50 protein-coding genes and 3 rRNA genes (2 of these 53 only partly in view) are annotated in these 56357 nt (G+C 71.4%); 38 read left to right on the forward strand and 15 right to left on the reverse strand.

The features are described 5' to 3' along the window. On the reverse strand, positions 1-656 hold the 5' portion of the coding sequence (locus ACP7TJ_RS17950; protein ID WP_370163990.1) for a threonine aldolase family protein. The gene continues 538 nt to the left of window position 1, outside the view; the window shows 656 of its 1194 coding nt (coding positions 1-656); it begins with the start codon at positions 654-656; its stop codon lies off the left edge, out of view. A 170-nt stretch (positions 657-826) separates the two neighbouring features. Here ACP7TJ_RS17950 and ACP7TJ_RS17955 point away from each other — a divergent pair, with 170 nt between their 5' ends. The 10 genes from ACP7TJ_RS17955 to ACP7TJ_RS18000 all read left to right on the forward strand — a co-directional run bounded on the left by ACP7TJ_RS17955 (position 827) and on the right by ACP7TJ_RS18000 (position 8910). After that, a complete protein-coding gene (locus ACP7TJ_RS17955; protein ID WP_167741128.1) occupies positions 827-1774 on the forward strand; it encodes a Rossmann-like and DUF2520 domain-containing protein in 948 nt (315 codons plus the stop codon). 73 nt (positions 1775-1847) lie between these two features. Next, positions 1848-2846 (forward strand): pantoate--beta-alanine ligase, encoded by a 999-nt coding sequence (panC, locus tag ACP7TJ_RS17960; protein WP_367559964.1) that lies wholly within the window; start codon positions 1848-1850, stop codon positions 2844-2846. Beyond that, on the forward strand, positions 2843-4546 hold the full coding sequence (locus ACP7TJ_RS17965) for an L-aspartate oxidase (protein WP_189912633.1): 1704 nt from the start codon (positions 2843-2845) through the stop codon (positions 4544-4546). Before panC ends, ACP7TJ_RS17965 begins: the two co-directional genes overlap by 4 nt. A gap of 5 nt (positions 4547-4551) precedes the next feature. Beyond that, positions 4552-5529, forward strand: coding sequence for a carboxylating nicotinate-nucleotide diphosphorylase (nadC, locus tag ACP7TJ_RS17970; protein ID WP_093764598.1), 978 nt, complete (start codon positions 4552-4554; stop codon positions 5527-5529). A gap of 8 nt (positions 5530-5537) precedes the next feature. Next, the gene (locus tag ACP7TJ_RS17975) at positions 5538-6335 is read left to right on the forward strand and encodes a type III pantothenate kinase (RefSeq protein WP_019526711.1); all 798 of its coding nucleotides are present in this window, start codon (positions 5538-5540) and stop codon (positions 6333-6335) included. Between the two features lie 112 nt (positions 6336-6447). Then, positions 6448-7050 (forward strand): hypothetical protein, encoded by a 603-nt coding sequence (locus tag ACP7TJ_RS17980; protein WP_167741125.1) that lies wholly within the window; start codon positions 6448-6450, stop codon positions 7048-7050. A 26-nt stretch (positions 7051-7076) separates the two neighbouring features. Then, entirely contained in the window at positions 7077-7250 is a 174-nt protein-coding gene (locus tag ACP7TJ_RS17985; protein WP_189912634.1) for a hypothetical protein, read from the forward strand. Between the two features lie 161 nt (positions 7251-7411). Then, positions 7412-7819 (forward strand): BlaI/MecI/CopY family transcriptional regulator, encoded by a 408-nt coding sequence (locus ACP7TJ_RS17990; protein ID WP_093764602.1) that lies wholly within the window; start codon positions 7412-7414, stop codon positions 7817-7819. A 9-nt stretch (positions 7820-7828) separates the two neighbouring features. After that, entirely contained in the window at positions 7829-8362 is a 534-nt protein-coding gene (locus ACP7TJ_RS17995) for an amino-acid N-acetyltransferase (RefSeq protein ID WP_167741123.1), read from the forward strand. Between the two features lie 212 nt (positions 8363-8574). After that, entirely contained in the window at positions 8575-8910 is a 336-nt protein-coding gene (locus tag ACP7TJ_RS18000; RefSeq protein ID WP_093764604.1) for a histone-like nucleoid-structuring protein Lsr2, read from the forward strand. Here the strand turns inward: ACP7TJ_RS18000 and ACP7TJ_RS18005 are convergent. Next, a complete protein-coding gene (locus ACP7TJ_RS18005; RefSeq protein ID WP_367544445.1) occupies positions 8889-9596 on the reverse strand; it encodes an SCO3374 family protein in 708 nt (235 codons plus the stop codon). The genes ACP7TJ_RS18000 and ACP7TJ_RS18005 overlap by 22 nt on opposite strands. Before the next feature lie 431 nt (positions 9597-10027). Between ACP7TJ_RS18005 and ACP7TJ_RS18010 the strand changes: the two genes are divergently transcribed. After that, on the forward strand, positions 10028-12553 hold the full coding sequence (locus tag ACP7TJ_RS18010; protein WP_093764606.1) for an ATP-dependent Clp protease ATP-binding subunit: 2526 nt from the start codon (positions 10028-10030) through the stop codon (positions 12551-12553). A 91-nt stretch (positions 12554-12644) separates the two neighbouring features. On the opposite strand, the gene ACP7TJ_RS18015 is transcribed toward ACP7TJ_RS18010, so the two are convergent. After that, positions 12645-13301 (reverse strand): HAD family acid phosphatase, encoded by a 657-nt coding sequence (locus ACP7TJ_RS18015; RefSeq protein ID WP_370164006.1) that lies wholly within the window; start codon positions 13299-13301, stop codon positions 12645-12647. Between the two features lie 441 nt (positions 13302-13742). Between ACP7TJ_RS18015 and ACP7TJ_RS18020 the strand changes: the two genes are divergently transcribed. Continuing rightward, positions 13743-14480, forward strand: a complete 738-nt coding sequence (locus ACP7TJ_RS18020; protein WP_427763856.1) for a M23 family metallopeptidase — start codon at positions 13743-13745, stop codon at positions 14478-14480. 24 nt (positions 14481-14504) lie between these two features. Here ACP7TJ_RS18020 and ACP7TJ_RS18025 read toward each other — a convergent pair whose 3' ends face one another. Beyond that, entirely contained in the window at positions 14505-15101 is a 597-nt protein-coding gene (locus ACP7TJ_RS18025) for a TetR/AcrR family transcriptional regulator (protein ID WP_176710664.1), read from the reverse strand. Positions 15102-15237: 136 nt separating this feature from the next. Between ACP7TJ_RS18025 and ACP7TJ_RS18030 the strand changes: the two genes are divergently transcribed. Next, positions 15238-16806 (forward strand): MDR family MFS transporter, encoded by a 1569-nt coding sequence (locus ACP7TJ_RS18030; protein WP_367473882.1) that lies wholly within the window; start codon positions 15238-15240, stop codon positions 16804-16806. A gap of 44 nt (positions 16807-16850) precedes the next feature. Here ACP7TJ_RS18030 and cseC read toward each other — a convergent pair whose 3' ends face one another. From cseC to ACP7TJ_RS18055, 5 genes are all read right to left on the reverse strand, one after another. Continuing rightward, positions 16851-18194, reverse strand: a complete 1344-nt coding sequence (gene cseC / locus ACP7TJ_RS18035) for a two-component system sensor histidine kinase CseC (RefSeq protein WP_167741119.1) — start codon at positions 18192-18194, stop codon at positions 16851-16853. A gap of 8 nt (positions 18195-18202) precedes the next feature. Then, positions 18203-18901, reverse strand: coding sequence for a two-component system response regulator CseB (cseB, locus tag ACP7TJ_RS18040; RefSeq protein ID WP_093764611.1), 699 nt, complete (start codon positions 18899-18901; stop codon positions 18203-18205). A gap of 160 nt (positions 18902-19061) precedes the next feature. After that, complete coding sequence (locus tag ACP7TJ_RS18045) at positions 19062-19715, reverse strand: hypothetical protein (RefSeq protein WP_427763862.1); 654 nt, start codon at positions 19713-19715, stop codon at positions 19062-19064. After that, a complete protein-coding gene (locus ACP7TJ_RS18050) occupies positions 19703-20242 on the reverse strand; it encodes a SigE family RNA polymerase sigma factor (protein WP_093764612.1) in 540 nt (179 codons plus the stop codon). Before ACP7TJ_RS18050 ends, ACP7TJ_RS18045 begins: the two co-directional genes overlap by 13 nt. A gap of 221 nt (positions 20243-20463) precedes the next feature. Continuing rightward, complete coding sequence (locus tag ACP7TJ_RS18055) at positions 20464-21399, reverse strand: A/G-specific adenine glycosylase (protein WP_093764613.1); 936 nt, start codon at positions 21397-21399, stop codon at positions 20464-20466. A gap of 156 nt (positions 21400-21555) precedes the next feature. Between ACP7TJ_RS18055 and ACP7TJ_RS18060 the strand changes: the two genes are divergently transcribed. Both ACP7TJ_RS18060 and ACP7TJ_RS18065 read left to right on the forward strand, forming a co-directional pair. Then, positions 21556-23115, forward strand: a complete 1560-nt coding sequence (locus tag ACP7TJ_RS18060; protein ID WP_427763867.1) for a sensor histidine kinase — start codon at positions 21556-21558, stop codon at positions 23113-23115. Then, entirely contained in the window at positions 23112-23777 is a 666-nt protein-coding gene (locus ACP7TJ_RS18065) for a response regulator transcription factor (RefSeq protein ID WP_093764615.1), read from the forward strand. The genes ACP7TJ_RS18060 and ACP7TJ_RS18065 overlap by 4 nt, the downstream gene beginning before the upstream one ends. A gap of 7 nt (positions 23778-23784) precedes the next feature. Here the strand turns inward: ACP7TJ_RS18065 and ACP7TJ_RS18070 are convergent, their stop codons facing one another. Beyond that, complete coding sequence (locus tag ACP7TJ_RS18070) at positions 23785-24429, reverse strand: phosphatase PAP2 family protein (RefSeq protein WP_189912640.1); 645 nt, start codon at positions 24427-24429, stop codon at positions 23785-23787. Positions 24430-24603: 174 nt separating this feature from the next. Between ACP7TJ_RS18070 and ACP7TJ_RS18075 the strand changes: the two genes are divergently transcribed. Then, positions 24604-25479, forward strand: a complete 876-nt coding sequence (locus ACP7TJ_RS18075; protein ID WP_390922745.1) for a hypothetical protein — start codon at positions 24604-24606, stop codon at positions 25477-25479. Positions 25480-25563: 84 nt separating this feature from the next. Here ACP7TJ_RS18075 and disA read toward each other — a convergent pair whose 3' ends face one another. Together disA and radA are read right to left on the reverse strand one after the other, a co-directional pair. Continuing rightward, complete coding sequence (gene disA / locus ACP7TJ_RS18080) at positions 25564-26688, reverse strand: DNA integrity scanning diadenylate cyclase DisA (protein ID WP_031020135.1); 1125 nt, start codon at positions 26686-26688, stop codon at positions 25564-25566. 69 nt (positions 26689-26757) lie between these two features. Further along, entirely contained in the window at positions 26758-28170 is a 1413-nt protein-coding gene (gene radA / locus ACP7TJ_RS18085) for a DNA repair protein RadA (RefSeq protein ID WP_093764618.1), read from the reverse strand. Positions 28171-28429: 259 nt separating this feature from the next. Between radA and ACP7TJ_RS18090 the strand changes: the two genes are divergently transcribed. After that, a complete protein-coding gene (locus ACP7TJ_RS18090; RefSeq protein ID WP_427763874.1) occupies positions 28430-30211 on the forward strand; it encodes a BACON domain-containing protein in 1782 nt (593 codons plus the stop codon). An 85-nt stretch (positions 30212-30296) separates the two neighbouring features. Here the strand turns inward: ACP7TJ_RS18090 and ACP7TJ_RS18095 are convergent, their stop codons facing one another. Continuing rightward, the gene (locus tag ACP7TJ_RS18095) at positions 30297-31169 is read right to left on the reverse strand and encodes a hypothetical protein (RefSeq protein WP_367559949.1); all 873 of its coding nucleotides are present in this window, start codon (positions 31167-31169) and stop codon (positions 30297-30299) included. 95 nt (positions 31170-31264) lie between these two features. Here ACP7TJ_RS18095 and ACP7TJ_RS18100 point away from each other — a divergent pair, with 95 nt between their 5' ends. The 4 genes from ACP7TJ_RS18100 (at position 31265) to ilvD (ending at position 35797) form a co-directional block, all read left to right on the forward strand. Continuing rightward, complete coding sequence (locus tag ACP7TJ_RS18100; RefSeq protein ID WP_093764621.1) at positions 31265-32197, forward strand: Ppx/GppA phosphatase family protein; 933 nt, start codon at positions 31265-31267, stop codon at positions 32195-32197. A 107-nt stretch (positions 32198-32304) separates the two neighbouring features. After that, positions 32305-33168, forward strand: coding sequence for a sugar phosphate isomerase/epimerase family protein (locus ACP7TJ_RS18105; RefSeq protein ID WP_093764622.1), 864 nt, complete (start codon positions 32305-32307; stop codon positions 33166-33168). Next, the gene (locus ACP7TJ_RS18110) at positions 33165-33812 is read left to right on the forward strand and encodes a TetR family transcriptional regulator (RefSeq protein ID WP_093764623.1); all 648 of its coding nucleotides are present in this window, start codon (positions 33165-33167) and stop codon (positions 33810-33812) included. The genes ACP7TJ_RS18105 and ACP7TJ_RS18110 overlap by 4 nt, the downstream gene beginning before the upstream one ends. 131 nt (positions 33813-33943) lie before the next feature. Then, positions 33944-35797: a dihydroxy-acid dehydratase gene (gene ilvD / locus ACP7TJ_RS18115; RefSeq protein WP_167741110.1), complete on the forward strand. Its 1854-nt coding sequence runs from the start codon at positions 33944-33946 to the stop codon at positions 35795-35797. 34 nt (positions 35798-35831) lie between these two features. On the opposite strand, the gene ACP7TJ_RS18120 is transcribed toward ilvD, so the two are convergent. Beyond that, on the reverse strand, positions 35832-38009 hold the full coding sequence (locus ACP7TJ_RS18120) for a protein kinase domain-containing protein (RefSeq protein ID WP_427763879.1): 2178 nt from the start codon (positions 38007-38009) through the stop codon (positions 35832-35834). Between the two features lie 185 nt (positions 38010-38194). Between ACP7TJ_RS18120 and ACP7TJ_RS18125 the strand changes: the two genes are divergently transcribed. From ACP7TJ_RS18125 to proC, 6 genes are all read left to right on the forward strand, one after another. Continuing rightward, positions 38195-38536, forward strand: coding sequence for an SH3 domain-containing protein (locus ACP7TJ_RS18125; RefSeq protein ID WP_189912645.1), 342 nt, complete (start codon positions 38195-38197; stop codon positions 38534-38536). 89 nt (positions 38537-38625) lie between these two features. Continuing rightward, positions 38626-39132 (forward strand): EamA/RhaT family transporter, encoded by a 507-nt coding sequence (locus ACP7TJ_RS18130; protein WP_189912646.1) that lies wholly within the window; start codon positions 38626-38628, stop codon positions 39130-39132. 63 nt (positions 39133-39195) lie between these two features. Continuing rightward, on the forward strand, positions 39196-39984 hold the full coding sequence (locus ACP7TJ_RS18135; protein ID WP_427763882.1) for a class I SAM-dependent methyltransferase: 789 nt from the start codon (positions 39196-39198) through the stop codon (positions 39982-39984). 33 nt (positions 39985-40017) lie between these two features. Beyond that, entirely contained in the window at positions 40018-40806 is a 789-nt protein-coding gene (locus tag ACP7TJ_RS18140) for an ABC transporter ATP-binding protein (RefSeq protein WP_427763885.1), read from the forward strand. After that, positions 40803-41558: an ABC transporter permease gene (locus tag ACP7TJ_RS18145; protein ID WP_167741104.1), complete on the forward strand. Its 756-nt coding sequence runs from the start codon at positions 40803-40805 to the stop codon at positions 41556-41558. The genes ACP7TJ_RS18140 and ACP7TJ_RS18145 overlap by 4 nt, the downstream gene beginning before the upstream one ends. 97 nt (positions 41559-41655) lie before the next feature. Beyond that, positions 41656-42468: a pyrroline-5-carboxylate reductase gene (gene proC / locus ACP7TJ_RS18150; RefSeq protein WP_167741103.1), complete on the forward strand. Its 813-nt coding sequence runs from the start codon at positions 41656-41658 to the stop codon at positions 42466-42468. A 22-nt stretch (positions 42469-42490) separates the two neighbouring features. On the opposite strand, the gene trpS is transcribed toward proC, so the two are convergent. Beyond that, positions 42491-43510, reverse strand: coding sequence for a tryptophan--tRNA ligase (trpS, locus tag ACP7TJ_RS18155; RefSeq protein ID WP_193457668.1), 1020 nt, complete (start codon positions 43508-43510; stop codon positions 42491-42493). Between the two features lie 761 nt (positions 43511-44271). Between trpS and ACP7TJ_RS18160 the strand changes: the two genes are divergently transcribed. From ACP7TJ_RS18160 to ACP7TJ_RS18210, 11 genes are all read left to right on the forward strand, one after another. Further along, a 16S ribosomal RNA gene (locus ACP7TJ_RS18160) occupies positions 44272-45798 on the forward strand. Between the two features lie 302 nt (positions 45799-46100). Beyond that, positions 46101-49224: ribosomal RNA gene (locus ACP7TJ_RS18165) — 23S ribosomal RNA — on the forward strand. Positions 49225-49314: 90 nt separating this feature from the next. Continuing rightward, a 5S ribosomal RNA gene (gene rrf, locus ACP7TJ_RS18170) occupies positions 49315-49431 on the forward strand. The 16S, 23S and 5S rRNA genes sit together here, the layout of an rRNA operon. A 65-nt stretch (positions 49432-49496) precedes the next feature. Beyond that, positions 49497-50162, forward strand: a complete 666-nt coding sequence (locus ACP7TJ_RS18175) for an HAD family hydrolase (protein ID WP_167745145.1) — start codon at positions 49497-49499, stop codon at positions 50160-50162. 60 nt (positions 50163-50222) lie between these two features. Then, complete coding sequence (locus ACP7TJ_RS18180; protein ID WP_367549742.1) at positions 50223-51452, forward strand: MFS transporter; 1230 nt, start codon at positions 50223-50225, stop codon at positions 51450-51452. After that, positions 51403-52575: an acetoin utilization protein AcuC gene (locus tag ACP7TJ_RS18185; protein WP_093765293.1), complete on the forward strand. Its 1173-nt coding sequence runs from the start codon at positions 51403-51405 to the stop codon at positions 52573-52575. Before ACP7TJ_RS18180 ends, ACP7TJ_RS18185 begins: the two co-directional genes overlap by 50 nt. Before the next feature lie 89 nt (positions 52576-52664). Beyond that, complete coding sequence (locus tag ACP7TJ_RS18190; RefSeq protein ID WP_367496472.1) at positions 52665-53480, forward strand: phosphatase; 816 nt, start codon at positions 52665-52667, stop codon at positions 53478-53480. 129 nt (positions 53481-53609) lie between these two features. Then, on the forward strand, positions 53610-53822 hold the full coding sequence (locus ACP7TJ_RS18195; protein WP_121791081.1) for a helix-turn-helix domain-containing protein: 213 nt from the start codon (positions 53610-53612) through the stop codon (positions 53820-53822). A 154-nt stretch (positions 53823-53976) separates the two neighbouring features. Further along, entirely contained in the window at positions 53977-54075 is a 99-nt protein-coding gene (locus ACP7TJ_RS18200) for a 30S ribosomal protein bS22 (protein WP_003948845.1), read from the forward strand. Between the two features lie 199 nt (positions 54076-54274). Beyond that, on the forward strand, positions 54275-55336 hold the full coding sequence (locus tag ACP7TJ_RS18205) for an NAD-dependent epimerase/dehydratase family protein (protein ID WP_093765294.1): 1062 nt from the start codon (positions 54275-54277) through the stop codon (positions 55334-55336). A 14-nt stretch (positions 55337-55350) separates the two neighbouring features. After that, on the forward strand, positions 55351-56357 hold the 5' portion of the coding sequence (locus ACP7TJ_RS18210) for a lysophospholipid acyltransferase family protein (RefSeq protein ID WP_093765295.1). Its footprint extends 61 nt past the window's final position; the window shows 1007 of its 1068 coding nt (coding positions 1-1007); the start codon lies at positions 55351-55353; the stop codon falls past the right edge of the window.

Genomic DNA, 56357 nt, shown 5'->3' on the forward strand with positions numbered 1-56357 from the left:
GGCTTTTCGAAGTGCTCGGTGCACTCCCACAGCCGCGCCCCGTCGAAGTGGACGACCGCGTCGCGTTCCCGCGCGGCCTCCGCCACCTCGGTCAGCTCGTCCCAGGTGGGCAGCACGAACCCGGCGTCACGGAGGGGCAGTTCCAGCATCAGCGCCCCGAAGGGCTCCTCGAAGTCGCGGACCTCCTCGGCGGTGGGCAGCCGCGGCTCGTTCGCGAACCGCACCGGGCGCAGGCCGCTGACCTGGCTGAACGCGTTCCGCTCGTGCACCTCGGGGTGGCTGAGCGGGTGCAGCGCCACCACCGGGTTCCCGGTGCGGCCGGCCCAGCAGCGCAGGGCCACCTGCTGCGCCATCGTGCCGGTCGGGAAGAACGCCGCCGCCTCCGTGCCGAGCAGCCCGGCCACCCGCCGCTCCAGGGCCTCCACGACCCCGTTGCCGTAGAGGTCCGCGGTCTCGTCGAGGTCGTAGGCGTCGCCCGCCGCCTCCAGCAGGGTCAGCCGCTCCCGGAGCGGGGCGAGGAAGCCGAGGCGCGCCAGCACCCGCGGGGCGTTGCGCCAGGCCGCGATGCGCCGTTCACGCGGTGTGGGCGCGGCAGCCTCCTCCGTCCGCGGTTCCGTGCCGTCGTGGTCCGCCGTGTCAGTCATGCCCGCGATCATCCCGCGCCCCCTCCCCGCGGTCACCCCGATTACGTACGCGGGCGAGGGTCGACGCGTCCACGGAAACCCACAGCCTGTGGACAACCGGTCGCCGCCGGAACCGATCGCGTTAACATGACGAGAAATCGTCCGGTACCCCGAGCGGACTGGAACGGGAAGGCCGCCGTCGCGTGAACACAACCCCACAGCCCGATCCCCGGGACCGCCCCGCGCGGCTCACCGTCGGCGTCGTCGGCGCCGGACGCGTGGGCCCCGCCCTCGCCGCGTCCCTCCAGCTGGCCGGGCACCGCCCGGTGGCCGTCTCCGCCGTCTCGGACGCATCCCGCAGGCGCGCCGAGGAAATGCTGCCGGACGTGCCGGTGGTGCCGCCCGCGGAGGTGCTGGAGCGGTCCGAGCTGGTGCTGCTGACCGTCCCCGACGACGCCCTGCCCGAGCTGGTCACCGGACTCGCCGAGACCGGCGCGGTGCGCCCCGGCCAGCTCCTCGTGCACACCTCCGGCCGCTACGGCGCGAAGGTCCTCGACCCCGCCCTGCGCGTGGGCGCGCTGCCGCTCGCCCTGCACCCGGCGATGACGTTCACCGGCACCCCCGTGGACGTGCAGCGGCTCGCCGGCTGCTCCTTCGGCGTCACCGCGCCCGAGGAGCTGCGGCTGGCCGCCGAGGCCCTGGTCATCGAAATGGGCGGCGAGCCCGAGTGGATCGCCGAGGAGAACCGCCCGCTCTACCACGCCGCCCTCGCCCTGGGCGCCAACCACCTGGTCACCCTGGTGGCCCAGTCCCTGGAGCTGCTGCGCACCGCGGGCGTCGGCGCCCCCGACCGGATGCTCGGCCCGCTGCTCGGCGCCGCCCTCGACAACGCCCTGCGCTCCGGTGACGCGGCCCTCACCGGGCCGGTCGCCCGCGGCGACGCCGGCACGGTCGCGGCCCACGTCGCCGAGCTGCACCGGCACGCCCCGGGGACCGTCGCCGGGTACCTGGCCATGGCCCGCGCCACCGCCGACCGCGCCCTCGCCCACGGGCTGCTGAAGCCGGAGCTCGCCGAGGCCCTCCTCGGGGTGCTCGCCGGCCCGGCCGACGGCGCCGGCGGCCCCGGCAGCGCCCCGGGGGACACCCCATGAGCGGTACCGTCGGCGCCCCTCACGCCCACCCCACCCGTACGCCCCCGCGCGCGTCCCGGAACGGAGCCGCCCGATGACCGCCACCCTGCTGCGCACCGCCGCCGACCTGCACGCCCGCGCGCGTACCGGCCGCCGCGCCGTCGTGATGACCATGGGCGCGCTGCACGAGGGCCACGCCACGCTGATCCGCACCGCCCGGAAGATCGCCGGGCCCGAGGGCGAGGTCGTCGTCACCGTCTTCGTCAACCCGCTGCAGTTCGGCGCGGGCGAGGACCTGGACCGCTATCCGCGCACCCTGGACGCCGACGTCGAGCTGGCCGGGAGGTCCGGCGCCGACGCCGTGTTCGCCCCGTCCGTCGACGAGGTATACCCGGGCGGCGAGCCCCAGGTCCGGATCAGCGCCGGACCCATGGGCGAGCGGCTGGAGGGCGCCGCCCGCCCCGGCCACTTCGACGGCATGCTCACCGTCGTGGCGAAGCTGCTGCACCTCACCCGCCCCGACGTCGCCCTCTACGGGCACAAGGACGCCCAGCAGCTCGCCCTGATCCGGCGCATGGTGCGCGACCTGAACTTCGGGGTGGAGATCGTCGGCGTGCCCACCGTCCGCGAGGAGGACGGGCTCGCCCTGTCCAGCCGCAACCGCTACCTGTCGCCCGCCGAGCGGCGCACCGCGCTCGCCCTGTCGCAGGCGCTGTTCGCGGGCCGCGACCGGCACGCCGCGCAGGAGGCGCTGCGCGCCCGCGCCCGCGAGGTGCCCGCCACCCGCGCGCGTGCCGAGGCGCTCAGCGCGATCGGCGAGTCCCGCGCCGCCGCCGACGCGCACGCCGTCGCCACCACCGCCGGCGGCCCCGCCGCGGTCCGCGCCGCCGCCCGGCTGGTGCTGGACGAGGCCGCCCGCCTCGACCCGCCGCTCCGGCTGGACTACCTGGCGCTGGTGGACCCCTTGGACTTCACCGAGATCGGCGACGGCTTCACCGGCGAGGCCGTGCTCGCGGTCGCCGCGCGCGTGGGCGCCACCCGGCTGATCGACAACATCCCCCTGACCTTCGGACCGTTCGGAGACGCCTCGTGACCACTACAGGCATACGGCTGCACGCCCCCGCCCCGGGGTGGTCCATCGACGCGGACGTCGTGGTCGTCGGCTCCGGCGTCGCCGGGCTCACCGCCGCCCTCCGCTGCGAGGCCGCGGGACTCACCACCGTGGTGGTCACCAAGGCGCGCCTCGACGACGGTTCGACCCGCTGGGCGCAGGGCGGCATCGCCGCGGCCCTCGGCGAGGGCGACACCCCCGAGCAGCACTTCGAGGACACCCTGGTCGCCGGCGCGGGCCTGTGCGACGAGGAGGCGGTGCGCATCCTGGTCACCGAGGGCCCCGACGCCGTACGGCGGCTCATCGCGACCGGCGCGCAGTTCGACGAGTCCGCCGACGGCGTCCTGGAGCTCACCCGCGAGGGCGGCCACCACCGCCGCCGCATCGCCCACGCGGGCGGCGACGCCACCGGCGCGGAGATTTCCCGCGCCCTGGTCGAGGCGGTCCGCGCGCGAGGGCTCCGCACGATCGAGAACGCGCTCGTGCTGGACCTGCTCACCGACGCCGAGGGTCGCACCGCCGGCGTCACCCTGCACGTCATGGGCGAGGGCCAGCACGACGGCGTGGGCGCGGTGCACGCGCCCGCCGTGGTGCTCGCCACCGGCGGCATGGGCCAGGTGTTCTCCGCGACCACCAACCCGGCCGTCTCCACCGGCGACGGCGTCGCCCTCGCGCTGCGCGCGGGCGCCGAGGTGAGCGACCTGGAGTTCGTCCAGTTCCACCCCACGGTGCTGTTCCTCGGCCCGGACGCGGAGGGCCAGCAGCCGCTGGTCTCCGAGGCGGTGCGCGGCGAGGGCGCCCACCTGGTGGACGCCGACGGGGTGCGCTTCATGCTCGGGCAGCACGAGCTGGCCGAGCTGGCGCCCCGGGACATCGTCGCCAAGGGCATCATGCGCCGCATGCGGGAGAACGACGCCGAGCACATGTATCTCGACGCCCGCCACTTCGGCGCCGAGATGTGGGAGCGCCGCTTCCCGACGATCCTGGCCGCCTGCCGCGCCCACGGCATCGACCCGGTGACCCGGCCCGTGCCGGTCGCCCCGGCCGCCCACTACGCCTCCGGCGGCGTCCGCACCGACTCCCACGGCCGCACCACGGTGCCCGGCCTGTACGCGTGCGGGGAGGTCGCCTGCACCGGCGTGCACGGCGCCAACCGGCTCGCGTCCAACTCACTCCTCGAGGGCCTCGTCTACGCCGAGCGCATCGCCGCCGACATCGCCTCCACCGGCCTCCACGCGCGCGTGCCGCAGCCGCTGCCCACGGCGGAGCGCCCCGCGCACCCGTTGCTCCCGCCGGAGGCCCGTTTCACCATCCAGCGGACCATGAGCCGGGGAGCGGGCGTGCTGCGCTCCGAGGCGTCCCTCGCCGAGGCCGCCGACCGCCTGGACCGGCTGCACGCCGACGCGCGCGACGCCCTCGACGAGAACGGCAAGACCGCCGAGCCGGGCGTCGACACCTGGGAGGCCACCAACCTGCTGTGCGTCGCCCGCGTCCTGGTGGCCGCGGCACGGCGGCGCGAGGAGACCCGCGGCTGCCACTGGCGCGAGGACCGTCCCGAGCGCGACGACACGGCGTGGCGCCGCCACATCGTCGTACGGCTGAATCCCGACCGATCGCTGGCGGTGCGCACCACCGACACCACAGACTTCCCCCCGACCCTCACCCAGGCCCAGGAGCAGTGACAGCAGTGACCACCCCCGACCTTCCCCTCGTCTCCTCCGGCGGCTGTGGCGACGGCTGCGCCTGCGGCGCCGGCGAGGAGGACGCCTACCTGGAGTGCGGGCTCGACCCCGCGCTCGCCCAGCTCCTGGCCGACGCGGGGCTCGACCCCGTCGAGGTCGAGGACATCGCCAACGTGGCCCTCCAGGAGGACCTGGCGCACGGCGAGGACGTCACCACGGTCGCGACCATCCCCGAGGACGCCGTCGCCACCGCCGACTTCACCGCCCGGGAGGCGGGCACGGTGGCCGGCCTCCGGGTCGCCGAGGCGGTCATGTCGATCGTCTGCACCGAGGAGTTCGAGGTCGAGCGGCACGTGGAGGACGGCGACCGCGTGGAGGCCGGCCAGGTGCTCCTGTCCGTCACCACCCGCACCCGCGACATCCTCACCGCCGAGCGCAGCGCGCTGAACCTGCTGTGCCGGCTGTCCGGCATCGCGACCGCCACGCGCGCGTGGGCGGACGCGCTGGAGGGCACCAAGGCGAAGGTGCGGGACACCCGCAAGACCACGCCGGGGCTGCGCGGCCTGGAGAAGTTCGCCGTCCGCTGCGGCGGCGGCGTCAACCACCGCATGTCCCTGTCGGACGCGGCGCTGGTCAAGGACAACCACGTGGTGGCCGCGGGCGGCGTCGCGCAGGCGTTCAAGGCCGTCCGCGAGCGCTTCCCCGACGTCCCGATCGAGGTCGAGGTCGACACCCTGCACCAGCTCCGCGAGGTGCTGGACGCGGGCGCCGACCTGATCCTGCTGGACAACTTCACGCCCGGCGAGTGCGAGGAGGCGGTGGCCCTCGTCGACGGCCGCGCGGCGCTGGAGGCGTCGGGCCGCCTCACGCTGGCCAACGCCAGGACGTACGCCGACACGGGCGTCGACTACCTCGCCGTGGGCGCCCTCACCCACTCCTCGCCGATCCTCGACATCGGCCTCGACCTGCGCGCCGCGGAGTAGGACCGGCCATGCTGCTGACCATCGACGTGGGCAACACGCACACCGTTCTCGGCCTGTTCGACGGCGAGGAGATCGTCGAGCACTGGCGCATCTCCACGGACGCACGGCGCACGGCGGACGAGCTGGCCGTGCTCCTCCAGGGCCTGATGGGCATGCACCCGCTGCTGGGCGAGGAGCTGGGCGACGGCATCGACGGCATCGCCATCTGCGCGACGGTCCCGTCCGTGCTGCACGAGCTGCGCGAGGTCACCCGCCGCTACTACGGCGACGTGCCCGCGGTCCTCGTGGAGCCGGGCGTCAAGACGGGCGTGCCGATCCAGTTCGACAACCCCAAGGAGGTCGGCGCCGACCGCATCATCAACGCGGTCGCGGCCAACGAGCTGTACGGCGGCCCGGCGATCGTCGTCGACTTCGGGACGGCGACCACGTTCGACGCGGTCTCCGCACGCGGCGAGTACGTCGGCGGGGTCATCGCGCCCGGCATCGAGATCTCGGTCGAGGCGCTCGGCGTCAAGGCCGCCCAGCTCCGCAAGATCGAGGTGGCCCGGCCCCGCACGGTCATCGGCAAGAACACGGTCGCGGCGATGCAGTCCGGCATCGTCTACGGCTTCGCCGGCCAGGTCGACGGCGTGGTCAACCGCATGGCCAGGGAGCTGGCGGACGACCCGGACGACGTCACGGTCATCGCCACGGGCGGCCTGGCCCCCATGGTCCTGGGCGAAGCGACGGTCATCGACGAACACGAACCCTGGCTGACCCTGATCGGCCTCCGGCTGGTCTACGAGCGGAACGTGTCCCGCATGTAACACCCGCTCTCCCGGCGAGCGCGCCCGCCCACGCCCCGGCCACCCGGGTGGTGGGCGCGCCACACTGGCGATCTTTGGGTGGATTTGTCTGATTAGCGCGTATCGTCGCAGCATGCCCACGCCCTACGGATCCCGCGGCGGCCTGGCGTTCGGTGCGGAGGAGCTGCGTGTGCTCCGCCGTGCCCTCGCCCTCGCCCTGCACCCCAGCCCGGCCACGGCCGACGACGTCCAGGACTGCCTGCGCCTCGCCGCGTCCCTCGACGAGGCGACGCGCGAGAGCGCCCGGCTGCGCGCCTTCCTGGTGGCCGACCTCGGCCGCTACCGCGCCGCACTCCCCGGCACCGCCGCCGGCTATCTCGCGCTCCTGGAGGAGGCGCTGGGCGCCGGATACCGGCCCCAGCCGGACGACCTGGCCGCCCTGCGCGCCCTGCGAGGCAACCCCACCGCAGCCGCCCTGCTGCGGCACTGCGAGCGCGTCCGTCTGACCGCCCTGCCCGGGGGCCTGGCCGCCGCGGGGCAGGAGCAGGAGCGGGAGGAGCCGCGGAAGAAGCCCGAGGAGCGGCCCTCGACGCCGCACCCGGCGCCGAACCCGAGCCCCGCACCCGCCCCCGGCACCCCCCGCCCGACCCGGCGGCCCGTGCCCACGCCCGGCGAGGTCTTCCCCCGGCGCAAACCCGCCACGCCCCCGCCGGGCCAGCACCTGGCCGCCGGCTGACCCGTCCCCCTGGCTACCCTGGACGCATGGACTACGTCTCCGCGCTCCTGCCCCCGGTCGTCATGGCCGTCCTCTTCGCCGGCGTGATCCGCGTCATCGTGAAGACGCAGGGCGGCGCCAACAAGACCAAGGAGGACGCCGCCGTCGACGCGGCCCTCGCGCGGGCGGAAGGCTCGCCCGCCGGCAAGACCGACGCCTGACCGGGACCGCACCGGCCCCACAGGGGCGTACGACTCACCGTCGTACGCCCCTTTTGTCATGGTCCGCGAGGTATCAGGCCCGTCCGGCACGCCGTCGCCGGGATCTCCCACTATTGTTCTGAGTTGTGCCTCGCCCATTGGGAGAACTCGAAGACGCGGTCATGACGCGGGTCTGGAAGTGGAACCGCCCGGTGACCGTTCGAGAAGTCCTGGAAGATCTCCAGAAGGAACGGTCCATCGCGTACACCACGGTGATGACCGTTTTGGACAATCTCCATCAGAAGGGCTGGGTGCGACGCGAGTCCGAAGGACGCGCCTATCGATATGAGGCCGTCTCCACTCGCGCCGCCTACGCCGCGGCCCTCATGAACGAGGCGTGGTCGCAGAGCGACAACGCCGCCGCGGCTCTCGTCGCGTTCTTCGGCATGATGAGCGAGGAACAGCGGCACGCTCTCCAGGACGCCATGCGGATCGTCCAGCTCCCGGAAACCCCTGACGGCGACGACGGCAACGCCGGTACTCCCGGCGACGAGAACCCCGCCTCTCCCGACGGGCCCGGCGGGCGATAGCGTCCGTCCATGTCAGCAGACAGCCCCGAAGTCTCCGCGAATGCCCTCACCGTGCGGCGGGCCCGCACCAGCGATGTGCCGGCCGTACGCCGCCTCCTCGACGTCTACGTCCGCGAGGGCATCCTGCTCGACAAAGCCACGGTGACGCTTTACGAGGACATCCAGGAGTTCTGGGTGGCGGAACGGGACGACAACGCGGAGGTCGTCGGCTGCGGCGCCCTGCACGTGATGTGGGAAGACCTCGCGGAAGTGCGCACTCTCGCCGTGAAGCCGGGCCTCAAGGGCGCCGGCGTGGGCCACCGCCTGCTGGAGAAGTTGCTGCAGACGGCCCGCTGGCTCGGTGTTCGGCGCGTTTTCTGCCTGACCTTCGAAGTGGACTTCTTCGGCAAGCACGGCTTCGTGGAGATCGGTGAGACGCCCGTCGACCGCGATGTGTACGCCGAGTTGCTGCGCTCCTATGACGAGGGTGTCGCGGAGTTCCTGGGTCTCGAACGCGTGAAACCGAACACCTTGGGCAACAGCCGGATGCTTCTGCATCTGTGATCTGTGCCAGGGCAACTATGCGGGTGCCCTATGTCCGAAACGCGCATGTTTCCGGGGTGTGCGCGGGCCCCTGTCCTCTGCCGGGGGTTTGTGTTTTTACGGCAAAAGCGGTTTGCTTTCCGAGGTACTGCAGTACTGCATATAACAAGGGGCGGCGATACGGCGGACGCCGGCTCACCCCGGCCCTCAAGTTATCGATGAAAGGAAATCCGGTGGCACAGAAGGTTCAGGTCCTTCTTGTCGACGACCTCGACGGCGGCGAGGCGGACGAGACCGTGACGTTCGCGTTGGACGGCAAGACCTACGAGATCGATCTCACCACCGCCAACGCGGAGAAGCTCCGCGGCCTTCTCGACCCTTACGTGAAGGGCGGTCGTCGCACCGGGGGCCGCGCTTCGGGCGGGCGCGGAAAGACGCGTTCCTCCGCGGGCGGCAGCCAGGACACCGCGGCCATCCGCGCCTGGGCCAAGGAGAACGGCTACGAGGTGAACGACCGCGGCCGCGTCCCCGCGTCCATCCGCGAGGCCTACGAGAAGGCCAACGGCTGACCCACGCCGTGCACGGCGGCGCCCGCACCGGAGCGCCGCAGGCGTACGCGGTGGACCTGCGTCGCCACGGTGTTCACCAGCCGCACGAGGTTCGGGGGGCCGTCACCGACCCCTCGCGGGCTCCTCGTGCCCATCGCCGACAACGTCGGCAGCGAGGCCTCCGCCTCGCGACCCGGCTCGGGGGGCCGCAGCCAAACGGCGGCCCCCTGCGGACTGTCCGGGCGCCCGTCGCCGGGACGCCCCGCGGCCGGGTGCCCGCGCGGTGCGTCCGGCCCGGCACCGGCGGTCCACGGGGCGGGGGCGTCCATCAGGCGGCCCTCGCCGAGCGCCCGCAGGTCGAGGCCCAGCCCGCCCCACTCCAGCCACTCCAGCAGGCCCGGCAGCTCGTCGGCGCCGCCGGCGGCGATCAGCAGCCGCATCCGGTCCTCCTGGAGGGCCACCGGGAAGCCCCTCGCGGCCCCGCCCAGCCGCTCCAGCGCCGCGCCACCCGCCTCCGCGGGCACGTCCAGGACGTCGAAGCGCACGCCCACCACCAGGCGCGGGGGAACACCGGGCACCGTGGGCCATCCCAGGACGTTCTCGTACCAGAGGCGCGTCCGGACGCCGTGACGCCCCTCGTCTCCCTCGCGGGCGGGCGGGTCCGGCCGGCGGGGCGACGGGAGGGCGGCGGAGCGGATACCGGCCATGCCCGGGGCAACGGTCGACGGGCCCTCGGGTTACGCTGGGTGTCTGAACGTATGCGCACGGTGTCGAACAAGGGGGCGCTCGGGGGTGAAGCGGGGCGCAAGGTTGTTCGCCCGTAGCGGAGGGAACCCGTGCACTCGGCATGGACGGTCCGTCGCAGCGGGTAAGACATCCCTAGTGGGAGGGGGCGACACGCAGGACGGGACGGCTCCCGTTCGCCACGGGCGTACTGGCGATGGGGGTAACTGCCTGGCCTGCGGGAACATCGTCTCGCACCATCGGGTTGGAGCAGATGTCGGCGTGAGCGGGGTCAGGAGGCCATCGACGGTGTCGGCAGTTGGAATGAGCGGTCCCCGCTTGCGGGACTAAGCTGCGGAAGGACAGGGAGGGGAAGTTCCCCCCACTGCCTGACCGCTCTGAGGAGCGATTAACGATGTTCGAGAGGTTCACCGACCGCGCGCGGCGGGTTGTCGTCCTGGCTCAGGAAGAAGCCCGGATGCTCAACCACAACTACATCGGCACCGAGCACATCCTCCTGGGCCTGATCCACGAGGGTGAGGGTGTCGCCGCCAAGGCCCTTGAGAGCCTCGGGATTTCGCTCGAGGCGGTCCGCCAGCAGGTGGAGGAGATCATCGGGCAGGGCCAGCAGGCCCCGTCGGGTCACATCCCCTTCACCCCCCGTGCCAAGAAGGTCCTGGAGCTGTCGCTCCGCGAGGCCCTTCAGCTGGGCCACAACTACATCGGCACGGAGCACATCCTGCTCGGCCTGATCCGTGAGGGCGAGGGCGTCGCCGCCCAGGTCCTGGTCAAGCTGGGCGCTGATCTGAACCGCGTGCGGCAGCAGGTGATCCAGCTGCTCTCCGGTTACCAGGGCAAGGAGACCGCCGCCGCCGGCGGGCCTGCCGAGGGCACCCCCTCGACGTCCCTGGTCCTCGACCAGTTCGGCCGGAACCTCACCCAGGCCGCTCGTGAGTCCAAGCTCGACCCGGTCATCGGGCGCGAGAAGGAGATCGAGCGGGTCATGCAGGTGCTGTCCCGCCGTACCAAGAACAACCCGGTGCTGATCGGTGAGCCCGGCGTCGGCAAGACCGCCGTCGTCGAGGGCCTCGCCCAGGCGATCGTCAAGGGCGAGGTGCCCGAGACCCTCAAGGACAAGCACCTCTACACCCTGGACCTCGGCGCCCTGGTGGCCGGCTCCCGCTACCGCGGTGACTTCGAGGAGCGCCTGAAGAAGGTGCTCAAGGAGATCCGCACCCGCGGCGACATCATCCTGTTCATCGACGAGCTGCACACGCTGGTCGGTGCGGGCGCCGCCGAGGGCGCGATCGACGCGGCGAGCATCCTCAAGCCGATGCTGGCCCGCGGCGAGCTCCAGACCATCGGTGCGACCACGCTGGACGAGTACCGCAAGCACCTGGAGAAGGACGCGGCCCTCGAGCGCCGCTTCCAGCCCATCCAGGTCGCCGAGCCGTCCCTGCCGCACACGATCGAGATCCTCAAGGGTCTGCGCGACCGCTACGAGGCGCACCACCGCGTCTCCATCACGGACGAGGCCCTGGTCCAGGCCGCCACCCTGGCCGACCGCTACATCTCGGACCGCTTCCTGCCGGACAAGGCCATCGACCTGATCGACGAGGCCGGTTCCCGGATGCGCATCCGCCGGATGACCGCGCCGCCGGACCTGCGCGAGTTCGACGAGAAGATCGCCGGCGTCCGCCGCGACAAGGAGTCCGCGATCGACTCGCAGGACTTCGAGAAGGCCGCCTCGCTGCGCGACAAGGAGAAGCAGCTCCTGGCCGCCAAGGCGAAGCGGGAGAAGGAGTGGAAGGCCGGCGACATGGACGTCGTCGCCGAGGTCGACGGCGAGCTGATCGCCGAGGTCCTCGCGACCGCCACCGGCATCCCGGTCTTCAAGCTGACCGAGGAGGAGTCCAGCCGCCTGCTCCGCATGGAGGAGGAGCTGCACAAGCGGGTCATCGGCCAGGACGACGCCGTCAAGGCGCTGTCCAAGGCGATCCGCCGTACCCGCGCCGGTCTGAAGGACCCGAAGCGTCCGGGTGGCTCGTTCATCTTCGCCGGCCCGTCCGGTGTCGGTAAGACGGAGCTGTCCAAGGCGCTCGCGGAGTTCCTCTTCGGCGACGAGGACGCGCTGATCTCCCTCGACATGTCGGAGTTCAGCGAGAAGCACACGGTGTCGCGTCTCTTCGGTTCGCCCCCCGGTTACGTGGGCTACGAGGAGGGCGGCCAGCTGACGGAGAAGGTGCGCCGCAAGCCGTTCTCGGTCGTCCTCTTCGACGAGGTCGAGAAGGCCCACCCGGACATCTTCAACTCGCTGCTGCAGATCCTGGAGGACGGTCGCCTGACCGACTCCCAGGGCCGGGTCGTGGACTTCAAGAACACGGTCATCATCATGACGACCAACCTCGGCACCCGGGACATCTCCAAGGGCTTCAACCTGGGCTTCGCCGCCGCGGGTGACACGAAGACCAACTACGAGCGCATGAAGAACAAGGTCTCGGACGAGCTCAAGCAGCACTTCCGGCCCGAGTTCCTCAACCGCGTCGACGACGTGGTCGTCTTCCCGCAGCTGACCCAGGGCGACATCCTGCGGATCGTCGACCTGATGATCGACAAGGTGGACGAGCGTCTGAAGGACCGGGACATGGGCATCGAGCTCTCCCAGTCCGCCAAGGAGCTGCTGTCCAAGAAGGGCTACGACCCCGTTCTGGGCGCCCGGCCGCTGCGCCGGACCATCCAGCGGGAGATCGAGGACTCGCTGTCGGAGAAGATCCTCTTCGGCGAGCTGCGTCCCGGTCACATCGTGGTCGTGGACACCGAGGGCGAGGGCGAGAACCAGACCTTCACCTTCCGTGGCGAGGAGAAGTCGGCCCTGCCCGACGTCCCGCCGATCGAGCAGGCGGCCGGCGGCGCCGGTCCGAACCTGAGCAAGGACGCGTAAGCGCCCTGCCTCACGGCCTGTGAAAGGGGCCGGCACCCGCGAGGGTGCCGGCCCTTTTCGTGTGCCCGGGGTCTGCTCCCCCCGGGGGCGGTCAGGACAGCTGGCCGCCGTAGTCCGGGAGCTTGAAGGTGCGCTCGGCGTGGCCGCCGGAGAGGTCGGTGGCGCTGTTGCCGATGTTGGCGATGATCGTGTAGCCCTTGCGCTCGATGTCGACGCGCTGGGCGGTCTTGTACTCGGCGACGTTCTTGAAGAGGTCCAGGAAGCCGCGGACGTACAGGCCGGAGGACTCGTAGCCGGCGTGGTCGAGGTTCCACTCAGTGGGCGCGTGGATGATGCCGGGGCGGGCGGTGACGAAGAACAGGTCCACGCCGCGTTCCTCGGCGTACCGGGCGACCTCCAGGACCGGCTTGTTGGCGGGCTGCGGGAAGCTGAAGCCGAAGTCGGTCTCCAGGGCGGTGTTGTCGATGTCGAGGACGATCGCCGGCTTCTCGCCCGGCCGGGCGTCGGCGATGCGCTGCTTCACATAGGGCAGGGCCTGGTCCATGACGGCCCGGCAGTCGCGCTGCCAGGTGTCGTAATCGACGTCCGCCGCGAGGGCGGCCGGGGCGGTGGCCGGGAGGGCGGCGGTGGCCGTCGTGGGCGCCGCGGCGGCGGGCGTGGCCTCGGCCGGTGCGGCGAGGGCCACCAGGGCGGTCGCGGAGACGGCGGTCACCGATACGCGGCGCAGCCAGGGGCGTCGGCTTCTCATGTCGTGGGGGTCCTCTCACGTCCGTGACGCTGCCAACATGTCGTGTGCATGCTCGTGTGCGAGGGTGACGCGAGGTGAACCGTAGGGTTACCGGGCGGTAGGCGGCCAGAGGCCTGCGCCACATTTCTGCGCCCGCTTTTTCACTCCGCCGGTGATGTGCCGCACAGGAGCTGCGTCACGTACGGCCCGGAATAGTAGAGAGACGTCGAAACCGCATCGGACATTCCGGGCGATAGTGCAAGCGAACGGCTTGAAATGGGGCTTTCGGCCCTTGTGAGCCGGATCTCAGACGGTGCTCATCTCAGTCATTACCTACGAATTCCGGTCGTAGGTCACACCTTTGCGGCCTTTCGGGCGAAAGGGTTACCACTGAATGGCCACCGCGCCGCGGGTCCCGCGAGCCGGTGGTTCTCCTCTGTCCCCTCCCCCCGTGAGGTTTTGATGTTCGAGCGCGTCACGTCCCGTTTCCCCCGCACGTCCGCCTCCCGTACCCGTGCGGCCGTCCTGGCCGCCGGCCTGGGCACCTCGGTCGTCCTGGGGGCCGGGGTCGCGGTCGCCGTCGACAACACGGCCGCCTCCGGTGCGGCCGGCGCCGTGCAGGCGCAGGCGACCGCCCAGTCCAAGGTCGCCGAGGCGCAGGCGAAGGCCGTCGAGGCGCAGGCCGCCAAGGCGCAGAAGGCCGCCGAGGCGAAGAAGGCGGCCGCCGCCAAGGCCGCGCAGGCGAAGAAGGCCGCCAAGGCCGCCGCCAAGAAGAAGGCCGCCTCCTGGATCGACCCGGTGGAGTCCTACAAGCTGTCGGCGAGCTTCGCGCAGAACGGCGGCATGTGGGCACACAAGCACTCCGGCCAGGACTACGCCGTCCCGACCGGCACCCCGGTCGTCGCCGCCCACGGCGGCACGGTCGTGAAGGCCGGCGGCAACGGCGCCGGCGACGGCCCGGCGTACGGCAACGCCGTCGTGATCAAGCACGGGAACAAGACGTACTCCCAGTACGCCCACTTGTCGTCCGTCAACGTGAAGGTCGGCCAGGTCGTCAAGACCGGCCAGAAGATCGCCCTGTCCGGCAACACCGGCAACTCCAGCGGTCCGCACCTGCACTTCGAGATCCGCAGCACCCCGAACTACGGCTCCGCCGTGGACCCGGTGAAGTTCCTGCGCGGCAAGGGTGTGACGGTCTGACCCGCGGGGAGCGGGCCGGAGCGCCTAGTCCCCGGCGGAGCGCCGGTGGGCCTGGGTGATCAGATCGATGGCGACCTCGAGAACGGCCTCGCGCCGCTTCCCGGGGTCGCTCTCGACTTCCTGGAGGACGTGCATCCCGGCGTGCAGGGTGAACAGGGCGCTGACGCAGCGCACCTGGTCGACCAGGTCGGCGTCGGGGTCGATGAGGATGTCCCGCAGCCCGAGCATCTTCGTCTTGAACATGTCGCCGATGCGCAGCTCGCGGATCGTCGCCTGGTTCTCCTGCATGAAGCGGAAGAGCGGGGCGGCCTCCATCAGCGCCGCGCTGTAGCGGCGGATGATCTCCTGCTTGGTCTCCAGCGAGTGCGGCTGCCGGCGCCCCCACTCGATCAGTTCCTCGATCGGCCGGGAGAGGTCCTCGAAGATGGAGACGAGGATCTCTTCCTTGGTCTTGAAGTGGTAGTAGAGCGCCGCCTTGGTGACGTCCAGCCGCTCGGCGATCTCGCGCAGCGAGGTCTTCTCGTAGCCCTGCTCGGCGAAGAGTCCGAGCGCCACGTCCTGGATGCGCTGGCGGGTGTCCCCGCGGCGCCGCTGCTTGGTGCCGTCCATGGTGCCGCCCATCTTTCCCCTCGGACCCTCTTGACGAAAACTTACTTGACGCCCGGCTAGTTGCGCGACTAGCTTCCCGTCGTAGTCAACTAGCCGGGCGGCAAGTAAGTAAAGCGGGCCACCCAGGGTGGCCGGGGGAGTGGGATCCATGACGGACACAGTGGCGGCGGGGGCCGCACCGACGGACGGCGCGAAACAGCCGCGAAGCGTGCGGGTGGTGCTGCTCGCCCTCATGATCGCGATGATGCTCGCGATGCTCGACAACATGATCATCGGCACCGCGATGCCGACGATCGTGGGCGAGCTGGGCGGCCTGGAGCACCTCTCCTGGGTGGTCACGGCGTACACGCTGGCCACCGCGGCCTCCACCCCGGTGTGGGGCAAGGTCGGCGACATGTACGGGCGCAAGGGCTCGTTCATCGCCTCCATCGTGATCTTCCTGATCGGCTCCGCGCTCAGCGGCATGGCGCAGGACATGGGGCAGCTCATCGCCTTCCGCGCGGTGCAGGGTCTCGGCGCGGGCGGTCTGATGGTCGGCGTCATGGCGATCATCGGCGACCTCATCCCGCCCCGGGAGCGCGGGAAGTACCAGGGCATGATGGCCGCCGTGATGGCCCTGGCGATGATCGGCGGGCCGCTGGTCGGCGGCACCATCACCGACAACTGGGGCTGGCGCTGGGCCTTCTACATCAACCTGCCGCTCGGCGTGGTCGCCCTGGCCGCGGTCGGCGCGGTGCTGCACCTGCCGAGGAAGCGGTCGCAGGCGGGCATCGACTATCTCGGGGTGGCGCTGCTGACCGTCGGCATCACCGCGATCGTCCTGGTCACCACCTGGGGCGGCACCGAGTACGCCTGGACCTCCACGCGGATCATGGAGCTGATCGCCCTCGGTGTCGCGTCCCTGGTCGGCTTCGTGTTCTGGCAGACCCGGGCCGCCGAGCCGGTGGTGCCGCTGCACATCTTCCGCAGCCTCAACTTCACGCTGATGTCCGTCATCGGCTTCATCGTGGGCTTCGTGATGTTCGGCGCGACGCTCTTCCTGCCGCTGTACCAGCAGTCCGTGCAGGGCGCCTCGGCCACCAACTCCGGCCTGCTGCTCCTGCCGATGCTCGGCGCGATGCTGGTCACCTCGATGGTCGCGGGCCGGGTGACCACGAACACCGGCCGCTACAAGGTCTTCCCGGTGGTCGGCAGCGCCCTGCTGGTCCTCGGGCTGTATCTGCTGTCCACGATGGACACCGGGACCTCCCGCCTCACCTCAGGCGTCTTCATGGCCGTGGTCGGCCTCGGCATGGGCTGCCTGATGCAGATCACCATGCTCGTCGCGCAGAACAGCGTGGAGCTGAAGGACATGGGCGTGGCGTCCTCCACGACCACCCTGTTCCGCACCCTCGGCTCGTCCTTCGGCGTCGCGGTCATGGGCGCGCTGTTCAACCACCGCGTCCAGGACGTCATGGCGGAACGGGCGGGCGCGCTGGGCTCCAAGGTGACCGAGCAGTCCGCCCAGCTCGACGCGGCGAGCCTGGCGAAGCTCCCGGAGGCGGCCCGCGAGGCGTACCAGCACGCGGTCTCCTCGGGCACGCACGGGGCGTTCCTGCTGGGCGCGGCCGTCGCCGTGCTGTCGCTGGCGGCGGCGGTCTTCGTCAAGGAGGTCCCGCTGAAGGGCGCGGGCCCGCAGCGGGAGGACGCCCCCGCGCCGGCGCCCGAGACGGTCTGAGGGGCACGGGGCTTCCGGGGCGGTGACGTGCCCCGGAAGCCCGCTCACTGCCCCAGCACCGGATAGCTCCCCGTGTTCGTCGGGGCGTGTTCCGGCAGCCACAGGACGGCGGCGGCGCCCTCGGGGGGCGTGTCGTCCGGTGCGCCCGCCGGGCGGACGTTGCGGAAGGTCAGCCGGGCGCCCAGCACGCGGGCCTGGCCGGCCGCGATGGTGAGGCCCAGGCCGTGACCCCGGCCCGCCCGGTCCGCGCTGCCGGTGCGGAAGCGGCTCGGTCCCTCGGCGAGCAGGTCCTCAGGGAAGCCGGGCCCGTGGTCGCGGACCCGGACCACCCGGCCCTCCACGGTGACCTCGATGGGCGGGGCCCCGTGCCGGGCCGCGTTGGCGAGCAGGTTGAACAGCACCCGTTCCAGGCGCCGCGGGTCGGTGGTGACCTCCGACTCGTGCGTCACCCGCACGATCACGGCGGGGTCCTTCGCCGCGACCCGGCGGGCGACGAACTCGCCGAGCAGGATGTCCTGCAGTTCGGCCCGTTCGGAGGCGCTGTCGAGCCGGGCGACCTCGAGGACGTCCTCGACGAGGGTGCGCATCGCCCGGGCCCGGTCCTGCACCAGCTCCGTGGGCCGGCCCGGGGGCAGCAGCTCCGCCGCGGTGAGCAGGCCGGTCACCGGGGTGCGCAGCTCGTGGGCGATGTCGGCGGTCACCCGGCGCTCGGCCTCCAGCCGCTGCCGCAGCGCGTCCGCCATGGCGTCCACCGCGCTGGCCAGGTCGTCGGTCTCGTCCCGCATCACCCCGCCGATGGCCTCCCGCACCCGTACGTCCGTCTCGCCCCCCGCGACCCGGTTGGCCGCCGTGGCCGCCTTGCGCAGCCGCCGTGACAGGTGCCCGCCGATCAGCACGCCGAGCGCGCAGCCGCCGAGCACGGTCGCGAGGGAACCGATCCACAGGGCCTGGTCGAGGTCCTTGAGGATGTCCGAGCTGCGGTCGGTGAAGCCGGAGTGCAGCGACATCACGTGCCCGTTCTTCAGCGGCACCGCCGCCCAGATGTCCGGCGCGCCGCCCCGGTCGGCGACGTAGGTGGCGCGGCGGCCCTCCTCGACCTTGGCGCGCAGCTCCGCGGGCAGCTGCGGGTCGTCGATCTTCGTGTTGGGGAAGTTCAGCCGCCCGGACAGCTCGTAGTTGCGCTGGGCGATCATGATGCGCTCGTCGGCCAGGTCGCGCGCGTTGTCCAGCATCGACACCCGGGCCGCGTTGTGCACGACCAGACTGAGCGCGACCGCCACCAGCGCGCCGACCAGCGCGATGGCCGCGCTGAGCTTCCATCTCAGGCCCGCGCCGATGCCGGCCCGCCGTACGAACGCCGTCACCAGGCGCCGGAAGTGTCCGCGCATCCGCCCGCTCAGGCCTTCAGCTTGTAGCCGAAGCCGCGGACCGTCTCGATCCGGTCCTGGCCGATCTTGGCGCGCAGCCGCTGCACATGGACGTCGACCACCCGGGTGTCCCCGCCCCAGCCGTACTCCCAGACCCGCTCCAGCAGTTTGTCGCGGGTGAGGACGGTGCCCGGCGCCGCGGAGAACTCCAGCAGCAGACGCATCTCGGTCGGGGTGAGCGCGACCGGCCGGCCGGCCTTGCGCACCTCCATGCCCTCGGTGTCGATCTCCAGCTCCCCGAAGGCCAGCACGGGCCCGCGGTCCGCGTCGTCCTGCCCCGCGCCCGCGCCGCCCGCCCGCTCGAAGCGGCGCAGCACCGCGCGGATCCGGGCGACCAGGACGGCGCCGTCGAACGGCTTGGTCACGTAGTCGTCGGCGCCCGCCTCCAGGCCCAGCACCACGTCGATGGCGTCGGCCCGCGCCGACAGCATGATCACCGGCACGGTCGACTCGTCCCGTATCCGCCGGCACAGGCTGACGCCGTCGAGACCGGGCACCATGACGTCGAGGAGCGCGATGTCCGGCCGGTCGGCGCGGAACGCCTCCAGACCCGACAGCCCGTCGGGCTTCGCGGTGACCGCGAAGCCGTCCCGCTCCAGCGTGAGCTGGGTGGCCTCACGGATGACGTCGTCGTCCTCGACGAACAGGACATGGGTCTGCTCTGCCATCCCGCTGCTCTCAGTTCTCGTGTGGTCCCGTACCGGGTGTGCCCCCGCACCCGCCGGTTCTTCTCGTCTGTGCCCACCCCACGGGACGCACCGGCCGCGCGACGGGTTCACCCCTTCATCGTCCGCAGGCCAGTCGGCGGTTCCCGCTGTGAGCCGTGTCTCAGCCTTCTTCCGGCGCCGGTGTCGGCACCGCGCCGGCCACCGGCCCGTACTCGTTGTGGGTGCGGTACTTCTCGGCGAACCGCCCCGAGATCCAGCGGTACGTGATCACGACCTCGCCGGACGGGCTCGACACCGGGTCGCCGCGGTCGTAGACCTGCTTGGTCACCACCAGGTCCCCGCGGTCCATCTCGGCGTAGACCGGCGGCTCCTCCGCGCTGAACACGTTGATGTAGCCGTCGCCCTGGGGCCGGTACACGTACGCGCCGATGCCGACGGCGTCACCGCAGGTCAGCACGTTGACGACGACGTCGTCGCGGGCCTCTCCGGTGAGGTTGCCGTAGCTGACGTCCACCGGGTACTCGTCGGCGACGCAGGGCTTCAGCTCCCGCTTCACCTCGGCCGAGACGGCAGGGTCCCCCTTGATCAGCCGCACCGCGTCGACCCGGTCCGGCGTCGGCGTCGGCGCGGTCGCGGGGGAGGCCGGGCCGGCCCCGCCGTCCACGCGCGCCGGGCCCTCGTCCCGGGCGCCGGTGCCGCTCGCGCCGCATCCGCCCGCGAACAGCACGGCGGCGGCGAGCACGGCCGTCGCCGTGCTCGCCGTCCGGGCGGTGGACCGGGCCCGTACGGGCCCCGCGCCGGTCAGGCCGCGCAACGCTCCCGCTCCTCACGCTCCAGCGCGCGTGCGTCCGACTCGCGGGACTCCAGCTCCTCGCGAAGCCGTGCCAGCGCTCGGTGCAGCGTGCTCTTGACCGTTCCGGCCGACATGCCGAGTGCGGCGGCCGTCTCGTCCGTGGACATCTGCTCCCAGTGTCGCAGCACCACGACGCTGCGCTGCTTCGGGGCGAGGACCTTCAGCACGTCCATCAGCAGGGCGCGGTCCGCGTACTGCTCGGTGGCGTCCTCCACACGGGACTCGGGGAGCTGCTCGGTGGGCACCTCCTCCAGCTTGCGCGCCCGCCACCACTCCGTCCGCGTGTTGATCATGACGCGGCGCAGATAGGCGTCGGCCAGCCGCTTGTCCTCGATGGTCTCCCAGCGGCGGTACGTGCGCACCAGCGCGGTCTGCAGCAGGTCCTGCGCCTCGACGGGGTCCGGGACCAGGCGCCGGGCGCTGCGCAGCAGCGCGTCCTGCCGGGTGCGGACGTACTCCTCGAACTCGAGCACCTCGCCCTGCGCCATGGTGTACCGCCTTCCGGTCCCCGTTCCGGCCCGCCCCCGCGGGCCGGCCGTACCGCTCGTGATCCGTCTCGTCGTGCTCAGGTCGAGCACGCGACCGAAACTACGGAGGCGTTGTCACGGCACTGTGCGGAGCACCCTGCGGGCAGCCCTCGGGTGCCCGTCGGTTGTGTAACGGAGGGACGAACGGGACGAAGCGGCGAGGCGTTCGGGACGACCCTGGCTCAGCTCAGCGGCAGCCGGTACAGGCCGCCCGGCATCGGCTCCACCAGACCGTCGGACACCAGGCCGTCCAGCGCCCGGGCGCGCTGCACCGGCTCGTGCCACACCCGGTCCAGCGCCGCCTGCGGCACCGGCCCGTGCGCCTCGCGCAGCACCGCCAGCAGCCGGCCGCGGACCTGCCGGTCGGTGCCCGCGTACGTCTGCCCGCGGCGCGGCGGACCCTCGTGCGCAGGCTTGCCGGCGAGCCGCCAGGCGCACTGCGCGGCGATCGGGCAGCGGTGGCACGCCTCGTTCTTCGCCGTGCACACCAGCGCGCCCAGCTCCATGGAGGCGGCGGCCCACCGGGCGGCCGTGGCCGCGTCCTCCGGCAGCAGCGCGCGGGCGAGCCGGCGCTCGGCGGCGGTGGTGGCGTTCGGCGGGTACTGCGTGCCGCTGACCGCGCGCGCGAACACCCGGCGGACGTTGGTGTCGAGCACCGCGTGCCGCTGTCCGTAGGCGAACGACGCCACGGCCGCGGCGGTGTACTCGCCGATGCCGGGCAGCGCGAGGAGCTGGGCGTGGTCCGAGGGGACGTCGCCGCCGTGCCGTTCCGTTATGGCCACGGCGGCTCCGTGCAGCCGCAGGGCGCGGCGCGGGTAGCCGAGCCGGCCCCAGGCGCGGACGGCCTCGCCGGGCGCCTCGGCGGCGAGGTCGGCGGGGCGCGGCCATCGGGCCATCCACTGTTCGTAGACGGGCAGCACCCGGTTGACCGGGGTCTGCTGGAGCATGAACTCACTGACCATCACCCCCCACGCGCCGGCCTCCGGGCGCCGCCACGGAAGGTCCCGGGCGTGCTCGTCGAACCAGTCGATGACGGGGGAGTGCAGCGGCTCACCGGGAGCACGCTCGGACACGGAATCGGCGGCGGTGCCGTACGGAGGCTTCGTGGGAGCAGTCATGACCCGTCGATCCTGCCACGCCGGGCCCCGAGGACGGCCGAGCGCCACGGGCAGGGCCCTTCGTTCGGATCAGACCCACATCCCGGCCGGAAGGTGACACGGGACCTGACGATCGGCAGGGGCGGGGGTCCGGCGGGCGCTTGTAGCGTCGGGCCCATGGACCGTGCCCGTACCGCCGCGCTCGCCGGCCGCTGTCTGCTCTGGGCGGGGCTCGTCCTCCCAGGGGTGTGCGCCGACCGGCTCGGGCTGAACGAGCCGCGCCCCCTGTGGCAGCAGACGGCCGGGGCGGGCGTGCTCGCCGTCGCCACCACCCTCGCCCGTCGGCGTCCCCTCACCGCGTTCGCCCTGACGGCGGCGCTGTGCCTGGCCGACGCGCCCGCGCTGTTCAGCCTCTCCTACGGCCCCGCGCTCGCCGTGTTCGCCGTGCTGCTCGGGCTGCGGGCGGAGCGCACCGGGCCCGCCGCACTGAGCTTCGCCGCCGTGGCCGCCGTCGGCACCGTGCGGATCGCGCTGGGTGGCGGCGATCCGGTCCCGCCGTGGCTGGTGATGACCGGCACCCTCCTCTTCGGGGGTGTCCTGCCCTGGCTGGGCGGGCGCTACTGGCGGCAGAGCCGTGAGCTGACCGCCGCCGGCTGGCTGCGGGCGGCCCGGCTGGAGGAGAAGCAGCGGTTCGCCGAGGAGCGGGCGCGGCTGCGCGAGCGGGCGCGCATCGCGCAGGACATGCACGACTCCCTCGGCCACGAGCTGAGCCTGCTCGCGCTGCGGGCGGGCGTCCTCCAGGTGGCGCCGGACCTGCCCGAACGGCACCGGGCGGCGGCGGCCGACCTGCGCGCGGCGGCCGCGGACGCCACGGACCGGCTGCACCGCATCATCGGCGTGCTGCGCGAGGACGCCGACGAGCCGCTCCCCCTCGCTCCGGCCGGGGAGACCGTCGGACAGCTCGTCGCCCGCGCCGCCGAGTCCGGGCTGCCGGTGCGCTGCGAGACCGGCGGACGGCCGGTGGAGCCGGGCGGGGTCGCCGAGCGGCTGCTGTACCGCGTGGCCCGGGAGGCGCTGACCAACGCGGCCCGGCACGCACCGGGCGCGCCTGTCCTCGTGGAGCTGACCGGCGGCCCCGGAGCGACCGTCACCGTCACCAACGGGACTGCCACACAACCGAGTTCGGCGCCCTCCGGGGGCGGTTCGGGACTGCGCGGGCTGCGCGCGGCCGTCACGGCGGTCGGCGGGACCTTCGAGGCGGGCCCGCGCGGCGGCGGGTACCGGGTGCGGGCCCGTGTCCCGGAGCGGGCGGCCGGACCCCCGGCGCCGTCCCGTGCGCCCTCCGCGCCCTTCACCCGCGCCCGCCGCCGGGTGGCGACTGCCCTGGGGGCCGCCGCGGGCGCGGGCGTCGCCCTGGTCGCGGCGGCGGCCGGCTGGTACGCGTACACCGAGACGCACGCGGTGCTGGAACCCGCCGCCTACGCCGCCCTCCGCCCCGGCATGCCGCTCACCGCCCTGGACCTGCCCGACCGGCAGGTCCAGGACCCGCCGGCCGACCGCGCCCCCGCCCCGCCCGAGGGCGCCGACTGCCGCTACTACCGTGCGAGCGGCGAGCTGTTCGTCTCCGTCGACCACTACCGGCTCTGCTTCGACGACGAGGGCCGCCTGGCCGCCAAGGACGTCGTCCCGCGCGTGGGCGGCCAACAGAGTCCCGTGCACGAGGAGTTCACACGATGATCCGGGTCCTGCTGGCCGACGACGAGGCGATGGTGCGGGCCGGGGTGCGCGCCATCCTGGACAGTGGCGGCGAGGCGGAGGTCGTCGCCGAGGCGGGCGACGGCCGCGAGGCCGTCGAACTGGCCCGCGCGCACCGCCCCGACGTGGCCCTGCTGGACGTCCGCATGCCCCGCCTGGACGGGCTCGCGGCGGCCGAGGAGATCGTCCGCACCGTCCCCGGCACGGCCGTCGCCGTCCTCACCACGTTCTCCGAACGCGCCTACGTGGCACGGGCGCTGGCCGGCGGCGCCACCGGCTTCCTGCTGAAGTCGGGCGACCCGTACGAACTCCTCGCGGGCGTACGGGCGGTGGCGGGCGGCGCGGCCTTCCTGTCGCCCACGGTGGCCCGGTACGTGATCGAAGGGCTCGGCGGGTCCGACGGCGGCGGGCGGCTCGCCCGTGAGGCGGAGGCGCGGGCCCGGGCGGCTGCGCTCAGCCCGCGTGAACGGGAGGTGCTCGGCCTGGTCGGGGCCGGCCTGTCCAACCCGGAGATCGCCGCCCGGCTGCACCTCGTCGAGGGCACGGTGAAGGCGTATGTGAGCGCGGTCCTGGACCGGCTCGGCGTGCGCAATCGCGTACAGGCGGCGATCGTCGCGTACGAGGCGGGGCTGGTGGACAGGTGACGGGCGGTCAGCGTCGCCGGTGCGACGCGTAGGGGAGACCGGCGGACCGCGGGCCCGGGCCGGTGATCCACCGCACGACGGGCGCCGTCGAGCCGCGCACGGCTCCCGCGAGCCGGGTCGCGGGCCGGGTGGCCAGGGCGACGACGGCCGGCGCGACGGCGGCGCCCAGCAGCAGACCCGCGACCACGTCGTGCGGGTAGTGCACGCCCACGAACACCCGTGAGAACGCGGCGAGCAGAGCCAGCGGGGCGGTCAGCAGGATCAGGGTCCGGCGCACCAGGACCAGTGCCGCGGCCGAGGCGCCGGCGATGGTGGCGTGGTTGCTCGGGAACGACCAGTCGCCGTACGGCGGGCACTCCGCCAGCGAGGGGGCGGCTCCGGTCACCGCACGGCACGGACGCTCCTCCGTCACCACGGACTTGAGGACCTCGCTGCAGACGTACGCCACAGCCGTGGCCAGGGGTGCAAGGACCGCGATCGCGAACGCGCGGGTGTCGGAGTGCCGTGCGCGCCACCACCCGAGGGCGAACAGCCCTACGAACACGAGCAGTCCGGCCTCCGTACCGATCTCGGCCGTGTGCCGCAGCCACGCCGGGGCGTCGTGCGCATGGTCGGTGATGTCGCGGTACAGCCCGCTGTCCACAAAGTCCATGGTCACCGACCGTAAGGGAGCGGCCGAAACGGTCACACCCAGCGATCGTCGGGTGGTGTACCTGACGAAAGACAGGGGTGTGCGGCCGGTTACCGGGATGATGATCCGGAAAAGTTGCGCGCTGAGCGGCGGGTGGGACAAGCGAACGCTCGGATCTCTCGTACAGTTTGCGCCGTGGGATCTCTGCGCAATCCGGTCGGGCCGCTTCCCTCCTCCATCTACTGGCGTCGGAGGGCCGTACTGCTGTCCGTGCTCGCCCTGTTGGCGTTGTTGATCACCTGGGTCGTGGTCTCCGCCGGCGGGAACGGCAACCGCTCGGACAACGGCGCCAACGGCAAGAATCCCGCGCCCTCCATCACCCCGGGACCGTCCGGTTCCGGCCCCGCGATCAGTCAGGCGCCGGGCGGACGCGACGAGACGGGCGGCGGTGGGTCGGAGGGGTCGGGCGACGGCTCCGGCGGTTCCTCCGGTTCCGGCTCCGACGACGAGGGCGGTGACGGCGACCCCGCGGACTCCGCGGGCGCCGGAGGCGCGGGCGGTGCGGGCAGCGGCGGCGCGGGCGGCAGCGCCGGCGGCGGCTCCGAGGGCGGTACGTCCGCGGGGGTCGGCGCGGGTGACGCGCTGCCGGCCGGATCCGGGTCAGGACTGCCCAACTGCTCGGCGAGCGCGGTGCGTTTCAGCCTGCGCAGCGAGCGCAACACGTACGGGCCGGCGGACACGCCCACGTTCCTGCTCACCGCGCGGAACACGTCGGGGGCCGACTGCAAGATCGATCTCGGGCCCGAGCGGACGGTTTTGACGGTGTCCCAGGCCACGGACGACGACACGTTCTGGGCGTCGGACGACTGCCCCAAGGGCGCGCGCAGTCTGGCGTTCCGGGTGCCGGCCGGGGAGAGCATCACGTACACCGTGACGTGGGACCGGAAGCCGAGTGCGGCGGAGTGTGCGACGCCCAAGTCGGGGGCGGCCAAGCCGGGGACGTATCTGGTCGAGGCGAAGGCGCCTGGGTTCGAGAAGGTGCGGACGTCGTTCGTGCTGAAGGCCGACTAGGGCCTGCGGACTGCGGTTCGCGTTCGCCTGCGGGCCGGTGGGGGCTGGTCGCGCAGTTCCCCGCGCCCCTTTCGGGGCGCTCTCCTACACGTAGCGTTCGAGGATGCTGCTTTCCGCCAGGCGGGAGAGGCCCTCGCGGACGCTGCGGGCGCGGGCCTCGCCGACGCCGTCCACCGTCTGGAGGTCGTCCACGCTCGCGGCCAGCAGCTTCTGCAGTCCGCCGAAGTGCTCCACCAGGCGGTCGATGATCGCGCCGGGCAGCCGCGGCACCTTCGCCAGCAGGCGGAAGCCGCGCGGCGACACCGCCGAGTCCAGGGTCTCCGGGGAGCCGGTGTACCCGAGCGCCCGCGCGACCGTCGGCAGCTCCAGCAGTTCCGCGTGGGTGAGCGCGTCCAGCTCGTGCAGCGCCTCGTCGACCGTGCGGGAGCGCTTCGCGGTCGGCTCGGGGACGTAGTCCCGCACGACCAGTTCGCGCTCCGGCTCCACGCCCGCGATCAACTCGTCGAGCTGGAGGGCGAGAAGGCGGCCGTCGGTGCCCAGTTCGACCACGTATTCGGCGATTTCGGTGGCGATGCGGCGCACCATCTCCAGTCGCTGGGCGACCGCGGAGACGTCCCGGACCGTCACCAGGTCCTCGATCTCCAGCGCGGACAGCGTGCCCGCGACCTCGTCGAGGCGGAGCTTGTACCGCTCCAGGGTGGCGAGGGCCTGGTTGGCGCGGGACAGGATCGCCGCCGAGTCCTCCAGGACGCGGCGCTGCCCGTCGACGTACAGGGCGATCAGCCGCATCGACTGGGAGACGGAGACCACAGGGAAGCCGACCTGCTTGGAGACGCGGTCGGCGGTGCGGTGCCGGGTGCCGGTCTCCTCGGTGGGGATCGTCGGGTCCGGCACCAGCTGGACGCCGGCGCGCAGGATCTTCGACAGGTCGGAGGACAGCACGATGCCGCCGTCGAGCTTGCACAGCTCGCGCAGCCGGGTCGCGGTGAACTCCACGTCCAGCACGAAGCCGCCGCTGCACAGCGCCTCGACGGTCTTGTCCGAGCCGAGCACGATGAGCCCGCCCGTGTTGCCGCGGAGCACGCGCTCCAAGCCGTCACGCAGGGCGGTACCAGGCGCCACGGCGCTCAGCGAGGCGCGCATCAGGCCATCGGAACCGGCACTCCCACCGGACTTTCCGGGAGCTGCTGCCCGGTCGTTGGCTGCCACTGCACTCCTCCGGTCGCAGGTTCTGGGCGCCCCCGCGCTTCGTACGGACGGGCGAGACCTGGGCAAAGTCTACCGGCGGTCCTCCGGCTCCCGTGGGGCCTCTCGCCGACGGGAGCGGGGAAGGACCCGCAGCGCGTCCCCTATGTCCGCCACTTCCCGTACCTGCATGCCCGCCGGAACCTTGCCCGGGTCGCCCGGCACCAGGGCGTGCGTGAAGCCCAGGCGGTGCGCCTCGGCGAGCCTGCGCTGCACGCCCGTGACGCGTCTCACCTCGCCCGCGAGGCCGACTTCGCCGATCGCGACGAGGTTCTTCGGCAGCGGGGTGTCGCTCGCGGCGGAGGCCAGGGCGAGCGCGACGGCCAGGTCCGCGGCCGGCTCGGAGAGCTTCACGCCGCCGACCGTCGCGGAGTAGATGTCCCTTTTGCCCAAGGCGCTGATCCGGCCGCGCTGTTCCAGCACGGCCAGCATCATCGAGACGCGGGAGGTCTCCAGGCCTGAGGTGGTGCGGCGCGGGGAGGGGATCTGCGAGTCCACGGTGAGCGCCTGCACCTCGGCGACCAGGGGGCGGCGGCCCTCCAGGGTGACGGTCAGACAGGTGCCCGGGACCGGTTCGTCACGACGGGTCAGGAAAAGTCCGCTCGGGTCCGCGAGGCCCGTGATGCCCTCGTCGTGCAGTTCGAAGCAGCCGACCTCGTCGGTCGTGCCGTAGCGGTTCTTGACGCCGCGGACCAGACGCAGACGGGCGTGCCGGTCCCCCTCGAAGTGCAGCACCACGTCCACCAGGTGCTCCAGGAGGCGGGGGCCCGCGATGGCGCCGTCCTTGGTGACGTGTCCCACGAGGAGCGTGGACATCCCGCGCTCCTTGGAGGCGCGGATCAGCGCGCCCGCCACCTCGCGCACCTGGGCCATGCCGCCCGGCGCGCCGTCGATCTCGGGGGACGCGACCGTCTGCACCGAGTCCAGGATCAGCAGCGACGGCTTCACCGCGTCCAAGTGCCCGAGGACGGCGGAGAGATCCGTCTCGGCGGCGAGATAGAGGTGGTCGTCGATGGCGTGGATACGGTCGGCGCGCAGGCGGACCTGACTCGCCGACTCCTCACCCGTGACGTACAGGGTGCGGTGCTCGTCGCTCGCGGACTTGGCGGCGACGTCCAGCAGCAGTGTGGACTTGCCCACACCCGGCTCGCCCGCGACCAGCACCACGGCGCCGGGCACCAGCCCGCCGCCGAGCACCCGGTCCAGCTCGGGCACGCCCGTGGAGCGGGCGGTGGCCTGCCGCCCGTCGACCTGCCCGATGGGCAGCGCGGACGTGGTGACCCGCCCCGGCGCGGTCGTCCGCACGGCGGGCGCCGCACCGTACTCCTCGACCGTCCCCCAGGCCTGGCACTCGGGACACCGCCCGAGCCACTTGGCCGTCTGCCATCCGCACTCGGTGCAGCGGTAGGACGGACGGTCCTTGGAGGTCTTGGTACGGGCAGCCATGCCCAAAAGGTAACGGCCCCCTCTGACATCCCGGGCCTGCCCCCACCCCGGCGGGACGTGCGCCGCCCGCCGACCGGCCACCCGGCGCGCCCGGGCCGTCGGAGGCGCCGCGTCCCCGGGCGCGGAGGGCGTCCGCGTCGTGGCCGCTCACCGGCGGGGAAAGGTTCCTGTCCCCGGATTGAGGGATCGTTTCACCCTTACGGATTAAAAGTGCGCACGGCGCCGGAAGGCGTCGCCCCCCGGCCCCTACGGTCGCCGAATGACGAGCAGCGGCCCGGACACCTCGACCCGTACGTCCACCCGTACGACCGGAACCCACCGGACGCACCGGGAAGCGCGCGACCGAGCGGCCGCGCGCACGCTGGCCCGACGGCCGGCCGCCCGCTACGAGCCGCACCTGGACAGCCTGTTCACCTACTGCCTGTCCGTCCTGTGCGACCACGACGCGGCGACCGCCGCCCTGGCCGACGCGCTCCACCTCGCGGAGCGCCGCGACCGGCACGTCCCGGACGAGCTGGGCAGCCTCCGCGCGTGGCTGTACGCCCTCGCCCGCTGGGCGTGTCTGCGGAAGCTGGCCGAGGCCCGGCAGAAGCGTCAGGCCACGCACGCCGGCGGCCGCTCCGGCAGGCAGCGCGCCTCCGCGGGGAGCGCCCCCGCCGCCCTGCCGCCCGAGGAGCAGGAGCGGCGCCGCAGCGAACTGGCCGCGCTGGCCTGGCCGGAGGCCGCAGGGACCAGCCCGGAGCAGCGCGAGGCGCTCGAGCTCGCCGTGCGGCACCGTCTCGCCGCCCACGAGGTCGCCGCCGTGCTGGGCATGGCGCCGGCCGCGGCGCGCGAGCTGCTCGCCACCGCGGCCTGCGAGGTGGAACGCACCCGCGCGGCCCTCGCCGTCGTGGAGACCGGCGCCTGCCCCGGCGTGGCGCACCTCACCGGCGACCAGGGGATGGTGCTCGGCACGACCCTGCGCCGCGAACTCGTCCGCCACGTCGACGACTGCCCCCGCTGCCGCCGTACCGCCGAGCGGGCCGTCCCGGGCCGGTGGCCCGGCACCAGCGTCACCCCGGACGCCCTGCCGCTCGTGCCCGCGCCCACCGCCGCCCTGCACACCGCCCTCGCGCACCATCCCCGCGTGCGTGGCGGCGCGCCCCGCTTCGACCGGCGCGGCTTCCCCGTGGACCCCAAGGACCGGGTCGCACGCCGGGACCGGCTGCGCTCGCGTGCCGTCACGACGACCGTCGTCGCCACGGTCGTCGCCGCGCCCGTGCTGGCGCTGTGGGCCGCCTACCGGGGCACCCCGGTGGGCGAGGGCGTGGACGGCGGCCCGTCCTCCGCCCGCGAGGACGGCACCGTGGACTTCGACGGCGGCGAGGGCGGCGCGGGCTACGAGAACGCCGGCAACGCCGAGCCCCGCCCCGGCACCCGCTTCGGCGCCGGCGGCGCACCGGACGTCTCCGTGGAGGTCGTCGAGGTCGCCGGCGGCGGGCACACGGGCGCCGCCGTGCTGGGCGTGACGGCCGACCGCAGCGGCGACACCACGCTGATCACCCTGACCGCGCGGGGGGACGCACCGGTCCGCTGGTCCGCGTCCACCGGCGCCTCCTGGCTCTACCTGAACCGCTCCTCGGGCACGCTCGCCCCGGGCGGGTCGGTGACGATCCGGGTCCACGTCGACCAGCTGCGCGAGCCGTCCGGCCACTGGCGGGCCACGGTGGCGATCTCCCCGGCGGGCTCCGTGGTGTCCATCGAGGGGTACGGCCCCGCCCCGTCCGCCCCGGTCCGGGACACCCCCTCGGCCCCGGGCACCCCGAGCGGCCCGCCCCCGTCGCCCTCGCACCCGGACCCCACGCCCACGACGCCGACGCCCTCGGACCCCACGCCGACCGACCCGCCCTCCTCCTCGGAACCGGACCCGGACCCCTCGACGGACGACCCGACGCCCACCGACCCGTCCCCCACAGGGCCGGCGCCCTCGGCCCCCGAGCCTCCGGAGCCCGGCGACTCCACGGCCGCCGACACGGGCACCCCGGACCCGGGCACGCCGTAGACGCGGTGTACGCGGTGGACGCCGTGGACGCGAAACGGCGCCCGCCCCCTCGGGGACGGGCGCCGGGCACGCCGGGAGCGGCTCGTCAGGACGGGTCCGCCGGATGCGGGGCCAGCAGCGGCAGCTGCGACGCCAGCCGCTCCTCGCACAGCTCGGCCAGGCGGTCGTACCCCGCCTTGCCCATCAGCTCGATCAGCTCCGCGCGGTAGGAGACGTACACCGGCTCGCCCGCGCCGTGCGCCGAGGTCGCCGACGTGCACCACCAGTGCAGATCGTGGCCGCCGGGGCCCCAGCCGCGACGGTCGTACTCGCCGATCGACACCTGCAGCACCCGCGTGTCGTCGGGCCGGTCGATCCACTCGTACGTACGCCGGACCGGGAGCTGCCAGCAGACGTCCGGCTTGGTCTCCAGCGGCTCGCGGCCCTCCTTGAGGGCGAGGATGTGCAGCGAGCAGCCCATGCCGCCCTTGAAGCCCGGACGGTTCTGGAAGATGCACGAACCCCGGAACGGGCGCGTCTGCCGCTCGCCGTCCTCGTCCTCGGAGATCCACCCGTTGCGGGTGCCCTCCGCGTGGTGCTGCCAGATGTCCGGTGTGAGCCTCGCCACATGCTCGGCGACGCGCTTCTCGTCGTCCTCGTCGGAGAAGTGGGCGCCCAGGGTGCAGCAGCCGTCGTCCGCGCGGCCCGCCTGGATGCCCTGGCAGCCGCTGCCGAAGATGCAGTTCCACCGAGAGGTGAGCCACGTCAGGTCGCAGCGGAAGACCTGCTCGTCGTCCGCCGGATCAGGAAATTCCACCCAAGCGCGGGCGAAGTCGAGGCCCTGCTCGTCGTCGGCGGGCGCCGGCCGCAGCGCCTGCGGTGTCGGCACCCGCGAAGGATCCCCGGCCAGTCCGGCCCGCTTTTCCTTCCTGGCCTTTTTGTCCGTCTTCTCGTCCTTCGCCTTTTTCGTCTTTGGCACCCGTCCAGGGTAAGTCGCCTCAGGCCCAACCCGGCGACGGTCCGGCCCGTGAGAAGCGGGTAACACGGTGCGCCGCGCGCAGTAGCGTTCCGTACATGAGACTCGGTGTCCTCGACGTTGGTTCGAACACGGTGCATCTGCTGGTGGTCGATGCCCACCCCGGCGCGCGGCCGCTGCCCGCGCACTCGCACAAGACCGAACTGCGCCTCGCCCAGCTCCTCGACGCCGACGGATCGATCGGCCCCGACGGCATCGACCTGCTGGTGTCGGTCCTGCACGAGGCGCTCCAGCACGCCGAGGACAAGGGCGTGGAGGAGCTGCTGCCGTTCGCGACCTCCGCGGTCCGCGACGCGAGCAACGCCGACGACGTCCTCGGCCGTGTCCGCGAGGAGACCGGCGTCGAACTCCAGGTGCTCAGCGGCGAGGAGGAGGCGAAGCTCACCTTCCTCGCCGCCCGCCGCTGGTTCGGCTGGTCCTCCGGGAAGCTGCTCGTCATCGACATCGGCGGCGGCTCCCTGGAGATCGCCTACGGCATGGACGAGGAGCCCGACGCGGCGGTGTCGCTGCCGCTCGGCGCGGGCCGCCTCACCGCCGGGTGGCTGCCCGGCGACCCGCCCGAGGCCGAGGACGTCCGCGCGCTGCGCCGCCACGTCCGCACCGGGATAGCGCGCTCGGTCGGCGACTTCAGCCGGTTCGGCGCGCCGGACCACGTCGTGGCCACCTCCAAGACCTTCAAGCAGCTCGCCCGGCTCGCGGGCGCCCCGGGCTCCGCCGAGGGTCCGTACGTCCAGCGCGAGCTGAAGCGGGAGTCGCTGGAGGCGTGGGTGCCGCGGCTGGCCGGGATGACCGCCGCCGAGCGCGCCGAGCTGCCGGGCGTGTCCGAGGCCCGCGCGGGCCAGCTCCTCGCCGGCGCGATGGTCGCCGAGGGCGCGATGGACCTGTTCGGCGTGGAGCGCCTGGAGATCTGCCCGTGGGCCCTGCGGGAGGGCGTCATACTCCGCCGCCTCGACCACATGGGCCCGGCCTGACCCCCGAGAGGGCCCGGCCCGGACGCACCACCGCCCGCTATGGCAAACACCACAACGGCGAAGCAGCACCCCGCACCGCCCCCGCCCCACCCCGTAACCTGAGGCTCGTGGCAGAAGCAAGGGACGTAGTCCGCATCCCGGATGCGAAGGTCGCCCTGTCGACGGCCTCCGTCTACCCGGAGTCGACGGCGACGGCCTTCGAGATCGCCGCGCGCCTCGGGTACGACGGCGTCGAGGTGATGGTCTGGACGGATCCGGTCAGCCAGGACATCGAGGCTCTCCGCAGGCTCAGCGACTACCACCGCATCCCCGTCCTCGCCGTCCACGCGCCCTGTCTGCTGATCACGCAGCGCGTGTGGTCCACCGACCCCTGGACCAAGCTCCAGCGGGCCCGGGCCGCCGCCGAGAAGCTCGGCGCGTCGACGGTCGTCGTCCACCCGCCGTTCCGCTGGCAGCGGCAGTACGCCCGCGACTTCGTGGACGGCATCTGGCGGATGGCGAACGAGACCGACGTGCGGTTCGCCGTGGAGAACATGTACCCCTGGCGCTACCGCGACCGCGAGATGCTGGCCTACGCCCCAGACTGGGACGTGACCAAGGAGGACTACCGCCACTTCACGATCGACCTGAGCCACGCCTCCACGTCCCGCACGGACACGCTGCGGATGGTCGAGCGCATGGGCGACCGGCTGGGGCACGTGCACCTGGCCGACGGCCGGGGCTCCGCCAAGGACGAGCACCTGGTGCCCGGCCGTGGCGACCAGCCGTGCGCCGAGGTCCTGGAAGGGCTGGCGCGGAGCGGCTTCGACGGTCATGTCGTGATCGAGGTCAACACCCGGCGCGCCATGTCCAGCGCCGAACGTGAGGCCGACCTGGCGGAGGCCCTGGCCTTCACCCGCCTCCACCTCGCCTCGGCGTCCTCCCCTTCCTCCCTGTCCTCCCCCTCCTCCCTCCGGGTGCCACGCCGGTGAACGGCGTCACCGCGAGCGACGGCCCGGCCGCCTCCCCGAACGGGGCCGGCGCCCCCCGGCGCCGCGGACGCCCCCCGGGCACGGAGTCGGCCGGCACCCGCGACCGCATCCTCGACGCGGCCCGCGAGCAGTTCTCCGCGCGGGGCTACGAGAAGACGTCCGTCCGGGGCATCGCCAAGGCCGCCGGGGTGGACTCCGCCCTCGTGCACCACTACTTCGGCACCAAGGAGCGGGTCTTCGAGGCCGCCGTCGAGATCGCCTTCGGACCGGTGCTCGACGACCGGGACACGGTGCTGGAGGGGCCGCTCGACGAGGTGGGCGAGCGGATGACCCGCATGATCATCGGCCTGTGGGAGAACCCGGTCACCCGCGCCCCCTTGCTCGCGATCGTCCGCTCCGCCGTCAACAACGACGCCGCGGCGGCCGTCTTCCGCCGCCTCGTCGCCGGCCAGCTGCTGCGCCGGGTCGCCGGCCGGCTCGACCGGCCGGACGCGGAACTGCGCGTCGAACTGGCCGCCGCCCAGCTCGTCGGCATCGCGATGATCCGGTACGTGATCCGTATGGAGCCGCTCGCCTCGGCCGACCCGGAGGACATCGTCCGGCGGGTCGCCCCCGTCGTGCAGGGGCACCTCACCGGCCCCTGAACGCGGGACGCCTGAGACACGCGTATCGCATTCCGGACACCTCGTCCCGCCCTCTGGATGACCGGCGTACGCTCGATGCAGTCAGAACTCTCTGACGGAGACTCCCCGAAGGTCTGAAGGAGCGAGCGACGATGCCCGAGCTGAGGTCCCGCACAGTCACCCACGGCCGCAACATGGCGGGCGCCCGCGCCCTGATGCGCGCCTCCGGTGTACCCGGTGCGGACATCGGCCGGAAGCCGATCATCGCCGTCGCCAACAGCTTCACCGAGTTCGTCCCCGGTCACACGCACCTGGCGCCGGTCGGCCGGATCGTCAGCGAGGCGGTCGTCGCGGCCGGCGGCATCCCGCGCGAGTTCAACACCATCGCCGTCGACGACGGCATCGCGATGGGCCACGGCGGCATGCTCTACTCGCTGCCCTCCCGCGACCTGATCGCGGACAGCGTGGAGTACATGGTCGAGGCGCACTGCGCGGACGCCCTGATCTGCATCTCCAACTGCGACAAGATCACCCCGGGCATGCTCAACGCCGCGCTGCGGCTGAACATCCCCACGGTGTTCGTCTCCGGCGGCCCGATGGAGGCCGGCCGGGCCACCCTGGTCGACGGCACGGTCCGCACGCTGGACCTGATCGACGCGATGGTCGAGGCGGCCAACGACAAGGTGTCCGACGCGGACGTGCTCCGCATCGAGGAGAACGCCTGCCCGACCTGCGGCTCCTGTTCCGGCATGTTCACCGCCAACTCGATGAACTGCCTCACCGAGGCCATCGGCCTCTCTCTCCCCGGCAACGGCTCGGTCCTCGCCACCCACACCGCCCGCAAGGACCTCTACGTCCGCGCGGCCGAGACGGTCATGGACCTCACCCGCCGCTACTACGAGCAGGACGACGACACGGTCCTGCCCCGCAACATCGCCACCTTCCAGGCGTTCGAGAACGCGATGGCGCTCGACATCGCCATGGGCGGCTCCACCAACACGATCCTGCACCTGCTGGCCGCCGCCCAGGAGGCCGAGGTGCCGTTCGGCCTCACCGAGATCGACGCCCTCTCCCGCCGCGTGCCGTGCCTGGCGAAGGTCGCCCCGAACGTCGCCAAGGACCGCACGTACTACATGGAGGACGTGCACCGCGCGGGCGGCATCCCCGCCCTGCTCGGCGAGCTCCATCGCGCGGGCCTGCTCAACGAGGACGTCCACGCCGTCCACAGCCCGTCCCTCGCGGACTGGCTGAAGACCTGGGACATCCGCGCCGGCTCCCCCTCCCCGGAGGCGGTCGAGCTGTGGCACGCGGCCCCCGGCTGCAAGCGCTCCGCCGAGGCGTTCTCCCAGTCCGAGCGCTGGGACACCCTCGACGAGGACGCCGAGGGCGGCTGCATCCGCTCCGCCGAGCACGCCTACTCCAAGGACGGCGGCCTGGCGGTGCTGCGCGGCAACCTCGCCGTCGACGGCTGCGTGGTCAAGACGGCCGGCGTCGACGAGTCCATCTGGACCTTCGAGGGACCGGCGGTCGTCTGCGAGTCGCAGGAGGAGGCCGTGCAGAAGATCCTCACCCAGCAGGTGAAGGAGGGCGACGTCGTCGTCATCCGCTACGAGGGTCCCAAGGGCGGCCCCGGCATGCAGGAGATGCTCTACCCGACGTCGTACCTGAAGAGCCGCGGCCTCGGCAAGGCCTGCGCCCTGATCACGGACGGCCGCTTCTCCGGCGGCACCTCCGGCCTGTCCATCGGCCACGCCTCCCCGGAGGCGGCCTCGGGCGGCACCATCGCCCTGGTCGAGGACGGCGACCGCATCCGCATCGACATCCCGGGCCGCTCCGTCGAACTCCTCGTCGACGACGCCGAACTGGCCCGCCGCGAGGAGGCCCTCGCCGGCCGCTACGCCCCGAAGAACCGCGACCGCAAGGTCTCCGCGGCCCTGCGGGCCTACGCGGCGATGGCGACGAGCGCGGACAAGGGCGCGGTCCGGGACGTGAGCAAGCTGGGCTGAGGCTCCTGCTTCGCGGTTACGACCCCGTCGCCTGTCACCAGGCGGCGGGGTCGTCCGCGTCCACGGCGAAGACGGTGCCGTCGGGGGCGGAGGCGTAGACGCGGTCGCCGGCGAGGACGGGGGCGGCCAGCGTCGCGGGCACGCGGTCGGACTGCGGGCCGAGCCGCGGCCGGGTCTGCCCGAGGAGCTTGCCCTTGCGGGCGTCCACGCCGAGCAGCCGTCCGTCGGGAGCGGCGACGTACACGTGGCGTCCGTCGGAAACGGGCACCGACCCCCGGCTCACCCCTGTCTCCAGCCGCCACCGCTGCTCGCCGGCGGCCAGGTCGACGGCCGCGAGCGAACCGCCCGCCCCCATCAGGTACACGGTGCCGTCGTGCACCCCGGCCACCGCCTCCGGGACCGGCACGGGCAGCGTCACGCGCCGAGATTCCCCGGTGCCGGGCGTGAACCGGACCACGGCCCCGGCGTCCCCGTGGACGGCTCCGTCGGCGACCAGGTACACGTGCCCGTCCGCCGCTCCCACGGGCGTCAGCGACCCCTCCAGCTCCGCATCCCACCGCACGTCCCCCGTCACCGGGTCGACCGCGGTGACACGGGTCGAGTTCCCGTCCGCGGACGGGCTCGTCGCATAGGCCGAAGGCTCCTCCTCGCCGAACGAGGTGAAGTAGGGCACGGCCTGGCCGGGGATCCGCCTGGACCACCTGGTCTCACCCGAGGCACTGTCCACACCCGTGACCATCCCGTCGGAGCGAGTCAGCAGGAGAGCGTCGCCCACCGCCCGTACTCCGTCGTAGGCGGGCGTGTCCTCCAACTGCCACACCGGCTCGCCCGTGGCCGGGTCCAGCGCCTCCAGGTCACCGATGCGGTCGAGGGACGGGTGGAGCAGGCCGGCGGACAGGACGGGCGGTTCACTTCGCGTCGTTCCCGGGGCGACGTCGTGCCGCCACACGGTGCGGCCGTCGGCCGGATCGAGCGCGAAGACCAGACCGGGCGCCGCACAGAGCAGCTTCCCCACCCCGTAGGTGCACTGGGGCACGCCGCTGTCCCCGGAAACGGGCACCGTCTCCCACGTGGCCGAGCCGGCCGGTGCGCTCTGCGCGGCGGCGGTCCGGCGCGGCGGGGACGTGTCGTCGAACGCGCCGAGCGCGGTGAAGCCACCGAACACGGCGAGGCACAGCACCCCGGCCACCAGGGCCGCCCGCCGGCCCGGACGCAGGCCGGACCGCTTCCCGGACGCGTCCGCCGGGGGTTCGGCAGCGGCTTCCTCCCGCGCGCCGCTCTTCTCCCCGCCATGCGTCTCCCGCGCGTCGGACGCCGGCGCCCTGGACGACTCCTCCGCCCCCGGCGCCCGTTGCGCAGGCACGAACACCTGCGTGTCGTACGCCGCCGACACCGACCGCAACTCCCGCATCAGTTCGTCCGGCGTGGGCCGTTCACCGGGGTCCTTGGCGAGACACCGCCGCACCAGGGGCGCGAGAGACCCCGGCACGCCCGTCAGATCGGGCTCGTCGTGCACGACCTGGTAGGCGACGACGTAAGGGCTGTCGGAGTCGAAGGGACCGCGTCCGGTCGTCGCGTGCACCATGAGCGACCCGAGCGCGAACATGTCGGCGGCGGGGCCCACTTCGCGGGGGCTCCGGAACTGTTCGGGCGCCATGAAGGGCGGAGTACCGATCAACTTCCCGGTCTCGGTGCGCAGTTCGCTGTCCCTGGGCCGGGAGATGCCGAAGTCGATGACCTTGGGCCCGTCGTCCGCGAGCAGCACGTTGCTGGGTTTCAGGTCCCGGTGCACGACGCCGACCCGGTGGATGTCCCGCAGTGCCTCGGCGAGCCCGGCCATCAGCCGACGCGACTGGTCCGCATCCATGGGGCCGTTCCGGTTCACCTGTTCCGAGAGTGTCGGACCAGGGATGTAGAGGGTGGCCATCCAGGGACGTCCGCCGTCGGGGTCGGCGTCGACGACGGGCGCGGTGAAGGCCCCGCTCACCCGTCGGGCGGCCGCCACCTCTTGCCGGAAGCGCCCCCGGAACTCGGGGTCCAAGGCGTACCGGGCGTGCACGACCTTCACCGCGACCCGCATGCCGGAGGTGCTGCGTGCCAGATGCACGACGCCCATGCCCCCGGAACCCAGGCAGGACTCCAGACGGTAGTGACCGGCGTACTCAGGAAGTTCCGCTTCCGCACCCGGTTCGGTGTTCCGCTGCGGCGTCATGGAATCACCCCCCGTGGTGCTCGATCGCGCGCGAGACGCTCGGAGCCTAGTCGATGGTGTGTGCGGGACGAATGCGGCGTGCCCGTCTCCTTGTGCGAGAAGTGCGTTGATGTTTGATGGGTGACAACAGGGGAATCAACGTGGCCCCATGACAGTCGTGGGGCGCAACGGGGGAGGTTTTTTCCATGTCTGTCGAGGACACCAGAGGCATCACGGGCGGGGACGTCGCCGACGTGGAGGGGAGGACGGCCGAGGCAGCCGTCGCCACGGCGGCCGCGCTCGCGACCTCCTACCCGGTGGCGCCGGGCTACCAGCTGAACGTCCGCAGCGGTCCCGGCACCGGCTACTCCATCGTCCGGGTCCTGTCCGAGGGCGCCTGGGTCCGGATCAACTGCCAGACGCCGGGCACCTGGGTGACGGGCCCGTACGGCACCTCGAACATCTGGGACAACATCGGCAGCGGTCAATACGTCTCGGACGCCTACATCCGCACCGGCAGCGACGGATACGTCGCCCCCCGCTGCTAGGCCCGTCTCGCGGTACGCCTCCGGCGCCGGCCGACGGGTCGGCGCGGGGGCCTCCCGCGGTCACGTGGGCGAGGAGTCACAATCGACCCGTGAGCGCAGAAGAGAACCGCACCGACGGAGTCCCGGCCACCCCCGCCGGCCCCCAGCCCGAACCCCTCCGTTTCTTCGGGACGACCTGGGTCGACCACTCCCGTGGGTACGCCGCCCGCCGGCTCGGTGTCGCCGTGGGGTCGCTGGCCGCCGCGGCCGCCGCCTGCTTCGTGCTGCGGTTCGCCTACCAAGGGCTCCAGATCGCCGCTGTCGGCGGCTTCGTCTCGCTGCTCGTCGTCGTGATGTTCGCGGTCTGCAGCGCCCTCGCCTTCGGCCACACCTGGTCCTCCTTCTCCACCCGCCCCGACCCCGACCGCCGGTCGTCCCTGCGCGGGCTGCTGTCCATCGGGTTCATCGGCTCGCTCCTCGCCTACTTCTTCCGCTCCCTCACCGAGGCCCCCGGCGAGAAGCTGCACCGCGCCGAGTACGAGACGGCCCGCGAGGAGTACGCCCGCCGCACCACCCGCCGCTCGGGCAACCCCGCGAGGAAGCGCCGCCGCGGCTGACACGACGGACGGGGCGAGGGAAAACCCCGGCGCCTCGCCCCGGCCCGCGGCCACGATGGCCGTATGACGACATCGAGGGCCGACCAGGTCTCCCACACCGCCCGGGCCCAGTCCTTCAACGCGGTCGCCGCGCAGTACGCGGACCACCGCCCCACCTATCCGCCCGCCCTGTTCGACGCGATCGAGGAGCTGACCGGCCGCCCGCTCGCGGGGTCCCGGGTGGCGGACGTCGGCGCCGGTACCGGCGTGGCCACCGCCCGCCTGCTCGAGCGCGGCGCGCACGTCGTCGCCGTCGAGCCCGGCGAGGGCATGGCGGCGGAGTTCCGCCGCCGCCTCCCCGGCACCCCGGTCGTCCGCGGCGACGGCGACGCCCTCCCCCTCGCCGCCCACAGCACCGACCTGATCACCTACGCCCAGTCCTGGCACTGGACCGACCCCGCCCGCTCCGTCCCGGAGGCGCTGCGGGTGCTGCGCCCCGGCGGCGCCCTCGCCCTGTGGTGGAACACCAGCGCCCTCGACGTCCCCTGGATCGCGGAGGCGTCCGCCCGGGCCGGCCGCCACTTCGGACGGGACTTCTCCCGCGAGCAGAACGACCTCGACGCCGCCACCGCCGACCCCTCCGGCCGGCTGGACTTCGCACGCCGCACCGTCCGCTGGAGCCGCCGCGTCCCGATCGACACGCACCTGGCCAACCTCGGCAGCCATTCGCTCTTCCTCGTCCAGAGCCCCGACCGCACCGCCGCCCACCTCACCGAGGAGCGCCGCCACGTCCTCGACGTCTTCCCGGACGGGATCGTCGAGGAGACCTACGTCGTCGTCCTCCTCCTCGCTTCCGCGCCGCCCGCGGCTTGACGCGCCCGCGCCGCCGGGAGGAGTATTCATCACATGATGAATTACTCCTCCCGGCCCCCGGAGGAGCCGGCCGTGCACGCCCAGGACCTCACCGTCGTCCGGGGCTCCCGCCCCGTGCTGCGCGGCCTCGGCTTCACCGTCCCCCGCGGCCGCATCACCGGCCTCCTCGGCCCCTCCGGCTGCGGCAAGTCGACGCTGATGCGGGCCGTCGTCGGCACCCAGGCCAAGGTCACCGGCACCCTCGACGTCCTCGGCCGCCCCGCGGGCCACCCCTCCCTGCGCACCCGCATCGGCTACGTCACCCAGGCCCCGTCCGTCTACGACGACCTGACCGTCCGCCAGAACCTCGACTACTTCGCCGCGATCCTCGACCCGGGCAAGGCGGGCGCCGACCGCCGCCACGACGTGGAACGCGTCCTCGCCGACGTCGACCTCACCAGCCACGCCGACTCCCTCGCCGGCACCCTCTCCGGCGGCCAGCGCAGCCGCGTCTCCCTCGCCGTCGCCCTCCTCGGCACACCCGAGCTGCTGGTCCTCGACGAACCCACCGTCGGCCTGGACCCCGTCCTCCGCCGCGACCTGTGGCAGCTCTTCCACCGCCTCGCCGAGGACCGCGGCGCCACCCTCCTCGTCTCCTCCCATGTGATGGACGAGGCCGAGCGCTGCCACCGGCTGCTCCTCATGCGCGCGGGTGAGGTCCTCGCCGAGGGCGCCCCCGAGGCCCTGCGCACCCGCACCGGCGCCGACACCGTCGAGACCGCGTTCCTCCGCCTGGTCGACGAGGCCGCCGCGGCCGCACATACCGAGGAGTCCACCCGATGACCGCAGCCGGCGCCCTCAGCCTGCCGCGCACCACCGCCACCGCCGCCCGGGTCCTGCGCCAGCTCCGCCACGACCCGCGCACCATCGCGCTGATGATCCTCGTCCCGTGCGTGATGCTCTTCCTGCTCCGCTACGTCTTCGACGGCAGTGCCCGCACCTTCGACACCATCGGCGCCTCGCTGCTCGGGATCTTCCCGCTGATCACGATGTTCCTGGTCACGTCGATCGCCACCCTGCGCGAACGCACCTCCGGCACCCTGGAACGCCTGCTCGCCATGCCCCTCGGCAAGGGCGACCTGATCGCCGGCTACGCCCTCGCCTTCGGCGCCGTCGCGGTCGTCCAGTCGGCCCTCGCCACCGGTCTCGCGGTGTGGTTCCTGGACCTCGACGTCATCGGCAGCCCCTGGCTGCTGCTCCTGGTCGCCCTGCTCGACGCGCTCCTCGGCACCGCCCTCGGCCTGTTCGTGTCGGCGTTCGCGGCGTCCGAGTTCCAGGCGGTGCAGTTCATGCCGGCGGTGATCTTCCCCCAGCTGCTGCTGTGCGGTCTGTTCACCCCACGCGACGCCATGCACCCGGTCCTGGAGGCGATCTCCGACGCCCTCCCCATGTCCTACGCCGTCGACGCCATGAACGAGGTCCTCCGCCACGCCAACCTCACGACGGCCTTCGTCCGCGACATCACCGTCGTCGCGGGCTGCGCCCTCCTGGTCCTCATCGTGGGCGCGGCCACGCTGAAACGCCGCACTGCGTGACTCCGGCCGTCCGCCCACCGGACAACCGAGCCCCCACCACTCTCCGGATGGGACAATCACCACCAGGACGACCCACCCCCGGAGGGCACCCTCAGCCATGACCCAGAAAGTCGCAGTCCTCGGCGCCGGCAAGATCGGCGAAGCCCTGCTCAGCGGAATGATCCGCGCCGGCTGGTCCCCCGCCGACCTCCTGGTCACCGCCCGCCGCCAGGAGCGCGCCGACGAGCTCCGCACGCGTCACGGCGTCACCCCGGTCACCAACCAGGAAGCCGCCAAGACCGCCGACACCCTGATCCTCACGGTCAAGCCGCAGGACATGGGCACCCTCCTCGACGAGCTCGCCCCGCACGTCCCCGCCGACCGCCTGGTCATCAGCGGCGCGGCGGGCATCCCGACCTCCTTCTTCGAGGAGCGTCTCGCCGAGGGCACCCCGGTCGTGCGCGTCATGACCAACACCCCCGCCCTCGTCGACGAGGCCATGTCGGTCATCTCCGCCGGCCGCCACGCCACCGCGGACCACCTCGCGCACGCCGAGGAGATCTTCGGCGCCGTCGGCAAGACCCTCCGCGTCCCCGAGTCCCAGCAGGACGCCTGCACGGCGCTCTCCGGCTCCGGCCCGGCGTACTTCTTCTACCTGGTCGAGGCGATGACGGACGCCGGCATCCTGCTCGGCCTGCCCCGCGACAAGGCGCACGACCTGATCGTGCAGTCCGCGATCGGCGCCGCGACGATGCTCCGCGACAGCGGCGAACACCCCGTGAAGCTGCGGGAGAACGTCACGTCCCCCGCCGGCACCACCATCAACGCCATCCGCGAACTGGAGAACCACGGCGTCCGCGCGGCCCTCATCGCCGCCCTGGAGGCGGCCCGCGACCGCAGCCGCGAGCTCGCCTCCGGCAACAACGGCTGACCCCGCAGGCCGCGGCCGGTCGTCACCGCGCCGCGGCCACCACCTCCTCGGCCGGCAGCAGGCCGATCGCCCGGTAGGCGGCGTCCACGGTCGGCCGCGCCATGCCCCGCGCCCGCTCGGCCCCCTCCCGCAGCACGCCCTCCAGATAACCCGGATCTGCGCACAGCTCCTGGTGCCGCTCCCGCAACGGCCGCAGCACCTCGATCACCGCGTCCGCCGTGTCTCTCTTCAGCGCGCCGTACCCGTCGTAGGACCCCGCCAGCTCTTCGGGATCACCGCCGGTGCAGGCCGCCAGGATCTCCAGCAGATTGGCGAGCCCCGGCCGCGACTCCCGGTCGTACACGACCTCGCTCCCGCTGTCGGTCACGGCGCGCATGACCTTCTTCCGCACCACGTCCGGCTCGTCCAGCAGATAGACGATCCCCGGCCCGGTGTCGTCGCTCTTGCCCATCTTCGAACCGGGGTCCTGAAGGTTCATCACGCGCGCCGCCACCGCCGGGCTGGTCGCCCGCGGCACGACGAACGTGTGCCCGTACCGCTGGTTGAACCGCACCGCGAGATCCCGCGCCAGCTCCACGTGCTGCGTCTGGTCGTTCCCGACCGGCACCTCGTCCGTCCCGTACGCCAGGATGTCCGCCGCCATCAGCACCGGATACGTCAGCAGCGACAGCCGCACGCTCCCGCCCCGCCGCTGCTCACGCGCCGCCTTCTCCTTGTACTGGATCATCCGGCGCATCTCGCCGTCCGTGGCCACGCACTCCAGCAGGTACGACAGCCGGGCGTGCTCGTCCACATGGCTCTGCACGAACACCGTGCACCGCTGTGGATCCAGCCCGGAGGCCAGCAGCAGGGTGGCGGCCTGCCTGCTCAGCCGGCGCACCCGCGCCGGATCGTGGTCCACGGTCAGGGCGTGCAGGTCGACGATGCAGAACAGCGCGTCCGCCCGGTACTGGTCGACCGTGGCCCACCGCCGCATGGCCCCGAGGTAGTTCCCCAGCGTCAGATGTCCGGTCGGCTTGATACCGCTGAAGACCCGAGTCATCACTTCTCCCTCTCCTGTGGAGCGTCGAGGCCGCTGTCCGGGGCGGCCGCCCCTCGAGCTCCGGGGGGAGAAAGCAGAACGGCCGCCGAGGCGGCGGCCGTGGGTGCATACGCAGGACGACCGCCGTCAGGCGGCCCACCAGAACTGGCTGTGCGTACGCGTCGTCATGCCCACGAGACTACGCCCCCGGGGCGGGGGACCGCAGCGAGTTGACACGGACCTGGGGGATCCGTACTGTTCTCCGAGTTGTCCGACGTGAGCACCGACTCCGGTCGGCCCCGGACAGCCATCCCGTGAGCACCACTACTGATCGACGTCAGCAGTCTGTCTGCCGGCGCGTCATTGTCGTGCGTATTCACGGAATGAGGAATCCGCACCCGAAAGGGAGCAGGACCCCGATTAGGTCGGGAGCCGGGAATCCGCTAAAGTCTCACTCGTCGGAACGGCCCGCAACGGCCGGAAAGACAAACCCCGCTGACCGGGGGTCAGGTCGAGAAAAAGATCTGATAGAGTCGGAAACGCAAGACCGAAGGGAAGCGCCCGGAGGAAAGCCCGAGAGGGTGAGTACAAAGGAAGCGACCGTTCCTTGAGAACTCAACAGCGTGCCAAAAGTCAACGCCAGATATGTTGATACCCCGTCCATCCGGTTTCGGATGGTCGAGGTTCCTTTGAAGAAAACACAGCGAGGACGCTGTGAACGTCGGGACTATTCCTCCCGATGTTCCGCTCTCGTGATGTGTGCACCCGATCACGGGTAAACATTCACGGAGAGTTTGATCCTGGCTCAGGACGAACGCTGGCGGCGTGCTTAACACATGCAAGTCGAACGATGAACCACTTCGGTGGGGATTAGTGGCGAACGGGTGAGTAACACGTGGGCAATCTGCCCTGCACTCTGGGACAAGCCCTGGAAACGGGGTCTAATACCGGATACTGACCCGCTTGGGCATCCAAGCGGTTCGAAAGCTCCGGCGGTGCAGGATGAGCCCGCGGCCTATCAGCTTGTTGGTGAGGTAATGGCTCACCAAGGCGACGACGGGTAGCCGGCCTGAGAGGGCGACCGGCCACACTGGGACTGAGACACGGCCCAGACTCCTACGGGAGGCAGCAGTGGGGAATATTGCACAATGGGCGAAAGCCTGATGCAGCGACGCCGCGTGAGGGATGACGGCCTTCGGGTTGTAAACCTCTTTCAGCAGGGAAGAAGCGAAAGTGACGGTACCTGCAGAAGAAGCGCCGGCTAACTACGTGCCAGCAGCCGCGGTAATACGTAGGGCGCGAGCGTTGTCCGGAATTATTGGGCGTAAAGAGCTCGTAGGCGGCTTGTCGCGTCGGTTGTGAAAGCCCGGGGCTTAACCCCGGGTCTGCAGTCGATACGGGCAGGCTAGAGTTCGGTAGGGGAGATCGGAATTCCTGGTGTAGCGGTGAAATGCGCAGATATCAGGAGGAACACCGGTGGCGAAGGCGGATCTCTGGGCCGATACTGACGCTGAGGAGCGAAAGCGTGGGGAGCGAACAGGATTAGATACCCTGGTAGTCCACGCCGTAAACGGTGGGCACTAGGTGTGGGCGACATTCCACGTCGTCCGTGCCGCAGCTAACGCATTAAGTGCCCCGCCTGGGGAGTACGGCCGCAAGGCTAAAACTCAAAGGAATTGACGGGGGCCCGCACAAGCGGCGGAGCATGTGGCTTAATTCGACGCAACGCGAAGAACCTTACCAAGGCTTGACATACACCGGAAACGTCCAGAGATGGGCGCCCCCTTGTGGTCGGTGTACAGGTGGTGCATGGCTGTCGTCAGCTCGTGTCGTGAGATGTTGGGTTAAGTCCCGCAACGAGCGCAACCCTTGTCCCGTGTTGCCAGCAAGCCCTTCGGGGTGTTGGGGACTCACGGGAGACCGCCGGGGTCAACTCGGAGGAAGGTGGGGACGACGTCAAGTCATCATGCCCCTTATGTCTTGGGCTGCACACGTGCTACAATGGCCGGTACAATGAGCTGCGATACCGCGAGGTGGAGCGAATCTCAAAAAGCCGGTCTCAGTTCGGATTGGGGTCTGCAACTCGACCCCATGAAGTCGGAGTCGCTAGTAATCGCAGATCAGCATTGCTGCGGTGAATACGTTCCCGGGCCTTGTACACACCGCCCGTCACGTCACGAAAGTCGGTAACACCCGAAGCCGGTGGCCCAACCCCTTGTGGGAGGGAGCTGTCGAAGGTGGGACTGGCGATTGGGACGAAGTCGTAACAAGGTAGCCGTACCGGAAGGTGCGGCTGGATCACCTCCTTTCTAAGGAGCACTTCTAGGCTGCCTCGGCAGTCCAGAGGCCAGTACATCGGCGAACGTCTGATGCTGGTTGCTCATGGGTGGAACGTTGACTACTCGGCACGGTCCAGGATGGACCAGGCGCTAGTACTGCTCTTCGGGGCGTGGAACGCTGATCTGGTCGGCTGACTGTGTCGGGCACGCTGTTGGGTGTCTGAGGGAATGATCTTCCTTCAGTGCCGGCCCCAGTGCACTCGAGCGTCATGTTCGGGGTGATGGGTGGTTGGTCGTTGTTTGAGAACTGCACAGTGGACGCGAGCATCTGTGGCCAAGTTTTTAAGGGCGCACGGTGGATGCCTTGGCACCAGGAACCGATGAAGGACGTGGGAGGCCACGATAGGCCCCGGGGAGTCGTCAACCAGGCTTTGATCCGGGGGTGTCCGAATGGGGAAACCCGGCAGTCGTCATGGGCTGTCACCCTTGCCTGAACACATAGGGCAAGTGGAGGGAACGCGGGGAAGTGAAACATCTCAGTACCCGCAGGAAGAGAAAACAACCGTGATTCCGGGAGTAGTGGCGAGCGAAACCGGATGAGGCCAAACCGTATGCGTGTGAGACCCGGCAGGGGTTGCGCATACGGGGTTGTGGGATCTCTCTTTCATGGTCTGCCGGCCATGAGACGAGTCAGAAACCGTTGATGTAGGCGAAGGACATGCGAAAGGTCCGGCGTAGAGGGTAAGACCCCCGTAGTCGAAACGTCAGCGGCTCGTTTGAGAGACACCCAAGTAGCACGGGGCCCGAGAAATCCCGTGTGAATCTGGCGGGACCACCCGCTAAGCCTAAATATTCCCTGGTGACCGATAGCGGATAGTACCGTGAGGGAATGGTGAAAAGTACCGCGGGAGCGGAGTGAAATAGTACCTGAAACCGTGTGCCTACAAGCCGTGGGAGCGTCGCGCAAGGACTTGTCCTTGCGTCGTGACTGCGTGCCTTTTGAAGAATGAGCCTGCGAGTTTGCGGTGTGTTGCGAGGTTAACCCGGGTGGGGAAGCCGTAGCGAAAGCGAGTCCGAACAGGGCGATTCAGTAGCATGCTCAAGACCCGAAGCGGAGTGATCTAGCCATGGGCAGGTTGAAGCGGAGGTAAGACTTCGTGGAGGACCGAACCCACCAGGGTTGAAAACCTGGGGGATGACCTGTGGTTAGGGGTGAAAGGCCAATCAAACTCCGTGATAGCTGGTTCTCCCCGAAATGCATTTAGGTGCAGCGTCGTGTGTTTCTTGCCGGAGGTAGAGCACTGGATAGGCGATGGGCCCTACCGGGTTACTGACCTTAGCCAAACTCCGAATGCCGGTAAGTGAGAGCGCGGCAGTGAGACTGTGGGGGATAAGCTCCATGGTCGAGAGGGAAACAGCCCAGAGCATCGACTAAGGCCCCTAAGCGTACGCTAAGTGGGAAAGGATGTGGAGTCGCACAGACAACCAGGAGGTTGGCTTAGAAGCAGCCACCCTTGAAAGAGTGCGTAATAGCTCACTGGTCTAGTGATTCCGCGCCGACAATGTAGCGGGGCTCAAGCGTACCGCCGAAGTCGTGTCATTGCAGCAGATAGCCCCAACGGGTGCTGTGATGGGTAGGGGAGCGTCGTCTGCCGGGTGAAGCAGCCGCGGAAGCGAGTTGTGGACGGTTGACGAGTGAGAATGCAGGCATGAGTAGCGATTCACACGTGAGAAACGTGTGCGCCGATTGACTAAGGGTTCCTGGGTCAAGCTGATCTGCCCAGGGTAAGTCGGGACCTAAGGCGAGGCCGACAGGCGTAGTCGATGGATAACCGGTTGATATTCCGGTACCCGCTGTGAAGCGTCAAACATCGAATCCAGTGATGCTAAGCCCGTGAAGCCGCCGGCTGAGTCTTCGGACGAGGTCGGAGTGGTGGAGCCGGTGACCCGAGCTGGTAGTAGGTGAGTGATGGGGTGACGCAGGAAGGTAGTCCATCCCGGGCGGTGGTTGTCCCGGGGTAAGGGTGTAGGACGGTGTGTAGGCAAATCCGCACACCATTGAGTCTGAGACCTGATGCCGAGCCGATTGTGGTGAAGTGGATGATCCTATGCTGTCGAGAAAAGCCTCTAGCGAGTTTCATGGCGGCCCGTACCCTAAACCGACTCAGGTGGTCAGGTAGAGAATACCGAGGCGTTCGGGTGAACTATGGTTAAGGAACTCGGCAAAATGCCCCCGTAACTTCGGGAGAAGGGGGGCCACATCCGGTGATGAGCTTTGCGCTCTGAGCTGGGGGTGGCCGCAGAGACCAGCGAGAAGCGACTGTTTACTAAAAACACAGGTCCGTGCGAAGCCGTAAGGCGATGTATACGGACTGACGCCTGCCCGGTGCTGGAACGTTAAGGGGACCGGTTAGCTCCATTTCGGTGGGGCGAAGCTGAGAACTTAAGCGCCAGTAAACGGCGGTGGTAACTATAACCATCCTAAGGTAGCGAAATTCCTTGTCGGGTAAGTTCCGACCTGCACGAATGGCGTAACGACTTCTCGACTGTCTCAACCATAGGCCCGGTGAAATTGCACTACGAGTAAAGATGCTCGTTTCGCGCAGCAGGACGGAAAGACCCCGGGACCTTTACTACAGTTTGATATTGGTGTTCGGTTCGGCTTGTGTAGGATAGCTGGGAGACTGTGAAGTTCGGACGCCAGTTCGGGTGGAGTCGTCGTTGAAATACCAGTCTGGTCGTGCTGGATGTCTAACCTGGGTCCGTGATCCGGATCAGGGACAGTGTCTGATGGGTAGTTTAACTGGGGCGGTTGCCTCCTAAAGGGTAACGGAGGCGCCCAAAGGTTCCCTCAGCCTGGTTGGCAATCAGGTGTTGAGTGTAAGTGCACAAGGGAGCTTGACTGTGAGACCGACGGGTCGAGCAGGGACGAAAGTCGGGACTAGTGATCCGGCGGTGGCTTGTGGAAGCGCCGTCGCTCAACGGATAAAAGGTACCCCGGGGATAACAGGCTGATCTTCCCCAAGAGTCCATATCGACGGGATGGTTTGGCACCTCGATGTCGGCTCGTCGCATCCTGGGGCTGGAGTCGGTCCCAAGGGTTGGGCTGTTCGCCCATTAAAGCGGTACGCGAGCTGGGTTTAGAACGTCGTGAGACAGTTCGGTCCCTATCCGCTGTGCGCGTAGGAGTCTTGAGAAGGGCTGTCCCTAGTACGAGAGGACCGGGACGGACGAACCTCTGGTGTGCCAGTTGTTCTGCCAAGGGCATGGCTGGTTGGCTACGTTCGGGAGGGATAACCGCTGAAAGCATCTAAGCGGGAAGCCTGCTTCGAGATGAGGACTCCCACCTCCTAGAGAGGGTAAGGCTCCCAGTAGACGACTGGGTTGATAGGCCGGATATGGAAGCACGGTAACGTGTGGAGTTGACCGGTACTAATAGGCCGAGGGCTTGTCCTCAGTTGCTCGCGTCCACTGTGTTGGTTCTGAAACCACGAACAACCCCATGCCATGGTCACGGCATGCCGGCGGTTGATTGTTTCATAGTGTTTCGGTGGTCATAGCGTAGGGGAAACGCCCGGTTACATTCCGAACCCGGAAGCTAAGCCTTACAGCGCCGATGGTACTGCAGGGGGGACCCTGTGGGAGAGTAGGACGCCGCCGAACAATTCTTGAATAGGAAGCCCCCGTGCCATTCGGCACGGGGGCTTTCTGCGTTTAGGGTCAGGTCCATGCGCTATGACCTCGTGATTTTCGACAACGACGGAGTCCTCGTCGACAGCGAGCCCATCTCCAACCGACACCTCGCCGCCTATCTCACCGAGCTCGGGCACCCCACCACCTACGAGGACTCCATCCGGGACTACATGGGGTCGGCCATGCACCGGGTGCACGACCTGATCGAGGAGCGGACCGGGCAGCGGTTGCCGGCCGACTTCGACGACGTCTTTCACGCCCGTGTCTTCGCCGCCTTCGAGCGGGAGTTGAAGCCCGTGCCCGGAATCGCCGACGTGCTGGAGAAGCTGGCGGCCGACGGGGTGCCGTACTGCGTGGCGTCGTCGGGGAGTCATGAGCGGATCCGGGTCGGGCACCGGGCGGCCGGGCTGGACCGGTACTTCGACGACGGGCGGATCTTCAGCTCGCAGGACGTCGGCCGCGGAAAGCCCGCCCCCGATCTCTTCCTGTACGCGGCCGAGCGGATGGGCACGGCACCTGAGCGGTGTGTGGTCGTCGAGGACAGCCCGCTCGGCGTCCAGGCGGCCGTCGCGGCCGGGATGGACGTGTACGGGTTCACCGCGATGACGCCGGCGGAGAAGCTGAGCGGCGCCACCTGGCTCTTCGGCGACATGCGGGAGTTGCAGCCCCATCTCACAGACGGCGTCGACGCCGGAAACTGAGCACGATTCATCTTTGACCGGATCTACCCACCGGTACCCCCGAGCCCTACGCTCGCCGCCATGACTGATGTGCTGCGGCGCGGCAGGGCCTCGCTGGCGTTCAGCTTCCTGGTGCAGGGCGTCGCCTTCGCGCTGCTCGTGACGCGCATCCCGGGCATCCAGAACCGGTACGGAGTCTCCGACGGCATGCTGCCCGTCTTCCTCGCCGCCGTGCCGATCCTGGCCGGCATCGGCAGCGTCTCCACGGAGCGGCTGGTGCGGCGGGTGCCGCCGAGCCGCGTGCTGCGGTGGTCCCAGCCGGTCGTGCTGCTCGCGCTGCTGGCCGTCGGGGCGGGGCGGCAGATGGCCGTCCTGGCCCTGGCGCTGGCGGCGTTCGGGCTGGCCGTGGGGGCGCTGGACGCCTCGATGAACATGCTCGGGGTGAGTCTGCAGCGGGCGTACGGGCGCAGCATCATGCTGAGCTTCCACGCGGCGTACAGCCTGGGCGGGATCGTCGGGGCGTCGCTGGCCTGGGTCGGGGCCCACTTCGGGCTGGCGCTGTGGGTGTCGTACCTGCCGGTGGTGCTGGTGCTGCTGCCGGCCGCGCTGGTGGGCAGCCGGTGGTACGTCGACGGGGAGGCGCAGGCGCCGGAGGAGAAGGGCGCGGAGGCCGGGGCGGGCGGTGGGCTGAAGTGGCTGCTGCCGCTGTGTCTGGTGATGACGGTGGCGTACATCGGGGACTCCACGGTCTCCAACTGGAGCGCGAAGTACCTCCAGGACGTGCTGGGCAGCTCCGAGCAGATGGCGACCGTGCCGTACAACGTGTACATGGTCACCACGCTGCTGGGGCGGACGGTCGGGGACGCCGGGGTGCGGCGGTTCGGCGCCGTGGCGGTGGTGCGGGCGGGGGCGCTGGTGGCGGCGGCCGGGTTCGCCGTGGTGGCCGGGGCGCCCGGGGCGTGGACGGGGATGCTCGGGTTCACGCTGCTGGGGCTCGGGCTGTGCGTGCTGGTGCCGCAGACGTTCGCGGCGGCGGGACGGCGGGCGTACGAGACCGGGCGGCCGGGGGCGTCGGACGCGGCCGTGGCGCGGCTGAACGTCTTCAACTACGTGGGTTTCCTGATCGGTTCGCCGCTGGTGGGGGCACTGGGGGATGCGTGGAGCTACCGCGGGGCGATGCTGGTGCCGATGGTGTTGATGCTGGTGACGCTCCTGCACGCCCGTTCGTTCGCGGCGGGGGCCGACCGATACGGTGGCGGGCATGAGCGGCCGCGCACAGCTGATGTGGGACGAAGCAGTAACGGGCTATGACTTCGGCCGGGACCACCCGATGGACCCGGTCCGGCTGGCGCTGACCCGCAGCCTGGTCGGCGCCCTCGGTCTGGACCGTGACGTGAACGTGGTCGCGGCGAAGGCGGCGGGGGAGTCGACGCTGCGGCTCGTGCACCGGGAGGACTACATCGACGCGGTGCGGGCCGCGTCGGCCGATCCGGGGTCGGCGGACCCGTCGTACGGGCTGGGGACGATCGACGATCCGGCGTTCGCGGGGATGCACGAGGTGTCGGCGCTGATCGCGGGGCAGTCGGTGGGCGCGGCCGAGGCGGTGTGGCGGGGTGAGGCGCTGCATGCGGTGAACTTCGCGGGCGGGCTGCACCATGCGATGCCGGGGGCCGCGTCCGGGTTCTGCGTGTACAACGACGCCGCGCTGGCGATCGCGCGGCTGCTGGAGCTGGGTGCGGAGCGGGTGGCGTACATCGACGTCGACGTGCACCACGGGGACGGGGTGCAGGCGGCGTTCTGGGAGGATCCGCGGGTGCTGACGATCTCGTTGCACGAGCATCCCCGGACGCTGTTCCCGCAGACCGGGTGGCCCGAGGAGACGGGCGCCGCGAGCGCGGAGGGCAGCGCGGTGAACGTGGCGCTGCCGGCGGGCACCGGGGACGCGGGATGGCTGCGGGCGTTCCACGCGGTGGTGCCGGAGCTGATCGCGCACTTCCGGCCGCAGGTGCTGGTGACGCAGCACGGGGCCGACACGCACTTCGAGGACCCGCTGGCGCATCTGGCGGTGTCGCTGGACGCGCAGCGGGCGGTGCAGCTGGCCTGTCATGAGCTGGCGCACGAGCACGCCGACGGCCGGTGGGTGGCGCTGGGCGGGGGTGGCTACGCGGTGGTCGAGGTGGTGCCGAGGTCCTGGTCGCATCTGGTGGCCATCGCGGCCGGGCGGCCCGTGGAGCCGACGACGCTGGTGCCCGACGAGTGGCGGCGGCAGGTGTACGCGCGGACCCGGGAGCCGGCGCCGCACCGGATGACGGACGGCCGGTGGCCGGTGCCGTGGGCCGCGTGGGACGAGGGGTACGACCCGGCGGACCGGCTGGACCAGGCGATCCTGGCGACCCGGCGGGCGGTGTTCCCGCTGCGGGGTCTGCTGCCCTGACCGTCCCGGGGGCGGGGTGTTACGCCGACCGTGGGGTGTGGGCCGGGTTCCGGTCCGCGGGTGCGGCCGGGTGGCGCACCATCGCGTGTGTGGTGACCGCCGACCGCCTCCGCGCGCATCTTCTTTCGGCCGGGCTCGCCGGGGTGGTGGGCACCAGCCGGGAGGAGAGCCTGCGCAGCTACCGGCTGTTCGCCGCCCGGGACCCGCGGGTGCTGATCGGGCTCGATCCGGTCGGTGCGTGGGGCGAGCGGGAGGTGCTCGCGCTGATGGCCGACCGGTGCGGGGTGGCGGCGGATCCGGGGCGGAGGTCGGGGCCCGAGGTCATCGGTCCGGAGCGTACGCTGGCCGCCCTGGACGCCTGTGCGGGGCGGCTGGCGGAGGCCGCGCGGCGTCGCGTTCCGGTGCTGCTGGGCACCGGGCACCCGCATCGGCTGCTCGGTTTCTACGCCGTGCTCGCAGACGCCTTGTCGGCGGCGGGATGTGAGATTCTCACCCCGGCGCAGGGTCGCTGTGTCGACATAACGACCCGGTTCGGTCTACGCACGGCCGTCCTCGACTACGTCCGGGGGGTCGGGCTGGTCCGGGACGCGACCGCGCAGCGCCCCGGTTGTGAGCCGGGCGCGCACACGCACTCCCCCCTCCCTGTTCGGGCCGCGCTGGCGGCCGCCGCGGACGTCGGCGGGCCGCTGCCCGAGCTGGTGATCGGGGACCACGGCTGGATCTGCGGGGCAGGTCAGCTGGGGTTCGAGAGCGTCGGGCCGGCCGATGTGAACGACCCGGCGCCGTTCGTCGGGGAGGCCGAGGGGGCGGTCTCGGTGGCCGTTCCGGTTGACGACGGTGCGCGGTCCGATTACTACCTGCCGCTGGCCCGCTACGTACTCAATCGAGCGTGTCTGTCACAGTAGGCCGCCGATGGGTGCACCTCTTCCCCACTCGCATCACCCGCCCCTACATTGGGGAGTGAGCACGCAACGACGAAGAGTCACCGGAAGGGGAAGCCGGTGGCCGTCGAGTGCGGAAGGTTCAGGTGTGTCATGGCTGCAGCTGGCGAGAGGCCTCTGAACGAGGTTCAGTTCCTTACCGTGGCGGAAGTCGCCTCGGTGATGCGAGTGTCGAAGATGACCGTGTACCGCCTGGTGCACAGCGGTCATCTGCCCGCGATCCGTGTGGGGCGGTCCTTCCGCGTCCCGGAGCAAGCGGTACACGAGTACCTCCGCGACAGCTACGTGGGGGTGGAAACGGCCTGACGGCGATCCGGGAGGGCCCGTATCGGGCACTCATGGGCCTTCCCGGTCACCTCGATTACGACCTCAGCGCTCGGGCGGGTAGGCTGACCCCTCGAAGGTCGTGTGGGCCCATGGCGCCCAAACACCGAGTGATGAGAAGTGAGCGAGGGTAGTCGTGGGCTCTGTTATCAAGAAGCGGCGTAAGCGGATGGCCAAGAAGAAGCACCGCAAGCTGCTCAAGCGCACGCGCGTCCAGCGTCGCAACAAGAAGTAAGCGACAGCGCGAGAGCGTGTCCCAGTGGCCCCCCACCGCGATTCGGTGGGGGGCCACTGCCCGTTGGTACGCCGCCGCCTTGGTACGTCCGGTGTACGTCCCGGGGATGTTGTCACTTCATGTATCCGCTCGGCGTCACAGAGCGACGGCGACCCGATAGGTTGGCCGTGGGCAGCAGGGTGAGAGGAAGGCGCTGATCTTGGGGAAGGTCGTGCTCGTGACCGGGGTGGCCCGGCAGCTCGGGGGCCGCTTCGTGCGGCGGATCCAGCGGGACCCCGAGGTGGACCGGGTGGTCGCCGTGGACGCGGTGCGGCCCGAGCACCATCTGGGCGGCGCCGACTTCGTCCAGGCGGACATCCGGCAGCCCACCATCGCGCGGGTGCTGGCCGAGTCGGGCGCCGACACGGTCGTCCATCTCGACGTGACGGGCACGCCGCTGGGCGGCGGCGGCCGGGCGTCGCTGAAGGAGACCAACGTCATCGGCACGATGCAGCTGCTCGGCGCCTGCCAGAAGTCGCCGAACATCCGGCGGCTCGTGGTGAAGTCCAGCACCAACGTCTACGGTTCGGCGCCGCGCGACCCGGCGGTGTTCACCGAGTCGACGCCGCCCAAGTCGCTGCCCAGCGGCGGCTTCGCGAAGGACACGGTGGAGGTCGAGGGCTATGTGCGCGGCTTCGCCCGCCGCCGCCCGGACGTCGCCGTGTGCGTGCTGCGGTTCGCCAACATCCTGGGCCCGGCCGCGGACACCCCGCTCGCGTCGTACTTCGCGCTGCCGGTGCTGCCGACGGTGTTCGGCTACGACCCGCGGCTGCAGTTCGTGCACGAGGACGACGTGATCGAGGTGCTGCGGATCGGCGCGCACGAGCCGCGGCGCTCCACCCTCAACAGCGGGACGTTCAACATCGCCGGGGACGGGGTGCTGCTGCTGTCGCAGTGCTCGCGGCGGCTGGGCCGGCCGACGGTGCCGCTGCTGCTTCCCGCGGTCACCTGGGCGGGCTCGCTGATGCGTACGCTGGGGATGTCGGACTTCTCGCCCGAGCAGATCCGGCTGCTGACGCACGGGCGGGTGGTGGCGACGGACCAGATGCGGGAGACGCTGGGTTTCACCCCCAAGTACTCGACTGCCGAAACGTTTGCGGACTTCGTGCGCAGCCGCGGTCCTGGGCTGCTGCCGCCGGAGACCGTCGCGAGGGCCGTCGACCGGATCGCCGCGCTGCCCGTGCCGGGCAGCGGCCATGTGCCGGCGCAGGGCGCCGACTGAGGAGCGCAGCAACGATGGCGGACGCCAAGGTCATTCCGTTCGACGACGACCACCGCTCCCGCGGGAGTGCCGCGTCGCGCCGCCGTGGTGCGGCCGGCCGGCGCCAGGGCGGGACGCGGCCGCCGGCCGCGGTGGGGGAGGTCCAGCCCCTGCCGGGGACGGCCGCGGCGCGGGAGGATGATCCCGTGACCGGTGACGAGGAGCGGCCGCGTGAGCCGGCCGCGGACCGCGAGGGCGGTGACGGCGGCCTGGAGCAGAGGATCGCGAGCGGGCTGGCGTTCCTGCGCCGCCGGCTCACCGGGGACTACGACGTCGACGACTTCGGCTACGACGAGGAGCTCACCGACCAGGTCCTGATGTCGCTGCTGCGCCCGATGTACGAGAAGTACTTCCGGGTCGAGGTGAAGGGCGTCGAGAACATCCCGTCCGAGGGCGGTGCGCTGATCGTCGCCAACCATTCGGGGACGGTCCCGGTGGACGGGCTGATGATGCAGGTCGCCGTGCACGACCACCATCCGGCCGGGCGTCATCTGCGGCTGCTGGCGGCGGACCTGGTGTTCGTGCTGCCGGTGGTGAACGAGCTGGCGCGGAAGCTGGGGCACACGCTGGCCTGCGCGGAGGATGCCGAACGGCTGCTGGCGCAGGGCGAGTTGGTCGGGGTGATGCCGGAGGGCTTCAAGGGCATCGGGAAGCCGTTCTCCGAGCGGTACAAGCTCCAGCGGTTCGGGCGGGGCGGGTTCGTGTCGACGGCGCTGCGGCACGGGGCGCCGATCGTGCCGTGCTCGATCGTCGGGGCGGAGGAGATCTACCCGATGATCGGCAACGCGAAGACGCTGGCGCGGCTGCTGGGCTTCCCGTACTTCCCGCTCACGCCGACGTTCCCCTGGCTGGGGCCGCTGGGGGCGATTCCGCTGCCGACGAAGTGGACGATCCAGTTCGGGGAGCCGATCCCCACGGACGGGTATCCGCCGGAGGCGGCGGAGGACCCGATGCTGATGTTCAACCTGACCGACCAGGTGAG

The organism is Streptomyces sp. DSM 41931 (assembly GCF_050271085.1).
Taxonomy (GTDB): Bacteria; Actinomycetota; Actinomycetes; order Streptomycetales; family Streptomycetaceae; genus Streptomyces; species Streptomyces albogriseolus.

Bases quoted from the DNA above. Each gene is read 5' to 3' on its own strand.
- ACP7TJ_RS18015 (WP_370164006.1), bottom strand. From the start codon at position 13,301: ATGAGAAGCCGACGCCCCTGGCTGCGCCGCGTATCGGTGACCGCCGTC.
- ACP7TJ_RS17990 (WP_093764602.1), top strand. From the start codon at position 7,412: ATGACGCGGGTCTGGAAGTGGAACCGCCCGGTGACCGTTCGAGAAGTC.
- ACP7TJ_RS18050 (WP_093764612.1), bottom strand. From the start codon at position 20,242: ATGGCGCAGGGCGAGGTGCTCGAGTTCGAGGAGTACGTCCGCACCCGG.
- ACP7TJ_RS17995 (WP_167741123.1), top strand. From the start codon at position 7,829: ATGTCAGCAGACAGCCCCGAAGTCTCCGCGAATGCCCTCACCGTGCGG.
- ACP7TJ_RS18140 (WP_427763885.1), top strand. From the start codon at position 40,018: ATGATGAATTACTCCTCCCGGCCCCCGGAGGAGCCGGCCGTGCACGCC.
- ACP7TJ_RS18185 (WP_093765293.1), top strand. From the start codon at position 51,403: ATGAGCGGCCGCGCACAGCTGATGTGGGACGAAGCAGTAACGGGCTAT.
- ACP7TJ_RS18030 (WP_367473882.1), top strand. From the start codon at position 15,238: ATGACGGACACAGTGGCGGCGGGGGCCGCACCGACGGACGGCGCGAAA.
- ACP7TJ_RS18195 (WP_121791081.1), top strand. From the start codon at position 53,610: ATGGCTGCAGCTGGCGAGAGGCCTCTGAACGAGGTTCAGTTCCTTACC.
- trpS (WP_193457668.1), bottom strand. From the start codon at position 43,510: ATGACTCGGGTCTTCAGCGGTATCAAGCCGACCGGACATCTGACGCTG.
- ACP7TJ_RS18070 (WP_189912640.1), bottom strand. From the start codon at position 24,429: ATGGACTTTGTGGACAGCGGGCTGTACCGCGACATCACCGACCATGCG.
- radA (WP_093764618.1), bottom strand. From the start codon at position 28,170: ATGGCTGCCCGTACCAAGACCTCCAAGGACCGTCCGTCCTACCGCTGC.
- ACP7TJ_RS18010 (WP_093764606.1), top strand. From the start codon at position 10,028: ATGTTCGAGAGGTTCACCGACCGCGCGCGGCGGGTTGTCGTCCTGGCT.
- proC (WP_167741103.1), top strand. From the start codon at position 41,656: ATGACCCAGAAAGTCGCAGTCCTCGGCGCCGGCAAGATCGGCGAAGCC.
- ACP7TJ_RS18100 (WP_093764621.1), top strand. From the start codon at position 31,265: ATGAGACTCGGTGTCCTCGACGTTGGTTCGAACACGGTGCATCTGCTG.
- ACP7TJ_RS18025 (WP_176710664.1), bottom strand. From the start codon at position 15,101: ATGGGCGGCACCATGGACGGCACCAAGCAGCGGCGCCGCGGGGACACC.
- ACP7TJ_RS18020 (WP_427763856.1), top strand. From the start codon at position 13,743: ATGTTCGAGCGCGTCACGTCCCGTTTCCCCCGCACGTCCGCCTCCCGT.
- ACP7TJ_RS18060 (WP_427763867.1), top strand. From the start codon at position 21,556: ATGGACCGTGCCCGTACCGCCGCGCTCGCCGGCCGCTGTCTGCTCTGG.
- panC (WP_367559964.1), top strand. From the start codon at position 1,848: ATGACCGCCACCCTGCTGCGCACCGCCGCCGACCTGCACGCCCGCGCG.
- ACP7TJ_RS18120 (WP_427763879.1), bottom strand. From the start codon at position 38,009: ATGACGCCGCAGCGGAACACCGAACCGGGTGCGGAAGCGGAACTTCCT.
- ACP7TJ_RS18135 (WP_427763882.1), top strand. From the start codon at position 39,196: ATGACGACATCGAGGGCCGACCAGGTCTCCCACACCGCCCGGGCCCAG.
- cseB (WP_093764611.1), bottom strand. From the start codon at position 18,901: ATGGCAGAGCAGACCCATGTCCTGTTCGTCGAGGACGACGACGTCATC.
- cseC (WP_167741119.1), bottom strand. From the start codon at position 18,194: ATGCGCGGACACTTCCGGCGCCTGGTGACGGCGTTCGTACGGCGGGCC.
- ACP7TJ_RS17980 (WP_167741125.1), top strand. From the start codon at position 6,448: ATGCCCACGCCCTACGGATCCCGCGGCGGCCTGGCGTTCGGTGCGGAG.
- ACP7TJ_RS18180 (WP_367549742.1), top strand. From the start codon at position 50,223: ATGACTGATGTGCTGCGGCGCGGCAGGGCCTCGCTGGCGTTCAGCTTC.
- ACP7TJ_RS18125 (WP_189912645.1), top strand. From the start codon at position 38,195: ATGTCTGTCGAGGACACCAGAGGCATCACGGGCGGGGACGTCGCCGAC.
- ACP7TJ_RS17985 (WP_189912634.1), top strand. From the start codon at position 7,077: ATGGACTACGTCTCCGCGCTCCTGCCCCCGGTCGTCATGGCCGTCCTC.
- ACP7TJ_RS18005 (WP_367544445.1), bottom strand. From the start codon at position 9,596: ATGGCCGGTATCCGCTCCGCCGCCCTCCCGTCGCCCCGCCGGCCGGAC.
- ACP7TJ_RS18090 (WP_427763874.1), top strand. From the start codon at position 28,430: ATGACGAGCAGCGGCCCGGACACCTCGACCCGTACGTCCACCCGTACG.
- ACP7TJ_RS18055 (WP_093764613.1), bottom strand. From the start codon at position 21,399: ATGACTGCTCCCACGAAGCCTCCGTACGGCACCGCCGCCGATTCCGTG.
- ACP7TJ_RS18175 (WP_167745145.1), top strand. From the start codon at position 49,497: ATGCGCTATGACCTCGTGATTTTCGACAACGACGGAGTCCTCGTCGAC.
- ACP7TJ_RS18145 (WP_167741104.1), top strand. From the start codon at position 40,803: ATGACCGCAGCCGGCGCCCTCAGCCTGCCGCGCACCACCGCCACCGCC.
- ACP7TJ_RS17975 (WP_019526711.1), top strand. From the start codon at position 5,538: ATGCTGCTGACCATCGACGTGGGCAACACGCACACCGTTCTCGGCCTG.
- ilvD (WP_167741110.1), top strand. From the start codon at position 33,944: ATGCCCGAGCTGAGGTCCCGCACAGTCACCCACGGCCGCAACATGGCG.
- ACP7TJ_RS18065 (WP_093764615.1), top strand. From the start codon at position 23,112: ATGATCCGGGTCCTGCTGGCCGACGACGAGGCGATGGTGCGGGCCGGG.